Origin of the sequence: Streptomyces sp. NBC_00663, assembly GCF_036226885.1 — a bacterium.
Taxonomy (GTDB): domain Bacteria; phylum Actinomycetota; class Actinomycetes; order Streptomycetales; family Streptomycetaceae; genus Streptomyces.
The window spans coordinates 2,684,644-2,742,314 of record NZ_CP109027.1; the positions used below are offsets into that span (position 1 = coordinate 2,684,644).

A 57,671-nucleotide genomic window follows, 5' to 3' on the forward strand; every position below is an offset into this window, starting at 1 on the left:
TGAGGGAGACGGCCATCACGACGCCCCCGAGGTGGAGTCGGCGGAGCCGCTGCCGGAGGTGAGGCCGGAGGAGGACGAGGAGGAGGAAGTCCCGTTGTCCGTAGAGGAGTTGGCCGAGGTGTCCGACGACGAGGTGGACGAGTCCGCGGAACTGCTGGAGCTGCTGGAGCTGGAGCTGGAGTTCGTGCCGCTGCTCGCCGTGGTGTTCGCGTCCGCCTGCATCGTGCCGACCAGGGCGAAGACCCCGGCCGCCGCGGCGAGCGTGACGGCGGCGGCGAGGGAGGCCGTCCGCCGGGCGCCCCTGCGGACCGCGGCGGCGGCACCTCGTTCCGTGGTTCTCATGACCGTTCCCCTCCGTAGTGACGTTCTGTCACGTCCTACGGTCGGGGAACGGCCTGAGAGAAGTCTGTGAGTCCCCTTTAGGGTCCCAGAGACGTTTCTGAGGAGTTTCTTTACGCGGGTTACGCGGGTTACGCGCTGAGGCGGGCGATCGCCTCGTCCACCGTCAGCTCCTCGCGCTCACCGGTCTTGCGGTCCTTCAGCTCCAGGACGCCCTCGGCCGAGCGGCGGCCCGCGACGAGGATCTTCGGTACGCCGATGAGCTCGGCGTCCGTGAACTTCACGCCCGGGGAGACGCCGGCGCGGTCGTCGACCAGGACGCGCAGACCCGCGGCGCGCAGCTTCTCGGAGACCTCCAGGGCCAGCTCGGTCTGGAGGGCCTTGCCCGCGGCGACCACATGGACGTCGGCCGGGGCGACCTCGGCCGGCCAGCACAGGCCCTGCTCGTCGGCGGTCTGCTCGGCGAGGGCGGCGACGGCGCGGGAGACGCCGATGCCGTAGGAGCCCATGGTCACGCGGACCGGCTTGCCGTGCTGGCCGAGGACGTCGAGCTTGAGGGCGTCGGCGTACTTGCGGCCCAGCTGGAAGATGTGGCCGATCTCGATGGCGCGGTCCAGCTTGAGGCCGGTGCCGCAGTTCGGGCACGGGTCGCCCTCCTGCACGACCACGACGTCGACGTACTCGCCGACCTCGAAGTCACGGCCCGCGACGACGTTCTTGGCGTGCGTGTCGGGCTTGTTGGCGCCGGTGATCCAGGCGGTGCCGGGGGCCACGCGCGGGTCGGCGATGTACTTGACCTTCTCCCCCAGGCCCTGCGGGCCGACATAGCCGCGGACCAGGTCCGGGCGGCCCGCGAAGTCCGCCTCGGTGACCATCTCGACGACGGCCGGGGCGAAGTGCGCCTCGACCTTGTCCATGTCGACCTCACGGTCGCCCGGGACGCCGACGGCGACGATCTCGCCGTCGACCTTCACGAGGAGGTTCTTGAGGGTGTCGGAGGCCTGGACGCCGAGGGAGGCGGCGAGGGTCTCGATGGTGGGGGTGTCGGGGGTGGGGATGTCCTCGGCGGCGGGGACGGCGGAGGCGTCCCGCTCCTTCAGCTCGTACGTGATCGCCTCGGTGTTGGCCGCGAAGTCGCAGTTGGGGCAGTCGGCGAAGGTGTCCTCGCCGGCGCCGGCCGGGGCGAGGAACTCCTCGGACTTCGAGCCGCCCATCGCGCCCGCGGTCGCGGCGCAGATGCGGTAGTCGAGGCCGAGGCGCTCGAAGACGCGCTGGTAGGCCTCGCGGTGCAGGGCGTAGGACTGGGCCAGGCCCTCGTCCTCGGTGTCGAAGGAGTAGGAGTCCTTCATCAGGAACTCGCGGCCGCGCAGGACGCCGGCGCGGGGGCGGGCCTCGTCGCGGTACTTGTTCTGGATCTGGTAGAGGATGACCGGCAGATCCTTGTAGGAGGACGCCTGGTCCTTCACCAGCAGGGTGAAGATCTCCTCGTGGGTCGGGCCGAGGAGGTAGTCGCCGCCCTTGCGGTCCTGGAGGCGGAACAACTCGGGGCCGTACTCCTGCCAGCGGCCCGTCGCCTCGTAGGGCTCGCGCGGCAGGATGGCGGGGAGCAGCACCTCCTGGGCGCCGATCGCGTCCATCTCCTCACGGACGATGCGCTCGACGTTGGCCAGCACCTTCTTGCCGAGGGGCAGCCAGGACCAGATGCCGGCCGCGGTGCGACGGACGTAGCCGGCGCGGACGAGGAGCTTGTGGCTGAGGACCTCGGCGTCCGCCGGGTCGTCGCGCAGCGTCTTCGCCATCAACTGGGACATGCGCTGGACCGGTGCGTTGGCCATGGTTCTCGTACTCCTGCCGGGAAAGGGTGGTGGCTGGGGGTGCCTGACGCATTCCCGTCGTCCGCCCGCAGGGCGGGCCTGGCGGCGTCTGGTGCGTGCGATCGCAAGGCGCCGGAGCGCCCGCGTGGCGGAGCCACGTGGGCGTTTCGGCAACGCGGCGAGCGCGCGTGCCAGACGCCGCCAGGCAGGCGGGAATGCGTCAGGCACCCCCAGGGAGGTTAGCCGGGCGGCCGGTTGTGGCGGAAATCGGTTAACGGTGGCGCAACGGCAGGGGGGCGCCCATCACGGCGTACGGCTTCGGGGCGCTCGGGAAGAGGACCTGGCGGGCCAGGTCCTGGTAGCCGAGGGAGTGGTAGAGGCCGCGGGCCGGGCTGTCCGTGTCGATCGCGGAGAGGATCGAGCGGGGTTCGGTGGCGCCGTCGGTGATCGTGGTGATCAGGGAGCGGCCGACTCCGCGGTTCTGGTAGTGCGGGTGGACGTGCAGCTCCGTGATCACGAAGGAGTCGTCCAGCCAGGCCTCGTGTCCCTGGGCGCGGAGGTACGGTTCCACGACCGTGGACCACCAGTGGGCGCGGTCGTTGGGCATGCCGTAGACGAAGCCGACGAGACGGTCCGCGACGGTGGCGCCGAGCGCCCTCGCGCCGGGGTACGTCATATGGCGCAGGACGATCTGGCGGCGTACGGCGACCTCGTCCGCGCCGAGTCCGAAGGCGATGGCCTGGACGGCGAGGGCCTCGTCGACGCGGGCGGAGAGGTCCAGGGGGCCGATCAGGAGGTCGTCGTCGGGGTGGCGGCGGTGTCCGTGACCGGGGAATCGCATGTGGGGAGCGTACAGGGCGCTTCGCTGGATGACGCGGGGTCCGGCGGCTGTCCTACGGCTGCGGGTTGTGGGGGCTGATCGCGCAGTTCCCCGCGCCCCTGAGGGCGCTGCCCTGAAGGGCGTGCGGACCTCAAGACCTTCAGAACAGGACGCTCATGAACGCGCCGACCTCTTCGAAGCCCACGCGTCGGTACGTGCGCCGCGCCGCCGTGTTGAAGTCGTTGACGTAGAGGCTGACCACGGGGGCGACGTCCGCGAGGGCGTAGCGCAGGACCGCCGACATGCCGGGGGCCGCGTAGCCCTGGCCGCGGTACTCGGGGGCCACCCAGACTCCCTGGATCTGGCAGGCGCGGTCGGTCGCGGCGCCGATCTCCGCCTTGAAGACGACCTTGCCGTCCGCGTCGAGGCGGGCGAACGAGCGGCCGGCGCCCACGAGTTCGGCGACCCGGGCCTGGTAGAGGAGGCCACCGTCGCCGGCCAGCGGGGAGACGCCCACCTCCTCGGTGAACATCGCCACGCACGCCGGCATGATCGTCTCCATCTCGTCCTTGCGGATGCGGCGGACGTAGGGATCCGGGGCGATGTCGGTGGACAGCCGGTCGGTGACCATCAGGGGCTGATGGGAGCGGATCTCGCGGGCGGGGCCCCAGCTGGGTTCGAGGAGACGCCACAGCTCCGAGGTGGCTTCGACGGGGCCGACGATGGAGGAGCAGCGCCGACCCGCCCGGCGGGCCCGGTCGGCGAAGGCGCGCACGGCTCTCGGGGTGGCGCAGATGGGGACGAGGTTGGCGCCGGCGTAGCAGAGGGAGGTCAGCAGGCCGTCCTCGTACCAGCCCCACATCTCGCCGCCGAGCCGCCAGGGGTCGAGGCCGGCGACCTTTACGCGGGACGTCACGAAGGCGTTCACGACCGGCTCGCGGTCGAGGACGGCGAGCGCGGCGTCCAGGTCGCTCGGTTCGAGGACCCGGGAGGTCGTCTGGGTCAACACGGGCGGGGCCTCACACTGGGGACTGCGCTGATCTCCGCACTGTACCTGCGGAAGCTGAGCAGCGTCGCCCTGTGTTGAGGCCGCTTGTGATGAGGCGCCTGGCGTTTCGGTGCCCTCGCCTATGAGCTCGGGTGGCCATCGCTCGTTCGCGACTGCGGGTGCGTGGGGGCTTGTCGCGCGGTTCCCCGCGCCCCTTGAGGGCGGCCCGCGGCCTCCTCAAGGGGCAAAGACCTCAGCCCGCCACTGCCACCGACGGCTCGCCCGAGGCCACGCCGTCCGCCTCCATCTGTTCGGCCAGCTTCATGGCCTCCTCGATGAGGGTCTCGACGATCTTGGACTCGGGGACCGTCTTGATGACCTCGCCCTTGACGAAGATCTGGCCCTTGCCGTTGCCGGAGGCGACGCCGAGGTCTGCCTCGCGGGCCTCGCCGGGGCCGTTCACCACGCAGCCCATGACGGCGACGCGGAGGGGGACCTCCATGCCGGTGAGGCCGGCCGTGACCTCTTCGGCCAGCTTGTAGACGTCGACCTGGGCGCGGCCGCAGGACGGGCAGGAGACGATCTCCAGGCCGCGCTGCTTGAGGTTGAGGGACTCCAGGATCTGGTTGCCGACCTTGACCTCCTCCACGGGGGGCGCGCTCAGCGACACGCGGATCGTGTCGCCGATGCCCTGGGAGAGGAGGGCGCCGAAGGCCACCGCGCTCTTGATCGTGCCCTGGAACGCCGGGCCCGCCTCGGTGACGCCGAGGTGGAGGGGGTAGTCGCACTGGGCGGCGAGCTGCTTGTACGCCTCGATCATGACGACCGGGTCGTTGTGCTTGACCGAGATCTTGATGTCCCGGAAGTCGTGCTCCTCGAAGAGCGACGCCTCCCAGAGGGCGGACTCGACGAGGGCTTCGGGGGTCGCCTTGCCGTACTTCTGGAGCAGGCGGCGGTCGAGAGAGCCCGCGTTGACGCCGATGCGGATCGGGGTGCCGTGGTCGCGCGCGGCCTTCGCGATCTCCTTGACCTTGTCGTCGAACTGCTTGATGTTGCCGGGGTTCACGCGGACCGCGGCGCAGCCGGCCTCGATGGCGGCGAAGACGTACTTCGGCTGGAAGTGGATGTCCGCGATGACGGGGATCTGGGACTTCTTGGCGATCGTCGACAGGGCGTCCGCGTCGTCCTGGGTCGGGCACGCCACGCGCACGATCTGGCAGCCGGACGCCGTCAGCTCGGCGATCTGCTGGAGGGTCGCGCCGATGTCGGACGTACGGGTCGTGGTCATCGACTGGACGGAGACCGGGGCGTCGCCGCCGACCGCGACGGTGCCGACCTGGATCTGCCGGCTCTGGCGGCGCTCGGCAACCCTGGTCGGAACGGACGGCATGCCGAGAGAAATCGCAGTCATCTGCTGTGCAACCCCAAGTCGTGGATCAAGGTCCGGCGCCAACGGAACAGTGGGCTCCAGGCTTCGAGATTACGGCACGGGCCCAGGCTCGGGCACATCCGTCCCGCGGACCCACCCGAACGATGACGGCCCGGCACAGAGCGTGCCGGGCCGTGACCAACGCCGTGTGGCTAGGAGATTCTCACCGGGTTAACCACGTCCGCGATCAGGACCAGGATCGTGAAGCAGACAAAGATTCCCGCCACGACGTAGGCGACCGGCATCAGCTTCGCCACGTCGAACGGGCCCGGGTCGGGGCGGCGGAAGAGCCTGGCCAGGTTGCGGCGCAGGGCCTCCCACAGGGCGCCCGCGATGTGGCCGCCGTCCAGCGGCAGCAGCGGGAGCATGTTGAAGAGGAACAGGGAGAGGTTGAAGCCGGCCAGCAGCATCACGAACATCGCCAGCTGCTGCGACGCGGGGATGTCGAGGGTGGCGATCTCGCCGCCGACCCTGGCCGCGCCGACCACGCCCATCGGGGAGTCGGGTTCGCGGGGGCCGTCGCCGAAGGCCGCGTCCCACAGGGCCGGGATCTTGGAGGGCAGGGCGGCGAGGGAGTCGATCGCGTCGCCGACGCGGTCCGTCATCCAGGTCACCGACTCGCCGAAGTCCTGTTTGACGACGCCGGTGGCGGCGCTGAAGCCGAGGAAGCCGGCCTTGACGTACTCGCCCTGGACGTAGGCCCCGCTGGAGTCCTTCTTCGCCACGAGGTTGGTGGCGATCTTCGCCTGGAGGGAGACCTGCTTGCCGTCGCGGTCGACGACGATCGGGACCGTCTTGCCGGCGCTGTCGCGGATGAGGTCGGAGAGCGTGTTCCAGTCGTCCGTCTTCACCCCGGCGAAGGAGACGATCTTGTCGCCCTTCTTCATGCCGGCCGCCGCGGCGGGGGACGCCTTGTCGGTCTTCTTGCAGGTGTCGCGGTTCTCGCTCTGGGAGATCACGCACGGGGAGACCGAGGCGACGTCGGTGGTCTGCTGCTGGATGCCGAAGCCCATCAGGACCGTCAGGAACAGGCCGATCGCGAGGATCAGGTTCATGAACGGGCCCGCGAACATCACGATGACCCGCTTCCACGGCTTGCGCGTGTAGAAGAGGCGGTCCTCGTCGCCGGGCTGGAGCTCCTCGAAGGCGGCCGAGCGGGCGTCCTCGATCATGCCGCGCCACGGTGAGGTGGAGCGGGCTTCCAGGCGGCCGTCCGGGCCGGGCGGGAACATGCCGATCATGCGGATGTAGCCGCCGAACGGGATGGCCTTGAACCCGTACTCGGTGTCGCCCTTCTTCCTCGAGTAGATGGTCGGGCCGAAGCCGACCATGTACTGGGGCACGCGGATGCCGAAGAGCTTGGCCGTGGAGAGGTGGCCGAGCTCGTGCCACGCGATCGAGACGAGGAGTCCGAGCGCGAAGACCGCTATGCCGAGGATGAACATCAGGGTCGTCATGCACGGGCCTCCGCCGTCTGTGCCGCCAGTTCCCGGGCCCGGGTGCGGGCCCAGGTCTCCGCTTCGAGGACGTCCGACACGGTGAGTGAGGTTCCCGTGGCCGGCGTGCCGTGTTCCTGCACGACGCGTGTCACGGTCTCCATGATCCCGTTGAAGGGCAGTGCGCCGACCCTAAACGCCTCCACGCACTCCTCGTTGGCGGCATTGAACACCGCCGGGGCCGTGCCCGCGAGCTCCCCCACGTGCCTCGCAAGGTTGACCGAAGGAAACGCGTCGTTGTCGAGCGGGAAGAACTCCCACGTCGACGCCTTGCTCCAGTCGAAGGCGGGGGCCGCGTCGGGGACGCGCTCGGGCCAGCCGAGGCCGATGGCGATGGGCCCGCGCATGTCAGGGGGCGTCGCCTGGGCGATTGTCGATCCGTCCGTGAACTCAACCATCGAGTGGACATACGACTGGGGATGCACGACGACCTCAATGCGGTCGAAGGGAATGTCGTAGAGGAGGTGTGCCTCGATGACTTCCAGGCCCTTGTTGACGAGGGTCGCGGAGTTGATGGTGATGACCGGCCCCATGGCCCAGGTGGGGTGGGCGAGGGCGTCCTCGACGCTGACGTGCGCCAGTTCTTCCTTGGTACGGCCGCGGAACGGGCCGCCGGACGCCGTGACGACCAGTTTCCGCACGTCGGCCCGCGTCCCGGACGCCAGCGCCTGGAACAGCGCCGCGTGCTCGGAGTCGACCGGGATGATCTGCCCGGGCTCGGCGAGCGCCTTGACCAGCGGGCCGCCGACGATGAGCGACTCCTTGTTGGCGAGCGCGAGGGTGCGGCCCGCCTCCAGGGCGGCGAGGGTCGGGGCGAGGCCGATCGAGCCGGTGATGCCGTTGAGGACGGTGTGGCAGTCGGAGGCGGCGACCTGGGTGGCCGCGTCGGGGCCGGCCAGGATCTCGGGTAGCGGTTCGCCGGTGCCGTACCGGGCCTGGAGGGACTCCCGCAGCGCCGGTACGACGTCCTCGCGGGCGACCGCGACGGTCCGCACCCGGAGCCGGTGGGCCTGCTCGGCGAGCAGGGAGACCCGGCCGCCGTTGGCGGACAGCGCGGTGACCCGGAAGCGGTCCGGGTTGCGCAGCACGAGATCGATGGCCTGCGTGCCGATCGAGCCGGTGGAACCGAGGATCACCACGTCCTTGGGACCGTCACCCGCCACGGGGTCGTAGACAAGGTGGGGGTCGGCGAGGACGCGTGCATGGCGTCGCGGGGCAGACGGGGCTTCCGGCCCGCGCCCTCGAGGGGCTGGACTGTCACTCATCCCCCCATTGTTGCCGTAAGGACGGTGTGTGCGGACAGCGCGTCCCCCGAAGGGGGTTCCCCCGGGGGACGCGCTGTCATGGGCCGGTCAGCTGATCGGGCGGTGGACGTTCTCCTTCTCGCTGGGGCCCGGTGTGGCGTCGGCGATCCAGGGGCCCTCGCCCGAGGGGTCGACGATGCCGTCCTCCAGCCATACGTAGGTGCCGGACATGACGCCCTTGACGACCTTGCGGTCCAGGTCGTCGGTGTTGGTCCACAGGCGGCCGAAGAGTTCCTCGATCCGGATGCGGGACTGGTGGCAGAAGGTGTCCGCGAGTTGGTAGGCCTCGCGGCCGTGGTCCTCGGTGGTGCGCAGGAGTTCGGCCCGGACGCAGACGGCGCTCATCGCGAACAGTTCCGCGCCGATGTCGACGATCCGGCCGAGGAAGCCCTGCTTGGTCTCCATGCGGCCCTGCCAGCGGGACATGGCGTAGAAGGTGGAGCGGGCGAGTTTGCGGGCCGTGCGTTCGACGTAGCGGAGGTGGTGGGAGAGGTCGACCTCTCGCTTGAACTCGCCGTAGGAGTAGGGGAGCTGCCCCTGGCCCGCGACCAGCTTCGGGAGCCACTTGGCGTAAAACACGCCCGCGTTGGCACCGGCCTTGGCCTTGTCGGTGAGGGACTTCTCCGGGTCGATCAGGTCGCCGGCGACCGAGAGGTGGGCGTCGACCGCCTCGCGGGCGATCAGCAGGTGCATGATCTCGGTCGAGCCCTCGAAGATGCGGTTGATGCGGAGGTCGCGGAGGACTTGTTCCGCCGGGACCGCGCGTTCGCCGCGGGCGGCCAGGGACGCGGCCGTCTCGAAGCCTCGGCCGCCGCGGATCTGGACGAGTTCGTCGGCCATCAGCCACGCCTGTTCCGAGGCGAACAGCTTGGCCAGGGCGCCCTCGATGCGGATGTCGTTGCGGTCCTCGTCGGCCATCTGGCTGGCGAGGTCGGTGACCGCCTCCAGGGCGAAGGTGGTGGCCGCGATGAAGCTGATCTTCGAGCCGACGGCTTCGTGGTGAGCGAGGGGCTTGCCCCACTGCTCGCGGGCCGCCGACCACTCACGGGCGATCTTCAGGCACCACTTGCCGGCCGCCACACAGGAGGCGGGGAGGGAGAGCCGGCCGGTGTTGAGGGTGGTGAGCGCGATCTTCAACCCCGCGCCCTCGGGGCCGATGCGGTTGGCCGCGGGGACGCGGACCTGGTGGAAGCGGGTGACGCCGTTCTCGATGCCGCGCAGGCCCATGAAGGCGTTGCGGTTCTCGACGGTGATACCGGGCGAGTTGGTCTCGACGACGAACGCGGTGATGCCGCCTCTGTGGTCCTCGGACTTCGGCACCCGGGCCATGACGACGAGGAGGTCGGCGACCACGCCGTTGGTCGTCCACAGCTTCACTCCGTCGAGGACGTAGTCGTCGCCGTCCGGTACGGCGGACGTGGCCAGCCGGGCCGGGTCGGAGCCGACGTCCGGCTCGGTGAGGAGGAAGGCACTGATGTCGGTGCGGGCGCACCGGGGCAGGAACGCCTCCTTCTGCTCGGCCGTGCCGAACAGCTTCAGCGGCTGGGGTACGCCGATCGACTGATGGGCGGAGAGCAGCACGCCGATCGCCGGGGAGGCGGAGCCTGCCAGCGCCAGCGCCTTGTTGTAGTACACCTGGGTGAGGCCCAGCCCGCCGTACTTGGTGTCGATCTTCATGCCGAGCGCGCCGAGTTCCTTGAGGCCGTTGATCACCTCGTCGGGGATGCGGGCCTCGCGCTCGATGAGGGCGCCGTCCACCTTGGTCTCGCAGAAGTCGCGGAGTTTGGCGAGGAACTCCTCGCCGCGCTGGGCGGCCTCCGTGGAGGGCATGGGGTGCGGATGGACCAGGTCGAGCCGGAAGCGGCCCAGGAACAGTTCCTTGGCGAAGCTGGGCTTGCGCCATTCCTGTTCCCGGGCCGCCTCCGCGACCTCGCGGGCCTCGCGTTCGGAGACGGTGGGTTTGCTGGATGGGGCGGACATGAGGGTCACCTCGCCGCGAATCGGGATCTTGGACCGTTATCGTTACCGACCGGTGCTACTCGATCGTATGTACCCGATCCCGGGCGACCCCACCACCCCTGGGACGCGCCCGTTCAGCCGATGTTGACGGAGTAGGACTTCGTGTCCAGGCGTCCGGTGCCCTTGAACACCTCGGTGCCGGACTCGATGCCGGAGACGTACTTGTCGTTGCTGAGCAGCTTGCGCCGGACGAGTGCCTGGGTGAAGTCGTCCAGGTTGAGGGAGGCCTTGGTGGTGTTGGTCCGGCGGACGAAGGAGTACACCTTCCAGCCGATGTCGCCCTGGTAGATGTCCCACATGGAGCCGCCGAGGCTGACGCTGCCGTACTTGGTGCCGAGCGGTCCGGCGCCGCCCTGACGGTTGAGCCAGATCATGATCTCGTCGGTGGGCTGGTCCTGCCAGTCGGCGGTGCTCTTGTTGTGCAGCCACAGGTCGTACGCGACGTTCATGGTGCCGGGGTCGGCGCTGACCGTGAACTCCCAGCTGGTCCTCACCGGCTTGCGGTCGCCGACCCGGACGGGCAGCTGGGTCGCGGCCTTGTCGGTCTTCCAGCCCCAGTGCCAGCCGAGCACGGTGGAGGCGTACGACTTCACGTCGTAGTCCCGGCCCGTGGCGCTGTTGGCGAGGCTGTAGTTCGTGCCCCATGAAATGGTCGACCCAGACTGGGAGTTGGACCACACGCACTGGGATCCGGTGTACTTCCCCTCGTTCCAGAGGTTGTTGTTCACGTAGTACTTGCCGAGCGTGATCGTGTCGAACGCCGTGCACTTCTTGCTCGACTCGTCAGCCTGCGCGACGGTGACGCCGACGGCTGCGGCGAGCGCGACCGTGCCGGAGAGCAGGGTCTTCGCCTTCTTGGAGAAGCGGGGGCGGCGGTGCTGCATGGGGGTCCTTCCGGGGGGTCCTGTTACGTCCGTTCAGTGGCCGCCGCCGTTCGAAAGGTTGCCGTCGCTCCGGTCCGTCATGATGGGAACCGGAGGGCCTTGTGACACCCCGTCCCCAACTCTCTATCGAAGCGCTTCGACAGCCTATGGACACCCACCCCGGGTGAAGCTACTGTCGAACCACCCTCACCCGCCCTTATTCACCCCGCGCACTGTCGAAGCGCTTCACAAAGCTTGGAGAGCTGGATGGTCACCCTCGCCGAGGTCGCCCAGCACGCCGGAGTGTCGGCGAGCACGGTGAGCTATGTCCTCAGTGGCAAGCGGTCCATCTCCACGACCACCCGGCAGCGGGTCGAGCAGAGCATCCGTGAACTCGGCTACCACCCGAACGCGGGCGCCCGCGCCCTGGCCAGCAGCAGGTCCAACATCATCGCGCTGATGGTGCCGCTGCGTACGGACATGTACGTGCCGGTGATGATGGAGATCGCCATCGCGGTCGCCACCACCGCCCGGACGCACGGGTACGACGTCCTGCTGCTCACGGGTGAGGAGGGACCGGACGCGGTGCGCCGCGTCACCGGCAGCGGGCTCGCCGACGCGATGATCCTGATGGACGTCGAACTCGACGACGAGCGGCTGCCGTTGCTGCGCGGCACCGACCAGCCCGCCGTGCTCATCGGCCTCCCCGCCGACACCTCCGGGCTGACCTGCGTCGACCTCGACTTCCGGGCGACCGGCGCGCTGTGTGTCGAGCACCTCGCGATGCTCGGCCACCGCGACATCGCTGTCATCGGCGAGGCCCCCGCGGTCTACGAACGGCACACCGGTTTCGCCGAGCGCACACTGGACGGACTGCGCACCCGGGCCCAGGAGTTGGGCGTACGACTGCTGCACCGGCCGTGCGAGGGCGGGTACGACGCGATGGCCGTCACGCTCGCCCGCATCCTCGACGAGCGCCCCGGCACCACGGGGTTCGTCGTGCAGAACGAGTCGGCGGTCGAGCCGTTGCTCGCCCTGCTGCGCCAGCAGGGCCGCGCGGTGCCCGAGGACGTCTCGGTCGTCGCGGTCTGCCCCGACCAGGTGGCCACTCAGGCCTCGGTGCGGCTGACCTCGGTCGCCATCCCCGCACAGGAGATGGGCCGCCATGCGGTGGAGCGTCTGGTGGCCAAGCTGGACGGCCGCGGCAGCGACGAAGTCGTGCTGATCTCCCCCGAGTTGACGGTCCGGGCGAGCACAGGCCCCGTACCGGCGTAACAGCCCACCACCGGCGTAACAGCCGACGCGTCCGCCCCTGCCGGGGCACCCCCATGTCTGCAACTCCGCCAGGAGTATCGGAGCCCAGGAGCGCCTCAAGTGACCCAGCATGCCGAGAACCAGCCCCCGACCGGCGCGGTGAGCCTCGCGCAGTCGTCCCCGACCGTCGGTACGTTCCGTGAGCGGGACGGCGCGCTGGAGTGGAGCGGCCGGCAGGAGACCGTACGGATCGAGCCCTGGGGTCCGGACGCGGTCCGGGTCCGGGCACGGCTCGGCGGGCCGATCCTGGAGGGGCTGCCGGGTGCGCTCCTCGACGACGCGCCCGCCACCTCCTCCACCGTCAAGATCGAGGACGGGCAGGCGCAGTTGACCGTCGGCGCGCTCACCGTCGAGGTCAGCGCCGAGGGCCTGGTGCGGTTCCTGCGGACGGACGACTCCAGCGAGCTGCTCGCGGAGGCCCGCGCCCACTTCTGGTGGCCCGGCTCGCGCCTCTACACGGCCGTCGGCAACGGTCACCACCGCCTTGAGCAGCGGTTCGCCGCCTACGACGACGAGAAGCTGTACGGCCTCGGCCAGCACCAGCACGGCCGGTTCGACCAGAAGGGCCTGGTCCTGGACCTGGTCCAGCGCAACGCCGAGGTCGGCATCCCGGTGCTGACGTCCAGCCGTGGCTACACCGTGCTGTGGAACAACCCGGCGATCGGCCGCGTCGAGCTGGCCCACAACGGCACGCGCTGGGTGGCCGACTCGGCCCGCCAGATCGACTACTGGATCACGGCCGGCTCCCCCGCCGACGGGCAGCGCCGCTACTCCGCCGTCACCGGCCGGACGCCGATGATGCCGGAGTGGGCGGCGGGCTTCTGGCAGTGCAAGCTGCGCTACCGCACCCAGGACGAACTCCTGGAGGTGGCCCGGGAGTACAAGCGCCGCGGGCTGCCCCTCTCGGCGATCGTGTGCGACTTCTTCCACTGGACGCACCTCGGTGAGTGGAAGTTCGACCCGGCGGAGTGGCCCGACCCGTCCGCGATGGTGCGGGAGTTGGAAGAGCTGGGCATCAAACTCGTCGTCTCCGTCTGGCCGTCGGTGTCGCCGCTGAGCGAGAACCACCCGGTGATGGAGCAGCGCGGCTACTTCATCGGCACCCAGTACGGGCCGATGGCGCACGCGGACTGGCCGGACAAGGGGGTGGCGTCGACGGTGCAGGTGGCCTTCTACGACGCCACCAACCCGGAGGCGCGCCAGTTCGTGTGGTCGAAGATCAAGGAGAACTATCTCGACCCGTACGGCATCACGGCCTTCTGGCTGGACGCCTGCGAGCCGGAGCTGAAGCCCGGTTTCCCGGAGAACCTGCGCTACTGGTCGGGGCCCGGCCTGGAGGTCGGCAACATCTACCCGGCGGACAACGCCCGCACCTTCCACGAGGGGCTGAGCGCCGAGGGCGAGGAGGTCATCACCCTCAACCGCTCGGCGTGGGCGGGCAGTCAGCGTTACGGCGCGGCCCTGTGGTCGGGTGACATCGGCACCGACTTCCCGACCCTGCGCCGCCAGATAGCGGCCGGTCTCAACACCGGACTGTCCGGCATCCCCTGGTGGAACACCGACATCGGCGGCTTCCACGGCGGCGACCCGACCGACCCGGCGTACCAGGAGGTCATGGTCCGCTGGTTCCAGTTCGGCGCCCTGTCCCCGCTGATGCGGCTGCACGGCTTCCGCGACCCGGGCATGCCGCTGGGCCCGGACATGACCGGCGGGCCCAACGAGGTGTGGTCGTACGGCGAGGCGGCCGGGGCCGTCCTGGAGAAGTACCTGCGGCTGCGCGAGCGGCTGAGGCCGTACGTCCTGGACGTCATGCGCGAGGCGCACGAGGAGGGGCTGCCGCCCATGCGGCCGCTGTTCCTGGAGTTCCCGGACGACCACGCGGCCTGGTCGGTGGACGACGCGTATCTCTTCGGCGCGGACCTGCTGGTGGCCCCGGTGCTGACGGCGGGCGCGACGGCCCGCACAACGTATCTCCCGGCGGGCGCGACCTGGACGGACGCGTGGACCGGTGAGTCGTACGAGGGCGGCAGGACCGTGACGGTCGAGGCGCCGCTGGACCGTATCCCGCTGTTCCTGCGGGACGGGGCGCGGCTGCCGGTGGCGGAGTAGCCACGACATGACGTGCGGCCGGTCCCTCCCCTAGGGGGACCGGCCGCACGCGTTCATGGGTCAGCTCATCAACTGCTGCTGACCGTCAGGTTGTTGGTGGTGAAGTCCAGACCGCCGGACGAGGACGTGATCTCGTAGCCGAACTGGACGTCCCCGATGGTCTCGCTGCTGGACATCCAGCCCTTGGTGCCCGAGATCCAGGTGAGGATCGACTTGATGTTCACGGTGCCGGAGCTGGAGTCCGAGGTGCGCAGGAACGAGAACACCTGGTTGGCGCCGTTGCTGCCCTTGTAGACGGTCCAGGTGTGGCCGCCGAGGGTGACGTTGCCCTGCGAGGTGCCGAGCGGGCCGACGGCCCCGTTGTAGTTGACCCAGAGCATGATCTCGTAGTCGTAGTCGGTGTCCCAGATGTCGTACGAGGTGTTGTACGCGCCGGACGACGGGACGGTGACGTTGTAGCTGCTGGACAGCGAACCGAGGGAGGAGATGGTCTTGTTGACCACCTTCTTCGCGTTCGGGTACGACTTGATGCCGCCGGTGTTGGGGTGGTTGGCCCAGACGCCCCAGTTGGTGCCGGAGTTGGCCCAGATGCACTGGCTGCCGGCGCCGGAGCCCCAGATGTTGTTGTAGAGCGTGTAGCCGTTCAGGCTGGTGTTGCCCCACTGGTCGCAGGAGTTCCACACGGCCGCCGAGGCGGGTGCGGAGGCGAGTCCGACGGTGGCGCCGAGGGCCATCGCGGGGGCCAGTACGGCCATGGTGATCTTGCGCAGCTTGCTGTTCGTGCTCTTTGCCATGGTGTCCCTTCCATGGGTGGGGGGATTGCGGGGGTGGTTACCACGCCTCCAGACGCAGGACGTGGTCTTCTCCGGCGACGAGGTCGAGCGGCTCGGTGCCGGAGGAAGTCCTCAGTTCGACACGGTGGCTGCGCGTGGGGCGCAGGACCGCGGTCGCTTGCCGTGGGGTCCAGATGAGGTCGAGTTCGGCGCCGAACCGGGTGCGGACGCCGAGGAGTCGGCCCTGGGGGTACCGGTCGGGCAGGGCGGGCAGCAGGACCAGCCGGTCGGGCGTCGACTGCACGAGCATCTCGACGAGCACGGCCGGGAGGGTGTGGGCGGCGTCGGCGTTGTAGACGTCCCGGTTCGGGTAGTGCGCGCTCATCAGCGAGTTGTGGAAGAAGTCGCCCTTGAGGACCTGTCCGAGGGCGTGCGCGACCCGTTCGCCGTCGCGCAGCCGGGCCGCGATCAGGGCGTGGTGGAGGTGGCCGTGGGCCGAGTCGTTCTCGGCGCCGCGCAGTTCCAGGGCGCGATGAGCGGCGTCGGCGAGGCCGGGGGTGTCGTACGGGTTGATCTCGTCGAGCGGCCAGACGCCGTACAGATGGCTGAGATGCCGGTGGTCGTAGGTGTCCTCAAGGCCCGGCCAGGCCCACTCGGCGATCGCCCCGTCGTCGTTGATCCGGTGCGGCGGGAGGCGGTCGGCGAGGGCGAGGAACCGGGCCGCGTCCTTCGGGTGGTACGCGGCGGCCGTGAGCAGGGCGTGCCGGGCCGCCGAGAGGTCCATCGCCGCGTTGATCGCGCCCCAACTGGCGTTGGCGGGGCGGTTCTCGGGCGAGTAGGAGGGGACCACGACGAGCCGGCCGTCGGCGTCGGTGCGGGTGAGGAAGTCCTCGTAGAACTGGGCGACTTCGGCGAGCGCGGCGGCGGTGCGGGGGTCGCGGGTGCCGGTGGTCTCGTCGTGGTCGACGAGCGGCTTGAGCAGCCAGTCGGCGCCGGCCGTCCACAGGTGCAGCGGGTACTCACGGCTGAAGTGGTACGTCAGCCCGGACTCGCCGTCGCTGTGCGGCGGGGCGACGATCCCGCGGGCGCCGAAGATCGCGCGGGCGTTCTCCCGCCAGTCGTCCAGTTGCCCGTGGACGAGGGACGCGAGCGCCTCGGTCACCTCGGGGAGGGCGGCTGCCGCGGCGGACGCGGTCTGGAGGTTGACGTTGGCGTCGTTGGTGAAGGCCCCGGCCCAGGCGGTGTCCCAGTCGCCGGTCCACAGGCCGGTGAGGCGGGGCGGGAAGAGGCCGCTCGCGGAGAGCAGGTGATAGCGGCCGGCGGCGAAGAGGCGCTCCATGAGGGCGGGGCTGTCAGGGCGTTCCAGCAACTCCGAGCCGGGCAGGGCGCGTTCGGCGGGGTCCGCGTCCAGGTCGAGGGTGACACGGGTGTAGGCGGTGCGGTGCAGGGCGGTGTGCCGGTCGAGGAGGGCCGCATGATCGAGGGGAAGGTCGCGCAGGGCGCGCGCCTCCTCCATGACGTCCAGTTCGCCGGTGTGCCGGACGACGCGGGTCAGCAGCAGCACCGACTCGGCGCCGCTGATCCGCAGGCCGGGCGGCGTGAGGGTGGCGGTGCCGCCGGTGAGCTGGACGAGGGTGACGCCGGTGCAGGCGCGGTCGCTGCCGGGGTAGCGGGCGCGCAGGGTGAGCAGGGCGCCCTCGGGAGTGAGCACGGCACCCTGGCCGACGCCCAGGTCCTTCGGGGCGCCCGGCAGCCGGTGGTCCAGGGAGACCTCCAGGTCGGCCGCGGTGACCCGGTGGACGATGACGTCGTCGGCGCGGGAGACGAAGACCTCGCTGTCCCAGCCCTGGTGCCAGGTGCGGGTGACGCCGGTGGTGAAGTCGACGGACCGGTGGTAGCCGGGGGCGTCACCGGTCGTGCCGCGCAGCCGGATCTGGAAGGCCGGGTGGAAGGGCTGCACCCACTGGAGCTCCCGGTGGTCCGTGAAGCTCTCGGCCGCGACGAGTTCTCCGGCGAGCAACCGGTCCTGGAGCGCGGGGAGTTCGGCGGCCAGCCGCGGCGGGCGGGCCTGGTCGGCGCCGTTGGGGCGGACCAGGGTGTGATGGGTGACGACGACCCGCTCGTCGTTCGGTTCGCCGAACATGAGGGCGCCGTGATGGCCGTTGCCGCTGAGGAAGCCGTCCTCCCAGCGGGCGGCGGGGCGGGGCTCCCAGGTGCCGTGCACCACGCTCATGGCTTCAGCACCGCCACTCCGTAGCGGTCGAGGGTGAGTTCGTCCGTGACGTTCATGCCGGTCAGCACATCATGGAAAGCGCCCGGAACGCGCAGGTCCACGGAGTCGCGACCGTGGTTGAGCACGAAGAGCAACTCACCCCGCCGTACCGCTTCGACGCCCGCCGGAAGCCCGTCCAGCACCGGCCGGACCCCCGCCTCGGCCGCGGACTCGGCGAGCAGCGCGCGCAGGTGGTCCGGCTCGGGAAGCGTGGCGAGATAGCGGGCCCGCCCTTTGCGCAACGCGGCGGGAAATCCGTCGAGTTCACCGCCCTTGAAGCAGGCCTCCACGACCGCTTCCCCGTCCGTCTCGATCTCCTCCGACCAGAGCACCCCGCGGAACCCGTCGCATTCGACGGCCTCCCCGGCGTCCAGCGGCCACCACTCGTGCAGGGTGCGGATGCCGAACAGCTCGCGCAGGCGGGCGTCCATCCCGCCGGGCCGGACCCGGTCGTCCTCGTCGGCGATGCCGGTGAGGAAGCCGCAGACGAGGGTGCCGCCCTGGCGGACGTAGCCGAGGAGGTTCTCGATCGCCGCGTCCGTGAGGGCGTACAGCTGTGGGACGACGACGAGCTTGTAGGCGCTCAGGTCGTGTTCGGGGTGGGCGAAGTCGGTGGCGAGGTGGGCCTCCCAGAGGGCCCGGTGCCAGGCGCCGAGGACCTGCGGATAGTCGACCTCGCTGGAGAGCCGGCCCTCGTGGGCGCCGGCCCACCAGGAGTGCCAGTCGTGCAGGACGGCGATCTCGTGGGGCGTGTGGCTGCCGGCGACCTCCCCGCCGATCCGGGCCAGTTCCGCGCCGAGCCGTTTGACCTCCTGGTACGTCCGTCCCCGCTCCCCCGCGTGGCTGACCATCCCGGAGTGGAACTTCTCCGCGCCCTGCCGGGACTGCCTCCACTGGAAGTAGCAGACGGCGTCGGCGCCACGGGCGACGGCCTGGAGGGACCAGAGCCGGTTCAGGCCGCGCGGCTTGGGGTGGTTGACGCCCCGCCAGTTGACGGGCCCGGCCGCCTGCTCCATCAGCATCCAGGGGCCGCGGGCCTGCGAGCGGGTCATGTCCTGGATCAGCGCCCCTTGTTGGGCGCCGAGCGGATCCCGCGGATCGGGGTACAGGTCGACGGAGACGACGTCCTCCTCCTCGGCCCACCGCCAGGCGTCCTGTCCCGTCCACAGCGGCATGAAGTTGGTGGTGACCGGGAGGTGCGGGGTGTGCCGCCGCACGATGTCCCGTTCGGCGAGGTAGCACTCCAGGAGCATGTCGGAGGTGAACCGCTTGAAGTCGAGGACCTGGGCCGGGTTCTTCAGATAGTGGGCGTGGCGCGGCGTGTGCACCTCGGCCCAGTCGCCGTAGCCCTGGCTCCAGAAGGCGGTGCCCCAGGCGGAGTTGAGGGCGTCGAGCGTGCCGTACCGCTGCCGCAGCCAGTCCCTGAACCGGGCGGCGGCCTCGTCGCCCCAGTCGAAGGTGCAGTACTCGTTGTTGATGTGCCACATCGTGAGGGCCGGGTGGCCGCCGTAGCGGGCGGCGAGGGCCTCGGTGATGGCGGCGGCGTGGTGCCGGTAGACGGCGCTGGAGTGCGAGAAGTGCTGTCGGCCGCCCCACCACTCGGTGCGGCCGTCCTGGTCGACGGGCAGGGTCTCGGGGTACAGATGGCCCAGCCAGGGCGGCGGCGAGGAGGTCGGGGTGGCGAGGACGACCCCGATGCCGTGCTCGTGCATCAGGTCCATGAGCCGGTCGAGCCAGCCGAAGTCCCGCTCCCCCGGCCGGGGTTCGAGCTTCGCCCAGGAGAAGACGCCGAGCGTGACGGAGTTGACGCCGGCGTCCTTCATCAGCCGGACGTCCTCCTGCCAGGTCTCCTCGGGCCACTGCTCGGGGTTGTAGTCACCGCCGAAGAGGAGGCGACCGCGGGTGGCGTCGGCGAGCTCGGGCATCAGGCGGGCTCCCCGTACTGGATGCCACGCCCGTTGGTGGCGAGATACACGCGCCCGTGGACCCGCGGGTCACCGGTGATGACCTCACCGGTCCAGCCCCACTGGTGCTGGTCGTCGTTGATCCGCACCCAGCTCTTCGCCTCGTCGTCGGAGCGGTACACGGCGGTGATCGACTCGGTGGAGCCGACCAGGTAGACCGCCGGGTAGTCGGCGCCGTCGGCGGCCTTGCCGAAGCCGAGGGTGTACGAGGCCCAGCAACTGGCGACCTTCGCGAAGCTCCGGCCTCCGTCGGTGGACCTGTACAGCCCGTTCCATTTGACGCTCAGCCACAGGTCGCCGGAGCGCCCGGGTGCCGCGACGAGCTCGAACTGACTGTCCCCGGAGGGCAGTCCGGACGCCCGCGCGGTGAAGGTGACACCACCGTCCGTGCTGGCGAACAGCGTTCCGGTGTCGGTGTCGTACGCGTAGAACAGCGCCGGGTCGGCGGGGTCGGCGAGCGGCGTGGCGCCCTTCGGGAAGGAGGAGACCTCGGTCCAGGTGGCCCCGTTGTCCGTGGAGCGGTGGGCCGGGTACTTGGTGCCGTCCCAGTGCACGAAGACCCACAGCAGCACTCCGCCGTCGGCGCTGACGGCGATCGGCCCCGGTGCGTCCTTGGCGAGGGAGGGCTGGGCCGCGAAGGGCGCCCAGGTCCGTCCGCCGTCGTTCGAGTACGCCCCGTTGCCGTGGTCGCCCCATCCGGTGCGCACGACGTACGCCGGCTTCGCCACGGCCTGCGCGAGTCCCGTCGCCGTCCCGAACAGGGGGTTGGACGCCATGCCGCGCGAGGGGGACGCCGTGAGCTTCTCGTGGTACATCACGCCGATGTCCCCGGACCCGCTGATCAGCCGCGCCTCCCCGGCCGGGGGCGAGATCAGCTGCCGTACGGACGCCTCTTCGAGCCCACGGATCTGCGGGGCCCAGTGCTTCAGATCCCTGGTGCCGTAGAGGGTGGCTCCGGTGCCGTACACCAGGTGCTTGGAGTCGTACGGGTCGAGCGCGAGCGCCTGGATCCACCAGCCGAACTTGGGGGCGTCCGCACCCCACTTGAGGAAGGGGGTCTCGGACACGTCGAAAACGGCGGAGTCCTTGAGCGAGGTCCAGGAGCGACCGCCGTCGGTGGACCGGAAGACGGTGTCGACCAGGGCCCACCGGTTGTTGGTGGAGACGACGAGGGTGCCCGGCCGCCGGGCGTCCACGGCGACCCCGCCGTACCCGAAGGAGTCGGTACCGCCGTCGTCGGTCGTCCCGCCCGGCTTCACCGGCGTGACCTCGCGCCACTTCCCGTTGGCGGTGCACAGGGCGTGCACACTGCCGTCGGACTGTCCGTTGGGCCCGGGGGCGTCGGCGTACGTCAGATACAGCTCACGGGTGTTCCTGTCGTACGCGCCCCGGATCGGCACCTTGGCGGCGGCACCGGAGGGCTGCCCGGGTACGGCCTCCCAGGAGGTCCCGTCGGCGGTGCGATACAGGTTGGCGGCACCGCCGTCGGAGTCCCCCCACCCGGCGTACAGGGTGCGCCCGGCGGCGACGAGCAGGGTGACACCCTGGCCGGAGGCGCTCGGTGTGCCCGGGAACCCGGTGGCGGCCGCCCAGGTGGCGCCTCTGTCCGTGGACCTGAGCAGCCCGTCGTGCCTGGTCCCGAGCCACAGCGTGTCACTGTCCCGGGGATCGACGAGCAGCCGCTCTCCGCACCCCCGCCCGTCCTCGTTGGCCCCGAGCCGCACGGCGAGATCGGTACGGGCCCAGGTCGCCCCCCGGTCGTCGGACCGCAGAACGGCCCCGTTGGAGGCCCAGGACTGCGCGTACGTACCGAGGGCGAGATAGACCCGGTTCGGATGAGCGGGGTCGACCGCCATCGCCTCGACCCCGAGGAGGTTCCAGTCGTCCCACCCGAGGTGATCGGTGAGCGGCGTCCAGCGCGCGGCGGAGTCGTCCCAGCGGTAGGCCCCGCCGATGTCGGTACGGGCGTAGGCGAGGCCGCGGACGGAGGGGTGGAAGAGCACGCCGGTGACGAATCCGGTGCCGCCTTGGACGACGTTGCGCCAGCGGTAGGTGGTGGAGGCGGCATACGCCCGCCCTTGGATAGAGGGGAGGCCAGTGAGCGCAACGGCGGCGGCAGTCCCGGCAAGAACGGTACGACGGCTCACGCTGGACGCATGCATGACACATACCTCGCTATTCGAGAAAGGGGAAGGGGACATACCTGAGGGGCGCGGGGCTGTATTGAATCCGCGGCTACCGCCGCGCGGGCGCGGCCAGCCACAAGAAACCCGCAGCCGCCAATGATCAGAAGCACCCCACTGAGTAGGCGCGGTTCAACCCTTGACCGCGCCCGTCAACATGCCCTTCTTGAAATGCCGCTGCACGAACGGCGAAAGCACAGCCACCGGAAGCAGAGCCATCACCATCACAGCCATCTGAACGGCCAGCCCCGACAACTGCCCGGTCTTGATCGCCTGCCCCAACCCCACCGGCGCCTCCTGCTTCTGCACCAGCTGGATCATGACGTTCTGCAACGGCATCATGTCCTGGTCGTTCAGGTACAGGGACGCGTTGAACCAGGCGCTCCAGTACCCCACCGCGTAGAACAACGTGATCACGGCGATCACGGCCCGGGACAGAGGCATCACGATCTGCCAGAGGATCCGGAAGTCCCCGGCCCCGTCGATGCGCGCACTGTCGGTCAGCTCCGACGAGATCCCCATGAAGAACCCGCGCAGCACCAGGATGTTGAAGACACTGATCGCGCTCGGCAGGATCAGCGCGAGATAGCTGTCCGTCAGTCCGAGGGTCTGCACCAGCAGATACGTCGGGATGAGCCCGGCGCTGAAGAACATCGTCGCCAGCAGGACCATCAGGATCCACCGGTGCCCGAGCGAGTCGGTCCGCGACAGCCCGTACGCGCAGAGCACGGAGACGGTCATCGAGAACGCCGTACCCACCAGTGTGACCAGCACGCTGATGATCGCCGCCCGGGTGACCTGCCCTCCGCTGAGCAGCTCCTGGTAGGCCACGAAGGTGATGCTCTTCGGCACCATCACCAGGCCGCCGGCCTCGTCGATGGTCTTGCGTGACGAGAGGCTCGTGACCACCACGATCCACAGCGGGAAGAGAATCGCCAGGCACGCGATGCCGAGCACGAGCCCCTTGCTCGCCAGCCCCGCCCTGGAGGGAGGCTCCTCCCAGACCGGCCGGGGCGGCGCGGCCCACCAGCCGGGTTCGCGGGGCGGGTTGTCGATGCCGGGCTTGTCGATGACGGCGCTCACTTCTTGTACACCCCCTGCTCGCCCATGAGATGGGCCACCTTGTTCGCGGCCAGGACGAGACCGATGCTGATGACGCCCTTGACGAGTCCTGCGGCGGCCGCGTAGCCGAAGTCCTGGTTGCGGACGCCGTTCCACCACACGAAGGTGTCGAGCACTTCCGCCGCGCCCGGTCCCACCGCGTTTCTCTGCAACAGGATCTGTTCGAAGCCGACGGTCAGCGCGTCGCCGACCCTGAGCACCAGCAGCAGCGCGATCACCGGCCGCAGCGCGGGCAGGGTGACATGCCACATGCGGCGCCACCGTGAAGCCCCGTCCATGGCGGCGGCCTCGTACAGGTCCGGGCTCACGGACGCCAGCGCGGCGAGGAAGACGATGATCCCCCAGCCGGCGTCCTTCCACACCGACTGCGCGGTGACGAGGAACTTGAAGGTGTTCGGGTCGGTCATGATGTCGAGGCCGTCGTAGCCGTGGTCGCGGAGCAGCGTCGACAACAGTCCGGCGCCGCCGAGCAGTTGCTGGAAGACCGCGATCACCAGCACCCACGAGAAGAAGTGCGGCAGATAGAGAACGGCCTGGGCGATGGCCCGTACCCGGGGCCTGACCACGCTGTTGATGAGCAGCGCGAGCAGGATCGGGATCGGGAAGAACAGCAGGAGCTGGAGGAAGAACAGCACCAGCGTGTTCTGGACCGCCGACCAGAAGGACGAGTCGGCGAAGATCCGCTGGAAGTTCTCCAGCCCCACCCAGGGGCTGTGCAGCATGGACACGACGCCGTTGTCGCTGATGTAGGGGTCGTAGTCCTGGAAGGCCACCACGTTGCCGAGGATCGGCACGTAGTTGAAGAGCAGTACCAGGACGACGGCCGGCAGCGTCATCAGGAGCAGGACGCGGTCGCGTCTGATCCTGAGCCGCAGACTCAGCCTTCCCTGGCGGCGCTTCCTGCTGGAACCGGTGGCGCCGCCGGACGCCACCGGGGTCTTCGCCGTCGTGTCGGCCTCGGTCCTGCTCCGAGGCACCGTGCTGTGGGACACGGCCGTTCTCCTTGCCTCGGTACCTGGTCAGCCGGCCGCGGAGCCGTTCTCGTCGAGGATCTGCTTGTACCAGTCGCGCAGTTTGTCGCCGCCCTTGCTCTTCCAGTCGGAGACCGCCTGCTGCATGTCGCTGATCTTCTTGCGGCCGCGGACGATGTCGTCCTCCAGCTGCTCGAAGTCGTTGGCGAGGTTGGTGTAGCGGTTGGGCTCGGTGATCTGCATGCCCCAGAAGGCGGACTTCTTGGTGAAGGCGCCCATCCGCTGCTCCCACTCGACCTGGCCCTTGGCGACCGCGGGGAAGTCGGGGTGCGCGATCGTCGCGGCGGGGCTCGCGACCATGACGTAGGCGTTCATCACGTCGAGGTTGCCCTGGTCGGTCTTGGTGGGCACGCCGTCCTTGACGGTGTAATGGGTGCCCTCCACACCGTAGTTGGTCATCATGTACTCCTTGGTGCCGTACGGCGCCGCGGTGGTGTTGGCGACGGCGAGGACGTCACGGATGACCGACTCGGAGGCCTTCTTGTTGACGAAGGCGAAGATGCCGGCGGGCTGCTCGGCGTAGATGGTGGGGTTGCCGCCGTCGTGGCCCCAGACGTCCATGCCCCAGATCTTGAAGTCCGGGTTCTGGGTGGCCTGTTCGGCGGTGCGGCTCCACCACTGGGAGATGTTGTTGGGGTAGATCAGGAACTCGCCCGCCGCGAACTTGGGCCCGGGGTCGGGGGCGTTCTTGCCCATCTTGGAGTCGGGGTGGACGACGCCCGCCTCGAACAGCTTGCGGGACCATTCGATCGCCTCGAGGTACTGGTCGGTCTCGATGCGGTTGACCAGCTTGCCGTCGACCATGTCCCACCACAGCGGCTTCTCGCTGCCGGAGAAGACACCGAAGGCCTGCCAGGCGGTCCACTTCATGTCCAGGCACGCCCAGCGCTTGGCCTTGGCGTTGGTGATCTCCTTGGCCAGCGCCATGAACTCGTCGCAGGACTTGGGTATTTCGTACCCTTCCTTCTCGAAGATGTCCTGGCGGTACAGCGGGACGATGCTGGGGGCCCACGGCGCCGGCATCGGCAGTCCGCGCAGCTTGCCGCCGAAGATGGAGCGCTGCCAGGCACCCGTCGGGATCGCGGCGAGGTTCGGGTAGTCCTTGACCGCGTCGCCGGACAGGTACGGGCCGAGGTCGGCGAACTTGCTGATGATGGCGGTGGGGATCTTGCCGTTCATGTTCCAGCCGGGGACGACCACCACGTCCGGGACGTCGCTGGAGGCGAGGACCGCGCCGAGCTTCTGCTCGTAGGTGTTTCCGTCCTGGTTCTGCCACTGGACGTCGACGCCGATCAGGTCGTTCATCGCCTTGTAGTAGGCGTTGTCGCTCTTGGGCGGGGAGCCCCAGAACGGCGACATGACGGTGACCTTGCCGCCCTTGCCGAGCTTCTTCTCCACCGACGTCTTCAGCGTGGCGAGGTCCAGCTTGCTGGTGAAGCCGATCGCGGAGCCGTTCTTGGCGGGGATGTCGGGCGTCACCACGTTGCTGGCCACATAGGCCGGAAGGATCTTCTTGGCGTCCTTGTCCGACGTGGTGCCGTCGCGCGATCCGCTGTCCGAGCCGCCGCAGGCGGCGAGGAGCGGCATCCCTCCGGCCACCGCGGCGGTGGCTACCGCCGTGGAGGCGAGGAAGCTTCTCCGGCTGGGCCCGGAGGAGGCGGAAGCGGCGTTCGGCGTCATTGCGTCAACCCTTCATGGCGCACCAGGACACCCGGCGGTGGGCCGTCGGCTGCGGTGTCTTCAGTGGAACTGGCTGAGCCGAAGCGTTCCTTCGACTTCTACGGTCGATGCGTAGTCGAAGTGGGCGAAGTAGTCGAAGCGCTTCGATGTTGCTGTGAGGTTAAGTGAAGCCCTGTGGGTGCACAAGGGTCGCTCCCAATATTCCTCGGAGGCCTGGGAGGTGACCTTTTCTTATGCACCGCTTGAAGTGATGGCGCTGCTCCCTTGACACCCGCCCTGGTGTCGAATGAGCATCGAAGCGCTTCGAAAGAGCTTCACCGCTCCACTCCAAGGGGAACCCCACGTGACCGCACAGCCGACGCCCACACCGCCCTTCCGCGATCCGCAGCTGCCCTTCGCGAAGCGCATCGACGATCTGCTGTCGCGGCTCACCCTCGACGAGAAGACCGCGTTCCTGCACCAGTTCGCGCCGGCCGTGGAGCGCCTCGGCATCGCCGCGTTCCGCACCGGCCAGGAGGCACTGCACGGCGTGGCCTGGATGGGCCCGGCGACGGTGTTCCCGCAGGCCGTCGGTCTCGCCGCGACCTGGAACACGGATCTCGTACGACGGGTCGGCGACGCGGTGTCGAAGGAGGTCCGCGCGATGCGGGCGCGCGACGACCGCGTGGGCCTCAACGTCTGGTCGCCGACCGTCAACCTCCTGCGCCACCCGCTGTGGGGCCGCAACGAGGAGGGCTACTCGGAGGACCCGAAACTGACGTCCGCGATCGCCACCGCGTACACCCACGGACTGCGCGGCGACCACCCGACCTACTGGCGCACCGCCCCCGTCCTCAAGCACTGGCTGGCCCACAACAACGAGACGGACCGGGCCACTTCGTCCAGCTCGGTGCGCCCGCGCGTGCTGCACGAGTACGACCTTCGCGCCTTCCGCGAGACCGTCGAGGCGGGTGCGGTGGCCGGGGTGATGCCCTCGTACAACCTGGTCAACGGCCGTCCCAACCACGTCAGTCCGTATCTGCGCGAGCACCTTCGCACCTGGACGGACGAGGACCTGCTGGTCTGCTCGGACGCGGGCGCGCCCTCCAACCTGGTCGACTTCGAGCACTACTTCGACACCCACGAGGAGGCCACGGCCGCCTCGCTGCTGGCCGGCGTCGACAGCTTCACCGACCACGGCACGGACAACTCGCTGATCGTCGGGCGGCTCAAGAGGGCCTACGAGCAGGGCCTGCTGAGCGAGGCCGACATCGACACGGCGGTCCGCCGTCAGCTCTCGGTCCGGTTCCGGCTCGGCGAGTTCGACGGCTACGACGAGCCGGGCGCCTACGACACCCCCGAGCACCGGGCCCTCGCCCAGGAGGCGGCCGAGCAGGCGGTCGTCCTGCTGCGCAACGACGGGGTGCTGCCGCTCGCGCCGGACACCCGGCTCGCCGTGGTCGGTCTGCTCGCCGACGAGTGCAAGCTCGACTGGTACAGCGGCACCCTGATCCACCGGTCCACCCCGCTGGAGGGCCTGTACGAGCGGTTCGGCGCCGAGCGCGTGGAGTTCGCGGAGGGCGTGGACCGCGTCCGCCTGCGGACCTCGACCGGCGCCTTCCTCCACGTACCGGCCGCGGACGCCGACGACGAGGTGCGCGGCGTCGAGGGCGCCCTGGACCCGGCGCTGCTCGCGGGCCGCACCGACCTGCCGCCGCTGACCACGGACCCGGCCGGCACCGAACTCGCGCTCGTCGACTGGGGCGAGGGGCTGCTGACGCTGCGCGCCCCCGACGGCCGCTATCTCTCGGTCGCCGGGGACGGCTATGTCCGCGCCTCCGCCGACCAGCCCGGAGGGTGGGTCGTCCAGGAGACGTTCCGGCTCGAACCCCATGAGAACGGACACCTCCTCAGGCACGTCGGTACGGGTCGCCACATCTCTGTCGCCGCCGACGGAGTAAAGGTTGCCGACGAGAATCCGGAAATCTCCGGGGACCCGGAGATCTTCGAGCTGATCATCGCCGAGCACGGCAGGGACGCGGTGGCCCGGGTCGCCGCAGAGGCGGACGTGGTCCTGGTGGTCGCGGGCAACGACCCGCATCTGGGCGGCCGTGAGACCGAGGACCGTACGACCCTCGCGCTCCCCGCGCACCAGGAGCGGCTGCTGCGTGCCGCCCGTACGGCCAACCCGAACACGGTGCTGGCCCTGGTCTCCGCCTACCCGTACGCGGTCGAGCCCGGACCGCTGCGCGCCGTGCTCTGGACGGCGCACGGCGGCCAGGCCGCGGGCACCGCCCTGGCCCGGGTCCTGGCCGGGGACGTCTCCCCCGCGGGCCGCCTCCCGCAGACCTGGTACACGGACGACGCCGGCCTGCCCGACCTGCTCGACTACGACGTGATCGGCGGCCGGCAGACGTACCTCTACTACGAGGGCACGCCGCTGTTCCCGTTCGGCCATGGCCTGTCGTACGCGTCGTTCGCGTACGCGGACCTGAACTCCCGGGTCGAGGAAGGGACGTTGCGCGTCTCCTTCACGGTCACCAACACCGGCGACGTGACGGCCGACGAGGTCGCCCAGCTCTACACGCGGGCCGTCGACCCGTCGGTGCCGCGCCCGCGCCGCCAGTTGCTCGCGCACCGCCGGGTCACCCTGACGCCGGGCGAGAAGACGGGCGTGGACTTCGAGGTCCCGCTGCCGGAACTGGAGTTCTGGGACGTGGCACAGGGCCGCGCACGTCTCGAACCGGGTCCCTACGACGTACTGGTGGGCGCCTCCAGCGAGGACGTCCGGCTACGCACGACGATCGTCCTGGACGGCGAGCCGGGCACCCCGCGTCCGGTGGCCGGACGCGGCCTGGACGGGGCGGACTTCGACGAGCAGAGCGGTGCCGAGATCGTCGACCGCACGAGGACCACGGGCGACGCGGTGACGCCGGCGCCGGACCGGACGGCCGAACTGCTCTACCGTGCCTGCGACTTCGGGCCGGGCGTCACGGAGGTGACGGTGACCGTGGCGGGCGAGGGCACGGTGGAGGTGTCGCTGGACGGCGGCACGGCGGCGGCCGCGCTCTCACCGCGAACGCCCACGTCGGGACCGTACGACTACGTCACCCTCGCGGCGGAGCTGGCGGTCTCCGGTGTGCACGACGTCCACCTCAGACTGCGCGGCCCGCTGCGGCTCGCGCACGTCGGCTTCTCCGGTTGAGGGTCCGGAGGAGACGGCACAGAGAAGGGGCCCGGCACCGGAAGGCAGCGGTGCCGGGCCCCTTTTCGGAAGCCTAGCTGAAAATGGTTCCCATTAGCTAGATCTCACCGGCTGGAGAAGGAGTCTCAGAGAGCGAGCCCCGTCAGGACCAGCACCCGCTCGTAGGTGTAGTCGTCCATCGCGAACTTCACGCCCTCGCGGCCCACACCGGACTGCTTGGCGCCGCCGTACGGCATCTGGTCGGCGCGGTAGGAGGGCACGTCACCGACGACGACGCCGCCGACCTCAAGGGCGCGGTGGGCGCGGAAGGCGGCCTGGAGGTCGTGGGTGAACACGCCCGCCTGGAGGCCGTACTTGGAGTCGTTGACGGCCTCGAAGGCCGCGTCCTCGCCGTCGACCTTCTGCACGGTGAGGACGGGTCCGAAGACCTCCTCGCAGGAGATCGTCGTGGTCGCCGGTACGTCGGTGAGGACGGTCGGCGCGTAGGAGGCGCCATCGCGGTCGCCGCCGGTGAGAAGGGTGGCGCCGGCCTCGACGGCCTCCTTCACCCACGCCTCGACGCGCTTGGCCGCGTCCTCGCTGACCAGCGGGCCGACGTCGGTCTTGTCGTCGCTCGGGTCACCGGTGACCTGGGCCTCGACGGCGGCGACGATGCGCGGCAGCAGCCGGTCGTACACGGACGCGTCGGCGATGACCCGCTGCACGGAGATGCAGGACTGGCCGCCCTGGTAGTTGGAGAAGGTGGCGATGCGGGTGGCGGCCCAGTCGAGGTCCGCGTCGCTCGCGAAGTCGCCGAGGACGACGGCCGCGCCGTTGCCGCCCAGCTCCAGGGTGCAGTGCTTGCGCGGCACCGAGTCCATGATCGCGTAGCCGACCTTCTCGGAACCGGTGAAGGAGATGACCGGCAGGCGCTCGTCCTGGACGAGGGCGGGCATCCGGTCGTTCGGCACCGGGAGGATGCTCCAGGAGCCGGCCGGCAGCTCGGTCTCGGCGAGGAGGTCGCCGATGATCAGGCCGGAGAGCGGGGTGGCGGGCGCCGGCTTGAGGATGATGGGCGCCCCTGCCGCGATCGCCGGGGCGATCTTGTGGGCGCACAGGTTCAGCGGGAAGTTGAAGGGCGCGATGCCGAGGACGACGCCCTTCGGGAAGCGCCGGGTGAGGGCGAGCCGGCCCTGGCCGCCGAGGTCGGTGTCGAGGCGCTGGGCCTCGCCGCTGTTGAAGCGCCGCGCCTCCTCCGCTGCGAACCGGAACACGGAGACGGCCCGGCCGACCTCGCCGCGGGCCCACTTGATCGGCTTGCCGTTCTCGGCGGAGATGAGCTGCGCGATCTCCTCGGTGCGCTCGACGAGACGCCGGCTGACGTGGTCGAGGGCGGCGGCACGGACGTGGGCCGGGGTGGCGGCGAACTCGTCCCGCACGGCGTGGGCGGCGGCGACGGCCTCCTCGGTCTGCGCGTCGCTCGGCACGCTCACCTTGCCGACCACCCGGCCGTCCCAGGGCGAGGTGACGTCGAAGCTGTCCTCGCCGGTGACCTGGCGGCCGGCGAGCCAGAAGGCGTGGGTGGAAGTCATGTCCCGGCCCTTCCGCGTAGGGGGTGTGCGTTGGCTTTCGGGGTCCACGGTAGGGGTGGGGAGGCCAGGGGGTGTTTGTCCGGGGTGGAGTGGTGGGGGGCGGGGGTGTGCCGGTTTGGTGGAGTGAACGGACGGGACGTGCCGCTGCCACCCTCCGACAGGCGGTGAACGGACCGGACACGCCGCTGCCCGCCCACCGGCAGGCGGTGAGCGGGCAGGCGGAATGTCAGTTGCCCGCCTCAGGGAGGCGGCGGGATCAGGCTCGCTTGAGGTGGACGGCGACCGTCTCGCTGACGGTCACCGGCTGGGCGTAGTCCGGGTCCGTCGCCGTCGCCCGGGTCTCGACCTCGACGTCACCGCGCTGGAAGGGGACGTCTCCGGTGGGTACGGCCGTCGCGGTCCAGGCCACCGGGGCGCCCGGCGTGCAGGACACGGACGTGCTGAAGGAGCCGCGGATGAGCTTCTGGCTCTTCACCTGGGTGATGTCGCCCGCCACCTCCACCCGCACCGGCTTGTTGCAGCTCACCGTCCCGTGCACGGTGGCCTTGCCGTTCAGGGTGCTCGCGGTGCCGTCCACGGCCACGGCGAGGCCGAGGTCGAGCTGCGCGGGCGGGGCCGGGTTGGCGATGTGGACCTCGCCGCGGGCCGCGGTGCTGCCTCCCTCACAGTGCTGCACGAAGCTGGCGTCGAGCTTCTCGACATAGCCCTGCGGGCCGAACTCCACGTCGGTGATGGTGAACTCGCCGGTGAGCGTGTTGCAGCCGCGCCCGTTGCCGCTGAGGTCAAGGCCCGGCTCGGTCGGCTCGTTGAACGGGTAGCGGGTGGCTCCGGTGTAGGTCCCCGGCGCCAGGGTCTGGCCGGACGGCGCCGTGAGATCCAGGTACCACCAGTCGCCGTTCGCCCCGTCGACGGAGAGGTGGACACCGTTGTCGGTGCTGTCGGCGGAGATGTTCAGACGGTCCTGGGACGCAGTCGAGTAGGCGTAGGACTGGCCGCCGCTGACCCAGTCGCCCTCGTCGCCGCTGAAGGCGAACGACCCGTCGGTGACGGGCAGGGCGTGAGCCTCGGTGCCGGTCAGCAGGCCGGTCGTGCCGGCGGCCATGCTCAGGGTCAGTGCGAGGACGGCCGCGGCTCGGGCGAGGACGCGTGCGGGCGCGCTGGTTCTCATGAATTTTCCCCCCTGCGGATGAAGTGCCCCGTCGCCGGTGGGAGCGCTTTCCCCGTACCGGCGCAGCGAGTCTGCCCTTCGGTGGGATGCATGACAACTGTGTTTCAGGAGACGGCAGTTGTGGTTTCGGCCAACACCTGGGACCGGCCTACTCCGACGCCGTCGCCTTCAGCGCCAGCCACAGCTCCATCCGTACGTCCGGATCGTCCAGGGACCGTCCGAGGATCTCCTCCACCCGCCGCATCCGGTACCGCAGGGTGTGCCGGTGTACGCCCAGGTCCGCGGCGGCCGCGTCCCACTGGCCGTGCCGGGAGAGCCAGGCCCGCAGAGAGGCCACCAGGTCTCCCCGGCCGGTCGCGTCGTGTTCGTACAGGGGCCGGAGCAGCCCGTCCGCGAAGGCCCTGACCGCGTCGTCGGCGAGGAGCGGCACCACCGAGCCCGCCGCCAGCTGCTCGTGCTCCACCCACAGCCGTCCCCGGCGCCGGGCGACGGACAGCGCCTGCTCGGCCTGCTTGTAGGCCGCGCCCGCGGCGGTCGGGCCGGCCGGCGCGGAGACCCCGACGACGAGTCCCGCGGCCTCGCCCTGCTCTCCCGCACGGGCGGCCTCCAGTACGGCCGTGTGCTCCCCGCAGGCGCCGGCCGCCGCGCCGCCGTCCGCGGCCAGCACCACCAGCCGCTCCCCCTCGGGCACGACCAGCACGGCCTCCCCGGCCCGGGCCGCCGCCGACTCCACGGTCTCGGTGAGGGCTCCCAGCGGATCACCGTCGGCGGCGCCGTCCACGACTCCCCGCACCGTCGACTCCAATTCGGCGACGATCACCCGGAACGGGGCGTCCAGCAGGGCGCCGTACAGATCACCGGCCACGGCCCGCGCATGGTCCGGCTCGCCCGCCAGCAGCATCCGCAGCACCGCCGCCCCGATCCGCTGCTCGGCCGCGTACAGCGACCGGGACCGCTCGGTCGTGAGCGTCAGCAGCGCGATCGCGGAGTGCACGGCGTAGCGCTCCGCCGTGCCGAGCGCCGCGGCGGTCCCCACCGCGAGCGCGGCCCGGGGCCGCCGGCCCGTCCCGAGGGAGTGCAGCTCGACCCGGTCCTCGCCCTCCGGACCGCCGACCACCGACGACGCCGGCGCGGCCCGCTCCCGCAGCCGCTCCACGTCCGCGGTCAGCCGCGCGGCCCGCCGCCCGGCCCACTCCGGCGCGGTGGCGACGACGGCACCCGAGGCGTCGTACAACGCCGCCCAGCCGTCGACCTGTGAGGCGAGGGCGGACAGCAGCCCCTCCGGGCCCTCCGCGAGCGCCTGCCGGGTCAGCTCGCGCTGGGCCGCGAACCCCGCCGTCACCGACCGGTACTGGTCGGCGGCGATGGCGGCGGACACGGCCTTGCTGATGGCGAGGAAGGGGGTGCGCCGGGGCACCTCCAGCAGGGGCAGTCCCTCGGCCTGCGCGGCGGTCACGAGCGCCTCGGGGATGTCCTCGTAGTTGACCCCGACGGCGAAGCCGAGCCCGACGACCCCGGCACCGACCAGCCGCTTCACATAGCGCCGCATCGCCTCCGGGTCCTCCGCGTCCAGCTTCAGCGCGGTGATCAGGAGCAGCTCCCCGCCCTCCATGTACGGCACGGGGTCGGCGAGCTCGCTGACGTGTGCCCAGCGCACGGGGACGTCGAGGCGGTCCTCGCCCGCGCGCACGGTCAGCTTGAGCGCGGAGTGGTGGACGAGCGAGGAGAGGGTGGGCGGCATGAGGCCTTCAGATCAGAGTGGTGGGGCCGAGGTGATCATTTGGCCGCCGTGTATGACCGGCCTGTGCCGATTCTGCCTCACCGTACGGTCCCGCTCAGCCCCTCAGCCCCTCAGCCCCTCAGCCCCTCAGCCCCTCAGCCTCTGAGGTCGACCAGCAGGGGCGGAGTGTGCTCCCCCTTGACGTCGGTCAGCGACAGCACCGCGTGCCCGGGCGGCACCGCGTGCGCCAGCTCGGACGCTGACCAGCGCTCCCGCTCGACCTGGCGCACGGTCACGGCCTCCGTGGTGACGGCCTTGCCGGTGACCAGCTTGCGCAGGGCGTGCATGACCCGGGTCATCGGCTGGTCGGCGAAGACGGTGTGCTGGGCGACGTCCTTGGTCTCCACCCACTCCGTGCCCCAGGCCTCGGCGAAGCGGCCGCCGTCCCAGGTCGTCACCCCGGACAGGGCCATCCGGCAGCCGACGGCCCCGTACAGCGGCCCGTGCAGGGCCTCGGGGACGTCGGAGACCGAGCGCAGCGCCAGCACGACTCCGGCGTTCCGCGAGCGCAGCCGCTGGATCCGGCGCAGCGACCCGGGGGTGACGGTGCCGGTGGCGTCGTCGAGGACGAGGCCCACGAAGTGGTCGCGGGTGCCTTCGCCTTCCTCGGCGACCCGCGCGAACTGGGCCAGCACCAGCCGGGCGATCAGCCGCGCGGCCTCCTCGTGGCCGTGCCGGGGCAGGTCGATACGGACCCGCAGTGGGTGGTGAGCGACGGCACGAAGAGAGAACGGACGGATGTCGCCACCCGAGCCGTCACCCGAGCGACTGCCCGAACCAGTCCCCGAACCGCTGCCCGAGCCGAAGAAGCCGTCGAACGCGGGCCGGTCGAGCAGGGCGAGCCGGTCGGCGAGCGCCGGGCCCGGGTCGCCGGGGGCGCCGGCCTGCCGGACGCGGGCGTCGAGCTCGCGGCGCATCGCCGTGTGGCGGTCCCCGGCCAGCCGTTCGCGCACGTCGGCGAGGGTGGCCGGGTCGCCCTCCAGCAGCTCCCGCAGGACGGGCAGGCTCGGGAAGCGGCCGTACGCCGCCCGGTAGGGGCCCAGCAGCTGGGCGAGCGGCCGTACGGCGCGCTCGGCGCCCATGGTGTCGAGGTCGCCGGCCAGCGCCTCGGCGAGGAACCCGGCCGCCTCGTCGGGATCGTCGACCTCGGCGTAGGGGTCGAGGTCGTGCACGGAGGCGGGGTCGCCGACGCGGACGACCACGTCGTAGGCGGTGTCGGGCCCGAGCGGGGTGCCGGCGCCGCTCACCACGACGACGGCGCAGCTCCCGGTGAGGGCCTGGAGGGCCAGGGTCTCGGTGACCGGGGCGATCACCTGCCGGGTCTTGCCGGCGCCGGACGGGCCGACGACCAGGAGCGAGGTGCGCAGGGTCTCCGGGCCGAGGGCGGCGCCGACCCCGCCGTACGCCAGGGGGGTCCGCTCGGCCTCGGTCCACCGGCCGATGCGGACCTGTCCGGTGAGCAGGTCGTGGCGGGCGGCGCGGTGGGTGAGGTCGCGGGCGCCCGAGGGGTGGGTGAAGGCGGCGGCGCCCTGCCTCAGGACCGTGTCCGTGAAGTCGGCGAGCCGGCCCAGCCGTCGGGCCCGGGTCCAGCCGCGTTCGATGCGGGCGCAGTCCACGTCGTTCATCCGCCCGGCGAGCAGTTCGGCGGCGAGCAGCTCGGCGGCCTGGTGCTGACCGGCCTCGCGCAGCTCGGGCCAGCGGGCGCGGGGCTGTTCGGTCACCCCGGCCGGGTCCTGGCCGTGCGCGGCGCGGCGCCGGTCGGCGAGCCAGGTCCGGGCCAGGGGGAGCCAGGCGCCGAGGCGGGCGAAGGGCCACAGGACGAGGAGGACGACGACCGTGTCGAGGAGTTGCTTGGACGGCGACTCGTAGACCCCGTACCCGTCGGTGATCAGCACGAGCAGGGAGAACAGCGGGGTGACGACGGGTACCGGGTCCCAGCCGACGCCGGGGAAGGCGCCCGGGAAGACGAGGCTGAGCGCGATGAGCGCGATCAGGGCGGCGATGAGGGCCCGCGCGGGCTGCGCCTTGCGGCCGACGAAGTGCCGGGCGACGACGGCCCAGCCTCCGAGCCGGATCACCACGTAGACGAGCACGGCGAAGGAGATACCGCTGTAGACCTCCAGCGCCTCCACACCCGGATAGGGCACCGCCTCCCCCGCCAGCTGCTTGGGCGAGGCCAGGGTGCCGCCCCACCACCAGTCGTCCGGCGTGAACAGCCTGAGCACCGTGAACTCGTACGGCACCTCGCCCCGCCGCCAGAAGGACCAGACCACGAGGCCGACGACGAGGGGGATCAGCATGCCCGCGACGGTCACCGGGGAGAGCCGCTCCGCCTTCCGGGCCGCCTTCGGCCGCTGGTACCCGAACCGCCAGATACCGGGCTCCGCCGCGGGCCGCTTCTCGTTCAGCCAGTTGGCCACCAGCGTGCCCGGGCTCTGCCCCGGCTGCGGCGGCACCCGCGGCGCGTCCGGTGGCCCCGCCGGACGCGGCACCGGGTTCGCATGCGTACCCCGAGCGTCCTGCGTCCCGTCGCTGTCCATCGCCCCTGCTCCCTGACCAGCCGTTCCGTCCACCGTCAGCGGCCAATCTAACGCCCCCACAAGGGGAGTTCACCGCTTACGCGGCCGCTACGGCCTTTGCCCGGCGCCCGGCGGTGCGAAGCCCGCCCGCGGCTCCGCTATGTCCACCACGGACAACCCGTGCCCCTGACACCGCCCACATGGAGCATGCCCACCCTCCGCTCCCCGCCCTAGCCTGCGAGAAAAGACAAGAAAGCATCCGCAATACCCCCAGGAGCCCCTCATGAGCGCACTTCCGCAGGAGCGCCGGATCGTCACCGCCATCCCCGGCCCGAAGTCGCAGGAGTTGCAGGCCCGCCGTCTCGAAGCGGTCGCGCAGGGCGTGGGCTCGGTGCTGCCCGTGTTCACCGCGCGGGCGGGCGGCGGCATCATCGAGGACGTCGACGGCAACCGGCTCATCGACTTCGGCTCCGGCATCGCGGTGACCAGCGTCGGCGCCTCCGCCGAGGCCGTCGTACGCCGTGCGAGCGCCCAGCTCGCCGACTTCACCCACACCTGTTTCATGGTGACGCCGTACGAGGGGTACGTGGAGGTCGCCGAGGCTCTCGCCGAGCTGACCCCCGGTGACCACGCCAAGAAGAGCGCCCTGTTCAACTCCGGCGCCGAGGCCGTCGAGAACGCCGTCAAGATCGCGCGTTCGTACACCAAGCGGCAGGCCGTCGTCGTGTTCGACCACGGGTACCACGGGCGTACGAATCTCACCATGGCGCTGACGGCGAAGAACATGCCGTACAAGCACGGCTTCGGGCCGTTCGCCCCCGAGGTGTACCGCGTGCCGGTCGCCTACGGCTACCGCTGGCCGACCGGTGCCGAGAACGCCGGCCCCGAGGCCGCCGCGCAGGCCATCGACCAGATCACCAAGCAGGTCGGCCCGGACAACGTCGCCGCGATCATCATCGAGCCGGTGCTCGGCGAGGGCGGCTTCATCGAGCCCGCGAAGGGCTTCCTGCCGGCCATCCGCCAGTTCGCCGCCGACAACGGCATCGTCTTCGTCGCCGACGAGATCCAGAGCGGTTTCTGCCGTACGGGGCAGTGGTTCGCGTGTGAGGACGAGGGCATCGTCCCGGACCTGATCACCACCGCCAAGGGCATCGCGGGCGGCCTGCCGCTCGCCGCCGTCACCGGCCGCGCCGAGATCATGGACGCCGCGCACTCCGGTGGGCTCGGCGGTACGTACGGCGGCAACCCCGTCGCCTGCGCCGGTGCGCTCGGCTCCATCGAGACGATGAAGGAGCTCGACCTCAACGCCAGGGCGAAGAACATCGAGGCGATCATGAAGGCCCGCCTCGGGGCCATGGCCGAGAAGTTCGACATCATCGGTGACGTCCGCGGCCGTGGCGCGATGATCGCCATCGAGCTGGTGAAGGACCGCGCCACCAAGGAGCCGAACGCGGAGGCCACCGCCGCCCTCGCCAAGGCCTGCCACCAGGAGGGCCTGCTGGTCCTCACCTGTGGCACCTACGGCAACGTGCTGCGCTTCCTGCCCCCGCTGGTCATCGGCGAGGACCTCCTCAACGAGGGCCTCGACATCATCGAGCAGGCCTTCACCCGCATCTGAGGCGACCAGCTCAGGCGAGCAGCTCAGGCGACCAGCCGAGGCGAAACCCCTCTTTTCACAGCCGTCCCCGGCGTGAACGCACAGCGGATTCCGGGTCTGGGGCGGCCGACGGCAGAGGGTGTGAAGAAGGTGTGCGGGGTGCATGGCAGGAGCCGATTCCGGCTGTCGTACCCCCACTCGCTGCCGTAGGTTCTACCCAGATGAGAGATACACCCCGCCCACAGGGGACTGTGGGCGACATCAGGCCGGGGCCTCCCCAGCTTCGACCTGGTCGTGCCCTCGCGCACACAACCGGAGCCTCCGGCTCCGGATCTCCTCACCGATCGGACGGTCACGCGCCCCAAACCCCCCGGGGCGCGCGACGATCCGGTCCGGACGGCCGCCCCGGAACCACCCCCCCTGTTCCGGGGCGGCCGACCTCCTTTCTTGGGTCCTCCCTCCTTCTCGGGCTTCCGGCCCTCCTCTTCGCGCTGATCACCTGGCAGGTCGTGGCCGACGGCCCCCTGCTCCGCCTGGACGAGCGCGTCAGCCGCGCCCTCCTCCACCCGGACCGCGCCTGCGAACTCCTCTCCGACCTGGGCAACATCCAGGTGGCGGTGCCGGTCCTCGCCGTCGTCCTGGTGTACGCGGCTCTGCGCGCCCGGCGTACCGGCACGGACCGCTGGTGGGTACCGGCCACCGCCGCGGCCGTTCTGATGGCCCTGGTCCCGGCGCTGATCATCCCGCTCAAGGAACTCACCGCCCGCCACGGCACCCACGTCGTGCCGCCCGGCGACGGCTACTACCCCTCGGGCCACACCGCCACGGCAGCCGTCGCCTACGGCTCCGCGACGCTGCTGCTCCTGCCGTGGCTCCGAACAGCGTGGGCCCGCCGCACCCTCGTCGCGCTCTGCGCCCTCGTCGTGCTCGGCGTCTCCTTCGGGCTGGTCCGCCGGGGCTACCACTGGCCGCTGGACGTCGTCGCCAGCTGGTTCCTGTGCGCGGTGCTGCTCGGGTCGCTGTGGCTCTTCCTCAGTCGGTGGGGCCCCGACCGGCAGCCACCACCCAGCCCTTCCGCGGAACGGCCCTGACCAGCCCGCGTTCCCTGAGGACCTGGTAGGCGCGCTCGCCGACCCACACCGCGACGCCCTCCGACGCGGCGAGCCTCCTCGGGCTCGGCAGCCGTTCGCCCGGGAGCATCCGGCCCGCCGTGATGTCGGCGCGGAGACGGTCGGCCAGCCGGGTCCAGAGCTCCTCGGGGCGGCCGTTGTACGTGTCGTTGTGGCGGGGCCGCTCGGACCGGATGGCGTGCCGCTCGGCCTCCTCCGCGTCGGCCGGGTACTCGATCCTGATGCCGATGACATCGGGACCCCACGGCTTGTCGCGCAGATGGGTGCGGACACGGGTGAGCGGACAGGTGGAGATGCCGACGTACAGCAGGCCCTCGACGCCGTAGAGGCGGTACAGCGCCGTCCCGCGCCCCGCGTACAGGCTGCCTTCCTCGTCGAACAGGCCGCGCAGGAACTGGCTGTCTATGTCGGTCATACGGCCCGGCTCCTTCGCGTCGTCAGGATTCCGGCCGTATCAAGGTAGTCGTCCCGAGGCAGTCGGAGACCGCCTCTTCGGGCGGTTGTCCGCGTCGGCCGCACGGGCGGCCGACGAGATGTCGGACGAAGGACGCGTGAAGAGGCGTCACGGTGTCACGGTGTGCTGTCGGGAAGGGGGAATGTGACAGCCCGCGTGACAGTGCGCCCCTCGGGCGGGGTCAGCCTCAGTCGTCCGTGGCCAGCCCCGCCGCCGCCTCGTGCATCGCCAGTTCGAGGAGCGCCGGATCGGTCAGGGTGCCTGAGCCGTCGGGCGGGACCAGCCAGCGGACCCCGCCGGTGGAGCGTCCGGGATACGGCACGACGATCCAGGTGCCCGCACCGGCCGTGCGGATGCCCGTGCCGACCCAGCGCGCGGCCGTGCCGGGCGGCACGAGGAACCCCATCCGCGCGTCACCGAAGTCGACCAGCACCGGACCGGGCTGGTCGATGATGCGGGTGAGGACGTCGAGCGTGGGGTAGCCGAGCTCGCCCGGCAGGATGAGCACGTCCCAGGCCTTGCCGGCGGGCAGCAGCGCGACCCCGAGGGGGTTGCGTTCCCACTCCCACCGGCAGGCCTCGGGATCCGGAGCCACGGATGCCAGCCACTCGACCGCCGTCTTCGCCCCAGTCATGAGGGGACCTCCCTTTTCCTCCGTGGACGCGGAGCGCGTCCACGAGGGAGAGGGAGGTCCGGGCCTGGCATTACGCGGGTTTCGGCACCTTGTTGGAGTGAACTGGATCACACGCCGAATGCGCCCCCGGCACCGCCGAACGCGCCCCCGAAGAACGGGGCTCAGCTGTCGAAGCCCAGTCCCAGCCGGTCCATGGTCTTCAGCCACAGGTTGCGCCGCCCGCCGTGCGAGTCCGCGCGCGCGAGCGACCACTTGGTCAGCGCGATGCCGGTCCAGGCGAACGGCTCGGGCGGGAAGGGCAGCGGCTTCTTGCGGACCATCTCCAGGGAGGTCCGTTCGGTGACCTCACCGTCCAGCAGGTCCAGCATGACGTCCGCGCCGAACCGGGTCGCGCCGACACCGAGGCCCGTATAGCCCGCCGCGTAGGCGACGTTGCCGTGGTGGGCGGTGCCGAAGAACGCCGAGAAGCGCGAGCAGGTGTCGATCGCGCCGCCCCACGCGTGCGTGAAGCGGACGCCCTCCAGCTGCGGGAAGCAGGTGAAGAAGTGGTCGGCGAGCTTGGCGTAGGTCTCCGGCCGGTCGTCGTACTCGGCGCGGACACGACCGCCGTACTGGTAGACGGCGTCGTAACCGCCCCACAGGATCCGGTTGTCGGCGGAGAGCCGGAAGTAGTGGAACTGGTTGGCCGAGTCCCCGAGGCCCTGTCTGTTCTTCCAGCCGATCTCCTTGAGCCGCTCGTCGCTCAGCGGCTCGGTCATCAGCGCGTAGTCGTAGACCGGGACGGTGTACGACCGCACACGCTTGACCAGGTTGGGGAAGATGTTGGTGCCGAGCGCGACCTTGCGGGCGCGGACCGACCCGTAGGGGGTGCGTACGGCCATGCCGGCGCCGTACGGCCTGAGTGTCAGGGCCGGGGTGTGCTCGTACACGCGGACGCCGAGTTGCGCACAGGCCCGCTTCAGACCCCAGGCGAGCTTCGCCGGGTTGAGCATGGCGACGCCTCGGCGGTCGTACAGTCCCGCCTGGAACGTCGGTGAGTCGACCTGCTCCCGCACCGCCTCCGCGTCCAGGAACTCCACGCCGTCGGCGAGACCCTCGCGCTGCATCTCCTCGTACCAGTCGCGCAGTTCCCACGCCTGGTACGTCTCGGTGGCGACGTCGATCTCGCCGGTGCGCTCGAAGTCGCAGTCCAGGGAGTAGCGGGCGACCGCCTTCTCGATCTCGTCGAGGTTGCGGGCGCCCAGCTCCTCCAGCCGGTGGATCTCGTCCGGCCAGCGGGTCAGCCCGTTGCCCAGACCGTGGGTGAGGGAGGCGGCGCAGAAGCCGCCGTTGCGGCCCGAGGCGGCCCAGCCCACCTCACGGCCTTCCAGCAGGACCACGTCCCGCTGCGGGTCGCGCTCTTTGGCGAGGAGCGCGGTCCACAGTCCGCTGTAGCCACCGCCGACGACCAGGAGGTCGCAGGTCTCGGGGCCGGTGAGCGCGGGCTCGGGGTGGGGCTTGCCGGGGTCGTCCAGCCAGTACGGGACCGGCTGGGCTTCAGAAAGTGCCTTGATCGAATGACTGCCACGGCTCATGGCGCTTGGGGCCATGATTTCAACTCCCTACAGAGCGCTACGCAGTAAAGGCCTATGCCTTTTGCTTGTTGCGGCGATTGCTGATGACCATAGAGGTCAGGACGAGCAGTACGGCGACCAGGAACATGGCCGTACCGATCACATTGATCTGAACGGGTGTGCCGCGCTGTGCCGAGCCCCAGACGAACATGGGGAAGGTGACGGTCGAGCCCGCGTTGAAATTGGTGATGATGAAATCGTCGAAGGAGAGCGCGAAGGCGAGCAGCGCGCCCGCCGCGATTCCGGGGGCGGCGATCGGCAGGGTGACCCTGACGAAGGTCTGGAACGGGCCCGCGTAGAGGTCCTGGGCCGCCTGTTCGAGGCGCGGGTCCATCGACATCACGCGTGCCTTCACCGCCGTCACGACGAAGCTGAGGCAGAACATGATGTGGGCGATGAGGATCGTCCAGAAGCCCAGCTGGGCGCCCATGTTGAGGAACAGGGTGAGCAGCGAGGCGGCCATGACGACCTCGGGCATCGCCATCGGCAGGAAGATCAGCGAGTTCACGGCGCCGCGGGCGCGGAAGCGGTAGCGGACCAGGGCGAAGGCGATCATCGTGCCGAGGATGGTGGCGCCGATCGTCGCGAGGGCCGCGATCTGGAGGCTGATCGACAGCGAGCCGCACATGTCGGCGACGCCGCACGGGTCCTTCCAGGCGTCCGTGGAGAACTGCTGCCATTCGTAGTTGAAGCGCCCCTTCGGTTTGTTGAAGGAGAACACCGTGACGACGACGTTCGGCAGCAGGAGATATCCGAGTGTCAGCAGTCCCGCGATAACGACGAGATGGCGCTTGAACCAGTTGACGAAGGCCATTTAAACCAGATCCTCCGTCCCGGACTTGCGGATGTAGAGCGTGACCATCGCGAGAATCGCGGCCATCAGGATGAACGAGAGCGCCGCCGCCGTCGGGTAGTCCAGGATCCGCAGGAACTGGGACTGGATGACGTTGCCGACCATGCGGGTGTCGGTCGAGCCGAGCAGGTCCGCGTTGACGTAGTCACCGGCCGCCGGGATGAACGTCAGCAGCGTGCCGGAGACGACGCCCGGCATCGACAGCGGGAAGGTCACCCTGCGGAACGTGGTGACCGGCTTGGCGTAGAGGTCACCGGCGGCCTCGTGGAGCCGGGTGTCGATGCGCTCCAGCGAGGTGTACAGCGGCAGGATCATGAACGGCAGGAAGTTGTACGTCAGACCGCAGACCACCGCCAGTGGCGTGGCCAGCACTCGGTCGCCGGTGGTCCAGCCGAGCCAGCTGGTGACGTCCAGGACGTGCAGGGTGTTGAGCGCCCCGACGACCGGGCCGCCGTCCGCGAGGATCGTCTTCCAGGCGAGGGTGCGGATCAGGAAGCTGGTGAAGAACGGCGCGATCACCAGGATCATGATCAGGTTCCGCCAGCGGCCCGCCCGGAAGGCGATGAGGTACGCGAGCGGGTAGCCGAGGATCAGGCAGAGGATCGTCGCCGAGCCCGCGTAGAGGATCGAGCGCAGGTACTGCGGCCAGTACTCGGACAGGGCGTCCCAGTAGGTGGCGAAGTGCCAGGTGACCTTGTAGCCCTCCTCCAGGGAGCCCGTCTGCACGGACGTGGAGGCCTGGTAGACCATCGGCAGCGCGAAGAAGACGACCAGCCACAGCATGCCGGGCAGCAGCAGCCAGTACGGCACGAGCCGGCCGCGCTTGCGCGGGGGCTTCTGCTCCGGTGCCGTCGGGGAGAGAGGCGGGGGCGCCTCGGTGAGGGTCGCCATCAGGCCGCCGCCCCTTCTTCGACACCGGCGTCGATGTCCTGAGCGGCGTCGAGGCCGAAGGTGTGGGCCGGGCTCCAGTGCAGGACGACGTCGGCGCCCGGGGTCAGCCGGGAGTCGCGCTCGATGTTCTGGACGTAGACCTCGAACTCGGGGCAGACCGCGCTGTCGATGACGTACTGCGTGGAGACGCCGATGAAACTGCTGTGGGCGATCTTGCCGGTGATGCGGTTGCGGCCCTCGGGGATCTCGCCCGCGTCGTCGGCGTGGGTGAGGGAGATCTTCTCCGGGCGGACGCCGACCAGCACCTTGCCGCCGGTCGTCGTGGGCGCGGAGCAGCGCGCCTCGGGCAGGACGAGCTTGCCGCCGCCGGCCTTCAGGACGATGTCGTCGCCGTTCTTGGTGTCGACCTCGGCCTCGATCAGGTTCGAGGTGCCGAGGAAGTTGGCGACGAAGGTCGTGTTCGGGTTCTCGTAGAGGTCGCTCGGCGAGCCGAGCTGCTCGACGCGGCCCGCGTTCATCACGGCGACCGTGTCGGCCATGGTCATGGCCTCCTCCTGGTCGTGCGTGACATGCACGAAGGTGATGCCGACCTCGGTCTGGATGCGCTTGAGCTCCAGCTGCATCTGACGGCGCAGCTTGAGGTCGAGGGCGCCGAGGGGCTCGTCGAGGAGGAGCACCTTGGGGTGGTTGATGAGGGCGCGGGCGACGGCGACGCGCTGCTGCTGGCCGCCGGAGAGCTGGTGCGGCTTCTTGCGGGCCTGCTCGCCGAGCTGGACGAGCTCCAGCATGTCCTCGACCTGCTTCTTCACGCTCTTGATGCCGCGCCGGCGCAGACCGAAGGCGACGTTCTCGAAGATGTCGAGGTGCGGGAAGAGAGCGTACGACTGGAAGACGGTGTTCACCGGCCGCTTGTAGGGCGGCAGGTTGGTGACCTCCTGGTCGCCGAGGAACACGGTGCCGGTCGTCGGCTCCTCCAGGCCCGCGATCATCCGCAGGGTGGTGGTCTTGCCGCAGCCCGAGGCGCCGAGCAGGGCGAAGAAGGAGCCCTGCGGCACGGTCAGATCGAGCGGCTGCACGGCGGTGAAGCCGTTGTCGTACGTCTTGCTGATGCCCGAGAGGCGGACGTCCCCGCCGGTTTCGTTCTTGTTCGTCACGGTGGTCACGCCCCAGTCAGCTTCGCGAACTTCTCTTCGAACTCGGTCTCTTCCTTCGAGCTCAGCGAGCGGAAGGCGTGGGACTTCGCGGCCATGGCCTTGTCCGGGATGATCAGCGGGTTGTTCGCCGCATCCGGGTCGAGCTTCTCCAGCTCGGTCTTCACCCCGTCGACCGGCGTCACGTAGTTGATGTACGCGGCGAGTTCGGCGGCCGGCTTCGGCTCGTAGTAGAAGTCGATGAGCCGCTCGGCGTTCGTCTTGTGCCGGGCCTTGTTGGGGATCAGGAAGTTGTCGGTCGACGTCATGTATCCGCTGTCCGGGATGATGAAGTCGATGTCCGGGCTGTCGGCCTTCAGCTGCACGACGTCACCGGCCCAGGCGATACAGGCCGCGAAGTCGCCGCTGGTCAGGTCCGAGGTGTAGTCGTTGCCGGTGAAGCGGCGGATCTGGCCCTTGTCGACGGCCTTCTGCATCCGGGCGATCGCCGCGTCGTAGTCGTCGGTGGTGAAGTTCGCGGGGTCTTTGCCCATGTCGAGCAGGGTCATGCCGACGCTGTCGCGCATCTCGGAGAGGAAGCCGACGCGCCCCTTGAGCTTGGCGTTGTCGAGCAGGTCGGAGACCGACTTCACCTCCACACCGTCCAGCGCCTTCTTGTTGTAGGCGATGACGGTCGAGATGCCCTGCCATACGTAGCTGTAGGCACGTCCCGGGTCCCAGTCGGGGTCGCGGAACTGGGCCGACAGGTTGGCGTAGGCGTGCGGGAGGTTCGACGCGTCCAGCTTCTGGACCCAGCCGAGGCGGATCAGCCGGGCCGCGAGCCAGTCGGTGAGGACGATGATGTCGCGCCCGGTGTCCTGGCCCGCCGCCAGCTGCGGCTTGATCTTGCCGAAGAACTCGACGTTGTCGTTGATGTCCTCGGTGTACTTGACCGAGATTCCGGTCCGCTGCTTGAACTGGTCGAGCGTGGGGTGGTGCTTCTCGCTCTCGTCCACGTCGATGTACTCGGTCCAGTTGGAGAAGTTGACGACCTTCTCCTTGGCCGAGTGGTCCTCTGCGGAGACGCCGCCCTGGGTGTTGCCGGCCGCGGGGATGCCGCAGCCGGTCAGCGCCCCGAGGCCGCCGACCGCGAGCGCGCCGCCCGCGGAGGCGCGCAGCAGGGACCGCCGGGTCATGGCGGCCCGGCCATTGCGGAAGCTGCGCCGCATGGCGGCCACTTGGGCCGGGCTCAGGCGGTCGGGCTCGTACTGCTCCATGCGCGTGGTGCCCTTTCGGAGGGTCGGCCGCGGGTCGGGCGGCCTGGTTCAGCTAACGGTCCCCGAAGATCGTGCGGTGCCAGTCCTTCCTGGCGACCGCCGTATTGTCGAACATGACGTGCTTGATCTGGGTGTACTCCTCGAACGAGTACGAGGACATGTCCTTGCCGAAGCCGGACGCCTTGTATCCGCCGTGGGGCATCTCGCTGATGATCGGGATGTGGTCGTTGACCCACACACACCCGGCCTTGATCTCGCGCGTGGCCCGGTTGGCCCGGTAGACGTCCCGGCTCCAGGCGGAGGCGGCGAGGCCGTACGGGGTGTCGTTGGCGAGCGCGATCCCCTCGTCGTCGCTGTCGAAGGGGAGGACGACAAGGACCGGCCCGAACAGCTCGGACTGGACGATCTCGCTGTCCTGGGCGGCGTCGGCCACGAGGGTGGGCCGGTAGTAGGCGCCCTTGGCGAGCTCCCCTTCCGGCGCCTCACCGCCGGTGACCACGCGCGCGTAGGCACGCGCACGGTCGACGAAGGCGGCGACCCGGTCCCGCTGGACGTGCGAGATGAGCGGGCCGAGGTCGGTGCCGGCGGCGAAGGGATCACCCAGCCGCACGGTCTCCATGAGGGCGGCCGTCCGCTCGACGAACGCGTCATAGAGCGGCCTCTGCACATACGCGCGCGTGGCGGCCGTGCAGTCCTGGCCGGTGTTGATGAGCGCGCCCGCGACGGCGCCGTTGACGGCGGCGTCGAGGTCGGCGTCGTCGAAGACGAGGAAGGGAGCCTTGCCGCCCAGCTCCAGATGGATCCGCTTGACGGTGGCCGTGGCGATCTCGGCGACGCGCTTGCCGACGGCGGTGGACCCGGTGAACGAGGTCATCGCGACGTCGGGATGCCCGACCAGATGCTCCCCGGCCTCCTTGCCCGTCCCGGTGACGATGTTGATGACACCGTCGGGGAGACCGGCGTCGGTGGCGGCCTGCGCGAACAGCAGCGAGGTCAGGGGCGTGAGCTCGGCGGGCTTGAGCACGATGGTGTTACCGGCGGCGATGGCCGGAAGAATCTTCCAGGCGGCCATTTGCAGCGGATAGTTCCAGGGCGCGATGGACCCGACGACGCCGATGGGTTCACGGCGGACGTAGGACGTGTGGTCACCGGAGTACTCCCCGGCGGACTGCCCCTGGAGATGCCGTGCGGCACCGGCGAAGAAGGCGGTGTTGTCGATCGTCCCCGGGACGTCGAACTCACGCGTCAGCTTGAGCGGCTTGCCGCACTGGAGCGACTCCGCACGGGCGAACTCCTCAGCCCGCTCGGCGAGCACGGCGGCGAATCGATGGAGTGCGTCCGAGCGCTCGCCGGGGGTCGTGGCGGCCCAGCCGGGGAACGCCGCGCGGGCGGCGGCGACGGCCGCGTCCACGTCCGCCGGGCCGGCCAGCTCGTAGGTGTACACCTCCTCGCCGGTCGCCGGGTCGACGACCGCGTGTGTACGACCGGAGGTCCCCTTGGTCAGCCGGCCCGCGATGAACTGCGCGCCGTCCGCCAGGCGCTCCTGCGCGGGGAAACGCTCCGAAGGGTGCGGGGTGACACTGGCCGGGTTGTGCATGTCGCTCTCCTCCGCCGCCGGCCCGTGTTCACAGGCGGTGGGCGTAGCTCCAGCTCGATTTGAGTGCCGATCCTGACAGAGCAAGTGTCGTCCAACAAGTGATTCCGTTGTTGCCTTTTGGTTACGCGACGGAATCTGTCGACCAGGTGTCGAGCGAGAACGGAAAAGGAAGGACGGAGTGTCAGTGGCGCCTGCCAGACTCGCATGCATGACGAAGATCGATTCTCGGGACGCGCTGGTCAGGGCGTTGGACGCGGGGGCGAGGGTCAAGTACCTGCACTTCTGGGGCCACCGCCCCTTGCCCGACGGCCGGATCGGCGCGAGCTGTCTGAGCCAGTGGTGGCCGTCACCGTTCGTAGTGGACGGAGTGACGTATGCGACCGCCGAGCATTGGATGATGGCCGGCAAGGCCCGGCTCTTCGGCGACGCGGAGGCGGAGCGGCGGATCCTGGCGGCCGGGCATCCTTCCGTGGCGAAGAAGGAGGGGCGGCTGGTGCGCGGCTTCGACGACGCGGCCTGGGAGCGCGAGCGCTTCGGGATCGTCGTCGAGGGCAGCGTGCACAAGTTCGCCTCGGACGCGCGGCTGCGGGAGTTCCTGCTGAACACCGGCGAGCGGGTCCTGGTCGAGGCCAGCCCCGTGGACCGGGTGTGGGGCATCGGCCTCGCGGCGACGGACGAGGGCGCGTTGGACCCGAGGCGGTGGCGGGGGCCCAACCTGCTGGGGTTCGCGCTGATGGAGGCGCGGGGGCGGCTGCGGGCCGACGCGGTCGGCGACTGAGGTAGCCGTGCTTCGGCTGTGCCTCAGGTGACTGCCAGCAGGACGAGCATCCCGACGCCCAGCACGATCCCCACGGCTCCGCAGATGATCCCGGCCAGGGCCTGACCGGGGTTCGTGGCCGTGCCCTTGCTCGCCTTGCCGCGGCCGATCGAGCCGAAGATCACGCCCAGGATGCCCAGGACGATGGCCAACGGCCACAGACAGAAGACGATCGCCGAGAGGATGCCGAGCACAAGCCCGGCGGTGCCCATGCCGTTGGCGGGCAGGGGCTGCATGCCGGGCCAGCCGTAGTACCCCTGGGGCTGGCCGGGGTAGCCCTGGGCTTGCGCCGGGTAACCCTGCGGCTGGCCGGGGTAGCCGTAGCCACCGCCCGGATAGCCGTAGGGCAGCTGTCCGGGGCCGTCGGGGGCGATGGGCGGCGGGGGGACGGACGCCGGGTCGTGGGGGTAGGGGGCGGGGCCGACAGGCGCGGGGCCGACGGGAGCGGCGAAGGGGTTCGGCGTCGGCCCGGTGTGCGGCGGGGCGAAGGGGTTGGCGGGGCCATGGGTGGGGCCGGTCGCTGGACCGCCCGGCGCGGCGAAGGGGTTGGCCCAGGGCTGCGGCGCGGGTGTTCCGCTGTCAGGCGTCGACGTGGAGGCGGCACCCGGGGTCGACGGGGTCGCCCCGTCCGCCCCCGGCATCGACGTGACCGTCCGCTGGTCGTGCACGGAAGGAGGCGGCCAGGAGAGAGGCTCGTTGGAGACGACGGTGCCACCAGGCCCACCCGGACCACCGGAGCCCCCCGACCCGCCTGACCCACCCGCACCACTCGCCCCACTCGGCGAAGCGGAACCCTCCCCCGACAGCGGCACCTCCTCCGCGGACACCGTGGGCATCGCCCCCGCGTCACCGGCCGGCGGCGCCCACGGGTCCCGCTCGACCGGCGTCCCCGCGACGGACGCCCCAGCGGCGGTCTCCCCGGCCCCGTCCGACTTCCCCAGCCCCACCTTGGGGGCCGTCGGCGGAGTCGACCGGTCCCGGATCGGGTCCGGTGTCTGCGCCTCGTCGGACATGCGTGCGATCCCCTCGGTTCGGATGTCCCGTCATGCTACGGCCGGCGACTCCCCGACGCGGGGGCGGCCTACGATGATCCCGAGTCACCGATCAGCCGATCACCCGCGCCCGCCGCACGCCGGCCGAGGGCGCCGTTCCGGGGAGGAACCTTGACCGACCGCCTTGTCGACCCCAGCATCCCGCGCGACCTGCACGCCTTCATCGCGTCGCTGCCCAAGGCCGAACTGCACGTCCACCACGTGGGCTCCGCCTCCCCCCGCATCGTCTCGGAACTGGCCGCCCGGCACACCGACTCCAGGGTCCCCAGCGATCTGGAGGCCCTGGCCGACTACTTCACCTTCACGGACTTCGCCCACTTCATCGAGGTGTACCTGTCCGTCGTCGACCTCATCCGCACACCGGAGGACGTACGTCTGCTGACGTACGAGGTGGCGCGTGATCTGGCCCGGCAGCAGGTGCGCTACGCCGAGCTGACCATCACGCCGTTCTCCTCGACCCGCCGCGGCATCGACGAGAAGGCGTTCATGGACGCGATCGAGGACGCCCGCAAGGCGGCCGAGGCCGAGTTCGGGACCGTGCTGCGCTGGTGCTTCGACATCCCCGGCGAGGCGGGCCTCGTCTCCGCCGAGGAGACCGCACGGCTGGCCACCGACGACCGGCTGCGCCCCGAGGGCCTCGTCTCCTTCGGGCTCGGCGGCCCCGAGATCGGCGTACCGCGCCCGCAGTTCAAGCCGTACTTCGACCAGGCGATCGCGGCCGGCCTGCACTCCGTCCCGCACGCCGGTGAGACGACCGGTCCGGAGACGGTCTGGGACGCCCTCACCCACCTGCGCGCCGAGCGCATCGGGCACGGCACGAACTCCTTCCTGGACCCGAAGCTCCTCACCCATCTCGCCGAGGAGCGGATCCCGCTGGAGGTGTGCCCGACCTCGAACATCGCCACGCGCGCGGTGCGCACCCTCGACGAACACCCGATCAAGGAGTTCGTGAAGGCCGGGATCGTCGTCACCATCAACTCCGACGACCCGCCCATGTTCGGCACCGACCTCAACAACGAGTACGCGGTCGCCGCCCGCCTCCTCGACCTCGACGAGCGGGGTCTGGCCGAGCTCGCCAAGAACGCGGTCGACGCCTCCTTCCTGGACGCACCGGGCAAGGCCCGCATCAAGGAGGAGATCGACACGTACACGCAGGCATGGCTCGCGCCCTGAGCGATCAGCCGACCACACTGCCCCCGCCCTACTCCGCCTAGCCCCACCCCGCCCACCACAATGGACGCATGCAGAAGCTGACCGCAGTGGCCCACCGGGGCGACCCCTACCGCGTCCGTGAGAACACGCTCGACTCCCTGCGTTCCGCGCTCGACCTGGGCGCGGACGCCGTCGAGGTCGACGTACGCCTCACCAGGGACGGCGTCCCCGTACTGCTGCACGACGCGACGCTGAAGCGGCTGTGGGAGCACGACCGGCCGCTGCTGTCCCTGTCCTCGGACGAGGTCCGCGGCCTCACCGACGGCGGGGTGCCCACCCTGGCGGAGGCGCTGGCGGCGGCCGACGGGGCCCGGCTGATGCTCGACCTGCCGGGCACGCCGGACGTGCGGGCGGCCCGCCGGGTGGTGGACGTCGTACGGGAGGCCGGGGCCGAGGACCGCGTGTACTACTGCGCGGGCGCCCCCGCCATGCTCGCCGTACGCGCCGCGGACCCGGCCGCGGAGATCGCGCTGACCTGGACGTCCCTGGCCCCGCCGCGCCCCGTGCTGCTGGACGCGGTACGCCCCCGCTGGCTCAACTACCGTTTCCCGCTGGCCGACAAGGCCCTCGCCGACCGCGTCCACCGCGACGGCCACCTGCTCTCCGTGTGGACGCCCGACACCGTCCGCTCGATGCGCCGACTCGTCGCCGCCGGCGTCGACTCGATCACCTCGAACCGCGTCGACGCCCTCTGTGCCCTGCGCGACCTACAGGCGTGAGCGCTGGGCCACCGTCGCCGGATCGGCGGGGGTCGCGCGGGTGACGTACTGCGGTACCGGCGCCGTGTCCTCGCCGTTGTCGCGGACCAGGCCGTAGCGGATCGCGCCTTGCGGGGGGCCGTAGTTGATGTCCTTGTCCGCCGCCTCCCAGCTGGAGGGGAAGACGGTCAGGCCGTAGGAGGCGCCGCGTTCGTTCACGGTCAGGTCGACGCTGCCGTCGAGGTAGAAGTACTCGTTCTGCCACATCTGCTGGGTGCCGGCGGGCAGCACCGTGAATCCGGTGTCCGGGCCGCCCATGCCGGTGGTGCCGGGCCCGGTGGCGTCGTCCATACGACGGCCGCCGGCCGACGCGACATGGAAGAGCTTGCCCTTGAGGGCGGTCCAGGTGGGCATGGCCAGGCTGCCCGACCGGTCCTGCGGGGCGATCTGCCAGCGCACCAGGACGTACCCCTGCCCGCTGAGCGTCACCGTCTCCCCGCGGTGCTGCATGACCGCCTTCGCGCCCCAGCTGCTGGTGACACCGGCCTCGGGCCGGTGCGGCAGCACCGCCGGCTCGGCGTCCGGGTCGGGAGCCGCGTCGACGGCGTCGACGACCGTGCCGTACAGCTCGACCTTCCGCTGCGTCGGCGACGGGGACGGTGTCGCCGAGGGCGACGGCGAGGGGACGGCCGGGGGGCGGGCCGTGCTGGCGGCCGTGGGGCTGGAGACCGCGCGCGGGGGCGGGTCTTCAGGGGTCTGTACGACGACGTAGGCGCCGCCCGCCACGATCGTGGCGCCCGCGGTCACCGCGACGGCGGGCTGGGTGAGCGCGGCCATCACCTTGGCGGACCAGCCCACCGAGGCGGCCCCCGCGGCCCCCGCCGCCGCTGCCGCCGTCTTGCCGCCGAGGGCCAGCGAGAGGGTGAAGCCGACGGGGAGCGGCACGAGGGCGATGCCGACGAGGAGACGTTCGGCCGGTACGACGGTCTCGCGGGTGTCGCCGCAGTAGCCGCAGCCGCGGATGTGCCGGGCGAGGCGTTTTCGCCAGACGGAGTCGGGGCGGCCGTCCCAGCGCCCGGTGAGTTCGCGCAGGTCGGGGCAGGCGCCATCGAGGGCGCGGACGATGCCGCGCGCGGTCTCCACCCGCTCCTTGAGCCGCTGGACGCGCACGGCCGCGTGCTGTCGGCTGATCCCGGCCGCCGCCGCCAGCTCGCGCCGGCTCAGCTCGCCCGCGACCTCCAGCCACCACAGCGACAGCAACTGCCGGTCCTCGTCGTCGAGCCAGCGCACCGCCTCCGCGACCTCGCGCCGCTGTCCCTCCAACTGGAGCCGCAGCACGGTGAGTTCGGCGAAGTCGGCGGCGTCCTGCGCGGTGGCCTCGGCCAGCGGGGCGGGCGCGGTCCGGCGCCGGGCCCGGTCCCGTATCTGGCGCATGGCGATCGCGACGAGCCAGGACCGGAAACTGTCCGGGTCGCGCAGCGAACCCAGGTTGCCGACGGCCCGCAGCATGGTCTCCTGCACGACGTCGTCGACGTCGGCATGACCGTTCAGGGCGCGGCCGACGATGTTGTAGACGAGCGGCAGCCAGCCCTCGACCAGCTCGTCCAGCGCCTGCCGGTCACCGGCCTGCGCCGCCGCGATGGTGTCGCGCCACTCCCGCGTGTTCACGTCGTCCTTCCGGGTCCGAGATCGGTCCACCCTCTCATCCCTTGGGTGGAACACTCCCGGGTGGAGACGGAACACGGGACTCCCCGATAACACTTTTCCGCCCCCTTAGGGGAACACCCTCTCAACTCCCCTATTTGCAGGCGCTGTTGCTCGCAAAGCCGTCGGATCCTGACACCCTCACCACATGTCCCTCCCCCGCAGAACCCTCCTGACCGCCGCCCTCGCCCTGAGCGCCGGCGCCCTGACCAGCCCGGCCTCCGCCTCCACGCAAAGGACCTCTCCACGCAATGCCCCCGACGCCGAGGCATTGCGCGCCGCCATCGCCGGGCTCCCCGACGGGGACTCGACCTTCGCCCTCGTGCGGATCGGCGGCAGCGACGGCCACTGGCGGGGCGGTGCCGGTGTGCACGACCTGGAGAGCGGTCGGGCGGCCGACCCGAGGGCCTGCTTCCGGGCCGGGTCCACGACGAAGGTCGTCACCGCGGCCACCGTCCTGCACCTGGCCGCCGAGCGCCGTCTCGACCTCGACACCCCGGTCCAGCGCTACCTTCCGGGCCTGTTCACCCCCGCCTTCGACCCGATCTCCGTACGCCAGTTGCTCAACCACACGAGCGGCATCAAGCCGGGCGACGGCTTCGACGACCCGTACGCCCACCGCTTCGACACGCTGCCCCCGCAGCAGGTCGTGGCGTCGGCGATCGCGAAGGGGCCGGCCTTCACACCGGGGACGCGGCAGCAGTACCTCAACATCAGCTACACGGTCCTCGGCCTGCTGATCGAGAAGGTGACGGGCCACTCGTACGCCACCGAGGCCACGCGGCGTGTCCTGCGCCCGGCCGGCCTGCACGACACGTACTTCCCCGGCACCGACCCCCGCATCCACGGCCCGCACAACCGCGGCTACCAGCGGATGACGGCGGCCGACGGGACGACGACCCTCGTCGACGTCACCGAGTGGAACCAGGCGGACCGCTGGGCGGCCGGCGACATGATCTCGACGACCGCCGACCTGGAACGGCTGCTGCACGCGCTGTTCCGGGGCCGGATCCTGCCGGGACCGCAACTGAAGGAGATGTTCACGGTCCCGGCCGGCATCGACGGGGCGACCTTCAGCGCCGGGCTGCAACGCATGGCGGTGGGTGGCCGGGTCTACTGGTGCAAGACGGGGGCGCGCTACGGCTACAGCACCGCGCTCGCCGCGACCCGCGATCTGCGCCGGACCGTCGTCTACTCGGTGGGCGACACCGACGCCAAGGACGAGGCGTCGAACCCGGTCATCGACCGGATCGTCGCGGCGGCAGTCAAGTAGCGAGCGCGGGCGCGGCCTCCCAAGTCACGGCGGTCATCGCCTCCAGCCGCTTGATCTTCCTCCGTACGACATACAGCGGTACGACCCCGAACACCCCGAACGCCATGTCGATCACGCTCCACCAGAACGGGATCCCGCGGACCGGCCCGCAGATCAACGCCAGCGGGACGATGCCGGCGCAGGCGATCATCCCGAACTCGACGACCCAGATGTTGCGGACCGGATCGCGGTAGGGGCCGTAGAAGGCGACCGCGATGACAAGGTGCGCGAAGGCCAGCCAGTCGGTGCCGTAGAGGAGGAAGGGGTAGTCGGCGTCGGCGGTGTCGAGGCCCTGCCGGACCCGGGTGATCCAGTCCGTCAGGGCGTCGGGCGCGGGCAGATGGCTCAGCAGCTCCTCGGTCCAGCGCAGTTCGTGGACGAGGGGGAAGGCCGTGGCGCCGCTGAGCACCAGGCAGATGACGAAGAGGACCAACCAGGCACGGATGCCCTTGAGCAGGGCGGCTCTGTCGCTCATGGGAGGAGCGTACGCCTGGAGTTGAACATGTTCAAAAAGAGGTCGGGGGCATCGAGGGGGCGACGGTCGGCACGGTCGTCTCGATGTGCGAGGGCGCCGCGCTGGGCGAGGGGTCGGGGGTCGCGACCGGTTCCGACGGCACCGGCGTCGGCGTCGCGGAATCGCGCGCGGGACTGCTCGCGGGCGGCGGCGCGAGCGGGACGGTGGGAGACGCGGGGGCGTCGGAGGCCGCCAGCCGCAACGGCAGTACGACGAGAGCGGCGGCGGCGCAGACCAGTCCCGCCCCGGCGGCGGCGCGCAGCAGCTTGCGCCGGGCGGCGCCACGCCGGATCGCCTCGTAGCTCCCGGCCGGCGGACCGAGATACTCGGCCGGCGGACGCAGCATGACGACAAGCGGGTCGTCGGAGCCGAAGCCTTCGGAGGCCTCGGAACGGAAGCCCTCGAAGCCGTAGCCCTCGGGGCCGAGGTCGAAGTCCGGGCCGTCGTCAGCGGGTGTGGTCAAGACTCCTCCTCAGATGGGCGCGGAGCAGTTCGCGGGCCGCGTGGAGGTCCGCCTTGACGGTTCCTTCCTTGCGTCCGGTCAGCATCGCCACCTCCCGGATCGGCATGTCGGCGTAGTAGTGCAGGAGGATCGGGACGCGCAGCCTTTCCGGCAGCGACTGGACGAGCAACCGTACCGAGGGGTCCGCCTGTTCGGGCCGGGCGCTGAGCTCCGCCTCCGTGGTCGCCCGACGTACGGCCCGGCGCTCGCGCTCCAGCTTGCGCCAGTGGTCGCGGACGAGGTTCGCCGTGGTGACGTAGAGAAAGCCCTGGGGTTCGTCCACCGCCGTCCAGCGCGCCCACAGCCGGGTGAACGCCTCCGAGGCGATCTCGTGGGCCGTCTCGTCGTCGTCGACCAGCCGACGGCACCAGCCGGCGAGGCGTGGATAGAGGGCGGCGAACAGCTCGGACGCTGCCTTCTCACGGGACCGTTTCAACGTTCTCCAGGAATGGGGGGTTCACGGGCTCACTGGCTCACTGGCTCACTGGTCAAGACCCCGAACCGTCGGCACGCGTTCCGACGGGGCGGGATCTCGGCGTCAGGACGTCGTGGGGCTCGACGCGGCGAAGACGATCACGTTGTCGAGGTATCCGTCACCGGTCCGCGGGCCACCGCAGGTGATGAGCCGCAGCTCCGGCCGGTCGACGTCGCCGTACACCTCGTCGGACGGGAAGTCGGCCTTGGCGACGGTCCGTACGGCGGTGACGGCGAACCCGGCCTCGGTCCCGTCCGCCAGACGCGCCGTGATCCGGTCGCCGCGCCGCAGCGCCGCGAGACGCCGGAAGACGCCGTCGCCGTAGGAACCGACCGTGACATGGCCGAGGATCACCGACGGTCCGGTCCGTCCCGGCACCGGCGAGTGCTCGTACCAGCCGGCCCGGTCGTGGGCCGTGATCGGCGGCACCTGCACGCTGCCGTCCGGGGCGAGGCCCAGCCGGATGACGGGAGTGTCGACCCCGATCGCCGGGATCCGCAGCCGGACCGGTACCGAACTCCCCTCCCCCGCCCCCGACTTGGCGGCCGGAGAATCGGCGACGGTCGGCGGCGCGGCAGAAGCGCCGCTCCCCGCCCCGGCCCCCGGCCCCCCGCAGCCCGCCAGCAGCGCCGCCGGAGCCGCGAGGGCGAAGGCCCGCCGCGAGAGCGGACTCATGCCCCGTGCGCCCGCCGACGCCGTACGAGCACGGCGGCACCGCCACCCAGTACGACCGCCGCGGCGGCGCCCCCGCCGACGAGCGCGCCCCCGCCGCCGCCCGAGGACTGCGCGCTCACCCCGGTGTCCGGCGCCCCGCTGGGCACGACGGAGACCTGCCCCGGGGACGGCGCCAGGGTCGGCTCGGCACTCGGCTCAGTACTGGGCGCCTCACTCGGAGCGGCAGTCGGCTCGGCACTCGGTTCGGCGCTCGGCGCGGTCGTGGCGCTCGGGACGGGGCTCGGCGTCGCGGTTCCCCCGTCCGCGAAGGCGGGCGCCACGCCGGTCAGCACGGCGGCACAGGCAAGTGCCGCGACGCCCAGGACAGTTGTACGCATGGATGACTCCCTTGCTCGGTCCGTCCGCCCGTCGGTCGGGCGGGGTGACGGATCGAGCGGAGAGACGACGCGGCCCCGACGCGGGTTGCAAAGAGATGGTAAAGCCGTCGAGGCGTGCCTACAGCCCCACGATCGCGTTCCACCGCTTGGAGAACTCCACCCGCTCACCGGACGTGATGTCCCGTGCGATGACGAGCCGTTGACGCATCTCGTCGTCCGGGAAGATCAGCGTGTTCTCGGCCAGCGCGGCCGTCTCCTCGTCCTTGGCGGAGGCGAGGACGTCCTTCGCGGCCGGCACCGGGCAGACGTAGTTCACCCACCCGGCCAGCTCCGCGGCGACCTCGGGGTCGTAGTAGTAGTCGACGAGCCGCTCGGCGTTGGTCTTGTGGCTCGCGAGGTCGGGGATCATCAGCGAGTCCGACCAGAGCTCGGCGCCCTCCTCGGGGACGACGAAGCGGATGTCTGGGTTGTCGGCCTGGAGCTGGATGACATCGCCGGAGTAGGCCTGGCAGGCGAGGACGTCACCGCTGACCAGGTCCTTGGTGTAGTCGTTGCCGGTGAAGCGGCGGATCTGGCCGCTGTGCACATACTTCTCGACCTGGTCGCAGACCTGGTGGAAGTCGTCGGCGGTCCACGTCCTGATGTCCACGCCGTTGCCCTGCATCAGCAGCGCGAACGCCTCGTCGAGGCCGGACAGCAGGGTCACCCGGCCCTTGAGGCCGCTGTCCCACAGCTCGGAGACGTGCCGTATCTCGCGTCCGAGGCGGCGGTGGTCGTAGGCGATGCCCGTGATGCCCGACTGCCAGGGGACGGTGTGCTTGCGGCCCGGGTCGAAGGCGGGTGAACGGAGCAGTGGATCCAGGTACTTGGTGACGTTCGGCTGGTTCGCCCGGTCCATCGCCTGGACCCAGCCGAGGCGGACGAAGCGCGCGCACATCCAGTCGCTCATGACGATCAGATCGCGGTCCGTCGACTGGTGGTTCATCAGTGCGGGGCTGATCTTGCCGAAGAACTCGTCGTTGTCGTTGATCTCCTCCACATAGTCGACGGAGATCCCGGTCCGCTTCTCGAACGCCTCCAGCGTCGGCCGCTTGGTGGTGTCGTCGTCGTCCGTGTCGATGTAGAGCGGCCAGTTCGCCCAGGCCAGCCGCTTGTCACCGGCGGAGAGATCGGCACCGGCCCGGTCACCCGGTGCCACATAGGCGGCGGGCACCCCGCACCCGGCGAGACCGCCGAGCACCGCCCCACCGCCGAGGACACGCAACAGGGTCCGACGGGAAAGGGACTTCGACGTGAGGGACATGCACGGCAGCATGCCCCTCACGTCCACGGCCGGACAATCGACGCTGCGTCGATCCGCGGGCGACACACCAGACACCTTGTCGCCCCCGACCACGCAGGTCGGCCGTGACGCC

At 70.7% G+C, this 57,671-nt stretch carries 46 protein-coding genes (1 of these 46 running past the window's edge); 9 read left to right on the top strand and 37 right to left on the bottom strand.

The window, feature by feature from the left end; genetic code table 11:
- From OG866_RS11940 to OG866_RS11985, 10 genes are all read right to left on the bottom strand, one after another.
- Nucleotides 1-16, bottom strand: partial view of an FAD:protein FMN transferase gene (locus OG866_RS11940; RefSeq protein ID WP_329334078.1) — the 5' end (the start) only. Its footprint begins 995 nt before the window's first position; 16 of the gene's 1,011 nt are visible here — the first part of the coding sequence; the start codon lies at nt 14-16; its stop codon lies beyond the left edge, outside the window.
- Complete coding sequence (locus OG866_RS11945; protein WP_329334080.1) at nt 16-342, bottom strand: hypothetical protein; 327 nt, start codon at nt 340-342, stop codon at nt 16-18. Before OG866_RS11945 ends, OG866_RS11940 begins: the two co-directional genes overlap by 1 nt.
- A gap of 128 nt (nt 343-470) precedes the next feature.
- Nucleotides 471-2,174, bottom strand: coding sequence for a proline--tRNA ligase (locus tag OG866_RS11950; protein ID WP_329334082.1), 1,704 nt, complete (start codon nt 2,172-2,174; stop codon nt 471-473).
- 250 nt (nt 2,175-2,424) lie between these two features.
- On the bottom strand, nt 2,425-2,994 hold the full coding sequence (locus tag OG866_RS11955) for a GNAT family N-acetyltransferase (RefSeq protein WP_329334083.1): 570 nt from the start codon (nt 2,992-2,994) through the stop codon (nt 2,425-2,427).
- A 139-nt stretch (nt 2,995-3,133) separates the two neighbouring features.
- Entirely contained in the window at nt 3,134-3,982 is an 849-nt protein-coding gene (locus tag OG866_RS11960; protein ID WP_329334084.1) for a GNAT family N-acetyltransferase, read from the bottom strand.
- Nucleotides 3,983-4,214: 232 nt separating this feature from the next.
- Nucleotides 4,215-5,372, bottom strand: a complete 1,158-nt coding sequence (gene ispG, locus OG866_RS11965) for a flavodoxin-dependent (E)-4-hydroxy-3-methylbut-2-enyl-diphosphate synthase (protein WP_329334085.1) — start codon at nt 5,370-5,372, stop codon at nt 4,215-4,217.
- A 170-nt stretch (nt 5,373-5,542) separates the two neighbouring features.
- Entirely contained in the window at nt 5,543-6,835 is a 1,293-nt protein-coding gene (locus OG866_RS11970) for a M50 family metallopeptidase (RefSeq protein WP_329344059.1), read from the bottom strand.
- 8 nt (nt 6,836-6,843) lie between these two features.
- On the bottom strand, nt 6,844-8,151 hold the full coding sequence (dxr, locus tag OG866_RS11975) for a 1-deoxy-D-xylulose-5-phosphate reductoisomerase (protein WP_443063519.1): 1,308 nt from the start codon (nt 8,149-8,151) through the stop codon (nt 6,844-6,846).
- Between the two features lie 87 nt (nt 8,152-8,238).
- Nucleotides 8,239-10,170: an acyl-CoA dehydrogenase family protein gene (locus tag OG866_RS11980; RefSeq protein ID WP_329334086.1), complete on the bottom strand. Its 1,932-nt coding sequence runs from the start codon at nt 10,168-10,170 to the stop codon at nt 8,239-8,241.
- 113 nt (nt 10,171-10,283) lie between these two features.
- Nucleotides 10,284-11,093 (bottom strand): GH12 family glycosyl hydrolase domain-containing protein, encoded by an 810-nt coding sequence (locus tag OG866_RS11985; RefSeq protein ID WP_329334089.1) that lies wholly within the window; start codon nt 11,091-11,093, stop codon nt 10,284-10,286.
- 246 nt (nt 11,094-11,339) lie between these two features.
- On the opposite strand from OG866_RS11985, the gene OG866_RS11990 reads away from it, so the two are divergent.
- Both OG866_RS11990 and OG866_RS11995 read left to right on the top strand, forming a co-directional pair.
- The gene (locus tag OG866_RS11990; RefSeq protein ID WP_329334090.1) at nt 11,340-12,347 is read left to right on the top strand and encodes a LacI family DNA-binding transcriptional regulator; all 1,008 of its coding nucleotides are present in this window, start codon (nt 11,340-11,342) and stop codon (nt 12,345-12,347) included.
- A gap of 99 nt (nt 12,348-12,446) precedes the next feature.
- The gene (locus OG866_RS11995) at nt 12,447-14,495 is read left to right on the top strand and encodes a glycoside hydrolase family 31 protein (protein ID WP_329334091.1); all 2,049 of its coding nucleotides are present in this window, start codon (nt 12,447-12,449) and stop codon (nt 14,493-14,495) included.
- Between the two features lie 68 nt (nt 14,496-14,563).
- Here the strand turns inward: OG866_RS11995 and OG866_RS12000 are convergent, their stop codons facing one another.
- The 7 genes from OG866_RS12000 to OG866_RS12030 all read right to left on the bottom strand — a co-directional run bounded on the left by OG866_RS12000 (nt 14,564) and on the right by OG866_RS12030 (nt 25,520).
- A complete protein-coding gene (locus OG866_RS12000; protein WP_329334092.1) occupies nt 14,564-15,289 on the bottom strand; it encodes a glycoside hydrolase family 12 protein in 726 nt (241 codons plus the stop codon).
- Nucleotides 15,290-15,326: 37 nt separating this feature from the next.
- Nucleotides 15,327-17,501 (bottom strand): glycosyl hydrolase family 95 catalytic domain-containing protein, encoded by a 2,175-nt coding sequence (locus OG866_RS12005; RefSeq protein WP_329334093.1) that lies wholly within the window; start codon nt 17,499-17,501, stop codon nt 15,327-15,329.
- Nucleotides 17,498-19,465, bottom strand: coding sequence for a beta-galactosidase (locus tag OG866_RS12010; RefSeq protein WP_329334095.1), 1,968 nt, complete (start codon nt 19,463-19,465; stop codon nt 17,498-17,500). The genes OG866_RS12005 and OG866_RS12010 overlap by 4 nt, the downstream gene beginning before the upstream one ends.
- A complete protein-coding gene (locus OG866_RS12015; protein WP_329334096.1) occupies nt 19,465-21,666 on the bottom strand; it encodes a 1,4-beta-glucanase in 2,202 nt (733 codons plus the stop codon). The genes OG866_RS12010 and OG866_RS12015 overlap by 1 nt, the downstream gene beginning before the upstream one ends.
- Nucleotides 21,667-21,819: 153 nt before the next feature.
- On the bottom strand, nt 21,820-22,770 hold the full coding sequence (locus OG866_RS12020; protein WP_329334098.1) for a carbohydrate ABC transporter permease: 951 nt from the start codon (nt 22,768-22,770) through the stop codon (nt 21,820-21,822).
- A complete protein-coding gene (locus tag OG866_RS12025; protein WP_329334099.1) occupies nt 22,767-23,801 on the bottom strand; it encodes an ABC transporter permease in 1,035 nt (344 codons plus the stop codon). Before OG866_RS12025 ends, OG866_RS12020 begins: the two co-directional genes overlap by 4 nt.
- Before the next feature lie 27 nt (nt 23,802-23,828).
- Nucleotides 23,829-25,520 carry an extracellular solute-binding protein gene (locus OG866_RS12030; RefSeq protein ID WP_329334101.1) on the bottom strand — a complete coding sequence of 564 codons (1,692 nt, stop codon included), beginning with the start codon at nt 25,518-25,520 and terminating at the stop codon, nt 23,829-23,831.
- 343 nt (nt 25,521-25,863) lie between these two features.
- On the opposite strand from OG866_RS12030, the gene OG866_RS12035 reads away from it, so the two are divergent.
- Entirely contained in the window at nt 25,864-28,704 is a 2,841-nt protein-coding gene (locus OG866_RS12035) for a glycoside hydrolase family 3 C-terminal domain-containing protein (RefSeq protein ID WP_329334103.1), read from the top strand.
- Between the two features lie 125 nt (nt 28,705-28,829).
- Here OG866_RS12035 and OG866_RS12040 read toward each other — a convergent pair whose 3' ends face one another.
- From OG866_RS12040 to OG866_RS12055, 4 genes are all read right to left on the bottom strand, one after another.
- The gene (locus OG866_RS12040; RefSeq protein ID WP_329334104.1) at nt 28,830-30,275 is read right to left on the bottom strand and encodes an aldehyde dehydrogenase family protein; all 1,446 of its coding nucleotides are present in this window, start codon (nt 30,273-30,275) and stop codon (nt 28,830-28,832) included.
- A gap of 256 nt (nt 30,276-30,531) precedes the next feature.
- Nucleotides 30,532-31,443: a hypothetical protein gene (locus OG866_RS12045; RefSeq protein ID WP_329334106.1), complete on the bottom strand. Its 912-nt coding sequence runs from the start codon at nt 31,441-31,443 to the stop codon at nt 30,532-30,534.
- Between the two features lie 148 nt (nt 31,444-31,591).
- Nucleotides 31,592-33,184: a PucR family transcriptional regulator gene (locus OG866_RS12050; protein ID WP_329334107.1), complete on the bottom strand. Its 1,593-nt coding sequence runs from the start codon at nt 33,182-33,184 to the stop codon at nt 31,592-31,594.
- 134 nt (nt 33,185-33,318) lie between these two features.
- The gene (locus OG866_RS12055; protein ID WP_329334109.1) at nt 33,319-35,763 is read right to left on the bottom strand and encodes an ATP/GTP-binding protein; all 2,445 of its coding nucleotides are present in this window, start codon (nt 35,761-35,763) and stop codon (nt 33,319-33,321) included.
- A 262-nt stretch (nt 35,764-36,025) separates the two neighbouring features.
- Here OG866_RS12055 and gabT point away from each other — a divergent pair, with 262 nt between their 5' ends.
- On the top strand, nt 36,026-37,360 hold the full coding sequence (gabT, locus tag OG866_RS12060; RefSeq protein WP_329334110.1) for a 4-aminobutyrate--2-oxoglutarate transaminase: 1,335 nt from the start codon (nt 36,026-36,028) through the stop codon (nt 37,358-37,360).
- A gap of 230 nt (nt 37,361-37,590) precedes the next feature.
- On the top strand, nt 37,591-38,430 hold the full coding sequence (locus OG866_RS12065; RefSeq protein ID WP_329344062.1) for a phosphatase PAP2 family protein: 840 nt from the start codon (nt 37,591-37,593) through the stop codon (nt 38,428-38,430).
- On the opposite strand, the gene OG866_RS12070 is transcribed toward OG866_RS12065, so the two are convergent.
- From OG866_RS12070 to OG866_RS12105, 8 genes are all read right to left on the bottom strand, one after another.
- The gene (locus tag OG866_RS12070) at nt 38,372-38,884 is read right to left on the bottom strand and encodes a GntR family transcriptional regulator (protein WP_329334112.1); all 513 of its coding nucleotides are present in this window, start codon (nt 38,882-38,884) and stop codon (nt 38,372-38,374) included. The two genes, OG866_RS12065 and OG866_RS12070, sit on opposite strands and share 59 nt — an antisense overlap.
- Before the next feature lie 226 nt (nt 38,885-39,110).
- Complete coding sequence (locus tag OG866_RS12075; protein ID WP_329334113.1) at nt 39,111-39,557, bottom strand: hypothetical protein; 447 nt, start codon at nt 39,555-39,557, stop codon at nt 39,111-39,113.
- 161 nt (nt 39,558-39,718) lie between these two features.
- A complete protein-coding gene (locus OG866_RS12080) occupies nt 39,719-41,146 on the bottom strand; it encodes an NAD(P)/FAD-dependent oxidoreductase (protein WP_329334114.1) in 1,428 nt (475 codons plus the stop codon).
- A gap of 37 nt (nt 41,147-41,183) precedes the next feature.
- Nucleotides 41,184-41,984 (bottom strand): ABC transporter permease, encoded by an 801-nt coding sequence (locus tag OG866_RS12085; RefSeq protein WP_329334115.1) that lies wholly within the window; start codon nt 41,982-41,984, stop codon nt 41,184-41,186.
- A complete protein-coding gene (locus OG866_RS12090; RefSeq protein WP_329334116.1) occupies nt 41,985-42,914 on the bottom strand; it encodes an ABC transporter permease in 930 nt (309 codons plus the stop codon).
- Entirely contained in the window at nt 42,914-44,077 is a 1,164-nt protein-coding gene (locus tag OG866_RS12095; protein WP_329334118.1) for an ABC transporter ATP-binding protein, read from the bottom strand. Before OG866_RS12095 ends, OG866_RS12090 begins: the two co-directional genes overlap by 1 nt.
- Nucleotides 44,074-45,321, bottom strand: coding sequence for a polyamine ABC transporter substrate-binding protein (locus OG866_RS12100; protein ID WP_329334120.1), 1,248 nt, complete (start codon nt 45,319-45,321; stop codon nt 44,074-44,076). Before OG866_RS12100 ends, OG866_RS12095 begins: the two co-directional genes overlap by 4 nt.
- Nucleotides 45,322-45,373: 52 nt before the next feature.
- The gene (locus OG866_RS12105) at nt 45,374-46,918 is read right to left on the bottom strand and encodes a gamma-aminobutyraldehyde dehydrogenase (protein WP_329334123.1); all 1,545 of its coding nucleotides are present in this window, start codon (nt 46,916-46,918) and stop codon (nt 45,374-45,376) included.
- Between the two features lie 208 nt (nt 46,919-47,126).
- Here OG866_RS12105 and OG866_RS12110 point away from each other — a divergent pair, with 208 nt between their 5' ends.
- The gene (locus OG866_RS12110) at nt 47,127-47,696 is read left to right on the top strand and encodes an NADAR family protein (protein WP_329334124.1); all 570 of its coding nucleotides are present in this window, start codon (nt 47,127-47,129) and stop codon (nt 47,694-47,696) included.
- A 23-nt stretch (nt 47,697-47,719) separates the two neighbouring features.
- Here the strand turns inward: OG866_RS12110 and OG866_RS12115 are convergent, their stop codons facing one another.
- A complete protein-coding gene (locus OG866_RS12115) occupies nt 47,720-48,748 on the bottom strand; it encodes a DUF4190 domain-containing protein (RefSeq protein ID WP_329334126.1) in 1,029 nt (342 codons plus the stop codon).
- Between the two features lie 150 nt (nt 48,749-48,898).
- On the opposite strand from OG866_RS12115, the gene OG866_RS12120 reads away from it, so the two are divergent.
- Entirely contained in the window at nt 48,899-49,960 is a 1,062-nt protein-coding gene (locus tag OG866_RS12120) for an adenosine deaminase (RefSeq protein WP_329334128.1), read from the top strand.
- Nucleotides 49,961-50,028: 68 nt separating this feature from the next.
- Nucleotides 50,029-50,718 (top strand): glycerophosphodiester phosphodiesterase, encoded by a 690-nt coding sequence (locus tag OG866_RS12125; protein ID WP_329334129.1) that lies wholly within the window; start codon nt 50,029-50,031, stop codon nt 50,716-50,718.
- Here OG866_RS12125 and OG866_RS12130 read toward each other — a convergent pair.
- Nucleotides 50,707-52,395: an RNA polymerase sigma factor gene (locus tag OG866_RS12130; RefSeq protein WP_443063520.1), complete on the bottom strand. Its 1,689-nt coding sequence runs from the start codon at nt 52,393-52,395 to the stop codon at nt 50,707-50,709. The genes OG866_RS12125 and OG866_RS12130 overlap by 12 nt on opposite strands.
- 154 nt (nt 52,396-52,549) lie before the next feature.
- Here OG866_RS12130 and OG866_RS12135 point away from each other — a divergent pair, with 154 nt between their 5' ends.
- Nucleotides 52,550-53,674 carry a serine hydrolase domain-containing protein gene (locus OG866_RS12135; protein WP_329334131.1) on the top strand — a complete coding sequence of 375 codons (1,125 nt, stop codon included), beginning with the start codon at nt 52,550-52,552 and terminating at the stop codon, nt 53,672-53,674.
- Here OG866_RS12135 and OG866_RS12140 read toward each other — a convergent pair.
- From OG866_RS12140 to OG866_RS12165, 6 genes are all read right to left on the bottom strand, one after another.
- Entirely contained in the window at nt 53,667-54,188 is a 522-nt protein-coding gene (locus OG866_RS12140) for a hypothetical protein (RefSeq protein ID WP_329334133.1), read from the bottom strand. The genes OG866_RS12135 and OG866_RS12140 overlap by 8 nt on opposite strands.
- A gap of 31 nt (nt 54,189-54,219) precedes the next feature.
- Entirely contained in the window at nt 54,220-54,690 is a 471-nt protein-coding gene (locus tag OG866_RS12145; RefSeq protein ID WP_443063521.1) for a hypothetical protein, read from the bottom strand.
- Nucleotides 54,674-55,165, bottom strand: a complete 492-nt coding sequence (locus tag OG866_RS12150) for an RNA polymerase sigma factor (protein WP_329334134.1) — start codon at nt 55,163-55,165, stop codon at nt 54,674-54,676. The genes OG866_RS12145 and OG866_RS12150 overlap by 17 nt, the downstream gene beginning before the upstream one ends.
- Nucleotides 55,166-55,267: 102 nt before the next feature.
- The gene (locus OG866_RS12155; protein WP_329334135.1) at nt 55,268-55,879 is read right to left on the bottom strand and encodes a class F sortase; all 612 of its coding nucleotides are present in this window, start codon (nt 55,877-55,879) and stop codon (nt 55,268-55,270) included.
- Entirely contained in the window at nt 55,876-56,256 is a 381-nt protein-coding gene (locus OG866_RS12160; protein ID WP_329334137.1) for a sortase-dependent protein, read from the bottom strand. The genes OG866_RS12155 and OG866_RS12160 overlap by 4 nt, the downstream gene beginning before the upstream one ends.
- Before the next feature lie 118 nt (nt 56,257-56,374).
- A complete protein-coding gene (locus tag OG866_RS12165) occupies nt 56,375-57,559 on the bottom strand; it encodes a polyamine ABC transporter substrate-binding protein (protein WP_329334138.1) in 1,185 nt (394 codons plus the stop codon).
- Nucleotides 57,560-57,671 lie beyond the last annotated feature (112 nt).

Coding starts and splice junctions, on each gene's coding strand:
- OG866_RS12080 (WP_329334114.1), bottom strand. CDS start 41,146: ATGGCCCCAAGCGCCATGAGCCGTGGCAGTCATTCGATCAAGGCACTT.
- OG866_RS12005 (WP_329334093.1), bottom strand. CDS start 17,501: ATGAGCGTGGTGCACGGCACCTGGGAGCCCCGCCCCGCCGCCCGCTGG.
- OG866_RS12100 (WP_329334120.1), bottom strand. CDS start 45,321: ATGGAGCAGTACGAGCCCGACCGCCTGAGCCCGGCCCAAGTGGCCGCC.
- OG866_RS12010 (WP_329334095.1), bottom strand. CDS start 19,465: ATGCCCGAGCTCGCCGACGCCACCCGCGGTCGCCTCCTCTTCGGCGGT.
- OG866_RS12045 (WP_329334106.1), bottom strand. CDS start 31,443: ATGAGAACCAGCGCGCCCGCACGCGTCCTCGCCCGAGCCGCGGCCGTC.
- OG866_RS11990 (WP_329334090.1), top strand. CDS start 11,340: ATGGTCACCCTCGCCGAGGTCGCCCAGCACGCCGGAGTGTCGGCGAGC.
- dxr (WP_443063519.1), bottom strand. CDS start 8,151: ATGAGTGACAGTCCAGCCCCTCGAGGGCGCGGGCCGGAAGCCCCGTCT.
- OG866_RS11955 (WP_329334083.1), bottom strand. CDS start 2,994: ATGCGATTCCCCGGTCACGGACACCGCCGCCACCCCGACGACGACCTC.
- OG866_RS12140 (WP_329334133.1), bottom strand. CDS start 54,188: ATGAGCGACAGAGCCGCCCTGCTCAAGGGCATCCGTGCCTGGTTGGTC.
- ispG (WP_329334085.1), bottom strand. CDS start 5,372: ATGACTGCGATTTCTCTCGGCATGCCGTCCGTTCCGACCAGGGTTGCC.
- OG866_RS12135 (WP_329334131.1), top strand. CDS start 52,550: ATGTCCCTCCCCCGCAGAACCCTCCTGACCGCCGCCCTCGCCCTGAGC.
- OG866_RS12050 (WP_329334107.1), bottom strand. CDS start 33,184: ATGCCGCCCACCCTCTCCTCGCTCGTCCACCACTCCGCGCTCAAGCTG.
- OG866_RS11985 (WP_329334089.1), bottom strand. CDS start 11,093: ATGCAGCACCGCCGCCCCCGCTTCTCCAAGAAGGCGAAGACCCTGCTC.
- OG866_RS12110 (WP_329334124.1), top strand. CDS start 47,127: ATGACGAAGATCGATTCTCGGGACGCGCTGGTCAGGGCGTTGGACGCG.
- OG866_RS12000 (WP_329334092.1), bottom strand. CDS start 15,289: ATGGCAAAGAGCACGAACAGCAAGCTGCGCAAGATCACCATGGCCGTA.
- OG866_RS11970 (WP_329344059.1), bottom strand. CDS start 6,835: ATGTTCATCCTCGGCATAGCGGTCTTCGCGCTCGGACTCCTCGTCTCG.
- OG866_RS12015 (WP_329334096.1), bottom strand. CDS start 21,666: ATGCATGCGTCCAGCGTGAGCCGTCGTACCGTTCTTGCCGGGACTGCC.
- OG866_RS11980 (WP_329334086.1), bottom strand. CDS start 10,170: ATGTCCGCCCCATCCAGCAAACCCACCGTCTCCGAACGCGAGGCCCGC.
- OG866_RS12090 (WP_329334116.1), bottom strand. CDS start 42,914: ATGGCGACCCTCACCGAGGCGCCCCCGCCTCTCTCCCCGACGGCACCG.
- OG866_RS12155 (WP_329334135.1), bottom strand. CDS start 55,879: ATGAGTCCGCTCTCGCGGCGGGCCTTCGCCCTCGCGGCTCCGGCGGCG.
- OG866_RS12105 (WP_329334123.1), bottom strand. CDS start 46,918: ATGCACAACCCGGCCAGTGTCACCCCGCACCCTTCGGAGCGTTTCCCC.
- OG866_RS12030 (WP_329334101.1), bottom strand. CDS start 25,520: ATGACGCCGAACGCCGCTTCCGCCTCCTCCGGGCCCAGCCGGAGAAGC.
- OG866_RS12125 (WP_329334129.1), top strand. CDS start 50,029: ATGCAGAAGCTGACCGCAGTGGCCCACCGGGGCGACCCCTACCGCGTC.
- OG866_RS11950 (WP_329334082.1), bottom strand. CDS start 2,174: ATGGCCAACGCACCGGTCCAGCGCATGTCCCAGTTGATGGCGAAGACG.
- OG866_RS12165 (WP_329334138.1), bottom strand. CDS start 57,559: ATGTCCCTCACGTCGAAGTCCCTTTCCCGTCGGACCCTGTTGCGTGTC.
- gabT (WP_329334110.1), top strand. CDS start 36,026: ATGAGCGCACTTCCGCAGGAGCGCCGGATCGTCACCGCCATCCCCGGC.
- OG866_RS12070 (WP_329334112.1), bottom strand. CDS start 38,884: ATGACCGACATAGACAGCCAGTTCCTGCGCGGCCTGTTCGACGAGGAA.
- OG866_RS12075 (WP_329334113.1), bottom strand. CDS start 39,557: ATGACTGGGGCGAAGACGGCGGTCGAGTGGCTGGCATCCGTGGCTCCG.
- OG866_RS12055 (WP_329334109.1), bottom strand. CDS start 35,763: ATGGACAGCGACGGGACGCAGGACGCTCGGGGTACGCATGCGAACCCG.
- OG866_RS12115 (WP_329334126.1), bottom strand. CDS start 48,748: ATGTCCGACGAGGCGCAGACACCGGACCCGATCCGGGACCGGTCGACT.
- OG866_RS12160 (WP_329334137.1), bottom strand. CDS start 56,256: ATGCGTACAACTGTCCTGGGCGTCGCGGCACTTGCCTGTGCCGCCGTG.
- OG866_RS12085 (WP_329334115.1), bottom strand. CDS start 41,984: ATGGCCTTCGTCAACTGGTTCAAGCGCCATCTCGTCGTTATCGCGGGA.
- OG866_RS11945 (WP_329334080.1), bottom strand. CDS start 342: ATGAGAACCACGGAACGAGGTGCCGCCGCCGCGGTCCGCAGGGGCGCC.
- OG866_RS12040 (WP_329334104.1), bottom strand. CDS start 30,275: ATGACTTCCACCCACGCCTTCTGGCTCGCCGGCCGCCAGGTCACCGGC.